The sequence below is a fragment of the Pantoea sp. X-Soil-ISGK-275 genome (assembly GCF_059730795.1).
In genome coordinates, this window is record NZ_AP035976.1 from 114,294 (window position 1) to 171,964 (window position 57,671).

At 57.2% G+C, this 57,671-nt stretch carries 44 protein-coding genes, 1 tRNA gene and 1 riboswitch (1 of these 46 only partly in view); of the genes, 26 read left to right on the forward strand and 19 right to left on the reverse strand.

From position 1 onward, the window contains the following. Positions 1-21 precede the first annotated feature (21 nt). Both AC6I8A_RS00540 and AC6I8A_RS00545 read right to left on the reverse strand, forming a co-directional pair. Positions 22-288 (reverse strand): PTS sugar transporter subunit IIB, encoded by a 267-nt coding sequence (locus AC6I8A_RS00540; protein WP_256697966.1) that lies wholly within the window; start codon positions 286-288, stop codon positions 22-24. A 15-nt stretch (positions 289-303) separates the two neighbouring features. Next, a complete protein-coding gene (locus tag AC6I8A_RS00545) occupies positions 304-747 on the reverse strand; it encodes a PTS sugar transporter subunit IIA (RefSeq protein WP_497817867.1) in 444 nt (147 codons plus the stop codon). 295 nt (positions 748-1,042) lie between these two features. On the opposite strand from AC6I8A_RS00545, the gene AC6I8A_RS00550 reads away from it, so the two are divergent. The 3 genes from AC6I8A_RS00550 to AC6I8A_RS00560 all read left to right on the forward strand — a co-directional run bounded on the left by AC6I8A_RS00550 (position 1,043) and on the right by AC6I8A_RS00560 (position 3,997). After that, on the forward strand, positions 1,043-2,068 hold the full coding sequence (locus AC6I8A_RS00550) for a LacI family DNA-binding transcriptional regulator (protein WP_256697967.1): 1,026 nt from the start codon (positions 1,043-1,045) through the stop codon (positions 2,066-2,068). 160 nt (positions 2,069-2,228) lie between these two features. Continuing rightward, positions 2,229-2,846 carry a superoxide dismutase [Mn] gene (gene sodA, locus AC6I8A_RS00555; RefSeq protein ID WP_256697968.1) on the forward strand — a complete coding sequence of 206 codons (618 nt, stop codon included), beginning with the start codon at positions 2,229-2,231 and terminating at the stop codon, positions 2,844-2,846. Positions 2,847-3,034: 188 nt separating this feature from the next. Further along, on the forward strand, positions 3,035-3,997 hold the full coding sequence (locus tag AC6I8A_RS00560; RefSeq protein WP_265301555.1) for a VirK/YbjX family protein: 963 nt from the start codon (positions 3,035-3,037) through the stop codon (positions 3,995-3,997). Positions 3,998-4,004: 7 nt separating this feature from the next. Here the strand turns inward: AC6I8A_RS00560 and AC6I8A_RS00565 are convergent, their stop codons facing one another. The 12 genes from AC6I8A_RS00565 to AC6I8A_RS00620 all read right to left on the reverse strand — a co-directional run bounded on the left by AC6I8A_RS00565 (position 4,005) and on the right by AC6I8A_RS00620 (position 17,358). After that, the gene (locus tag AC6I8A_RS00565) at positions 4,005-4,367 is read right to left on the reverse strand and encodes a YibL family ribosome-associated protein (RefSeq protein ID WP_008104662.1); all 363 of its coding nucleotides are present in this window, start codon (positions 4,365-4,367) and stop codon (positions 4,005-4,007) included. A gap of 104 nt (positions 4,368-4,471) precedes the next feature. Further along, on the reverse strand, positions 4,472-5,017 hold the full coding sequence (mtlR, locus tag AC6I8A_RS00570; protein WP_256697970.1) for a mannitol operon repressor MtlR: 546 nt from the start codon (positions 5,015-5,017) through the stop codon (positions 4,472-4,474). 60 nt (positions 5,018-5,077) lie between these two features. Continuing rightward, positions 5,078-6,226: a mannitol-1-phosphate 5-dehydrogenase gene (gene mtlD / locus AC6I8A_RS00575; protein ID WP_497817868.1), complete on the reverse strand. Its 1,149-nt coding sequence runs from the start codon at positions 6,224-6,226 to the stop codon at positions 5,078-5,080. Positions 6,227-6,320: 94 nt separating this feature from the next. Beyond that, positions 6,321-8,255, reverse strand: coding sequence for a PTS mannitol transporter subunit IICBA (locus AC6I8A_RS00580; protein ID WP_497817869.1), 1,935 nt, complete (start codon positions 8,253-8,255; stop codon positions 6,321-6,323). Positions 8,256-8,712: 457 nt separating this feature from the next. Further along, the gene (locus AC6I8A_RS00585; protein ID WP_479486432.1) at positions 8,713-9,426 is read right to left on the reverse strand and encodes a DUF3053 domain-containing protein; all 714 of its coding nucleotides are present in this window, start codon (positions 9,424-9,426) and stop codon (positions 8,713-8,715) included. Positions 9,427-9,600: 174 nt separating this feature from the next. Continuing rightward, positions 9,601-11,199, reverse strand: coding sequence for a gamma-glutamyltransferase family protein (locus AC6I8A_RS00590; protein WP_436332500.1), 1,599 nt, complete (start codon positions 11,197-11,199; stop codon positions 9,601-9,603). Positions 11,200-11,208: 9 nt separating this feature from the next. Further along, a complete protein-coding gene (locus AC6I8A_RS00595; protein ID WP_265301564.1) occupies positions 11,209-12,090 on the reverse strand; it encodes an ABC transporter permease in 882 nt (293 codons plus the stop codon). Positions 12,091-12,092: 2 nt separating this feature from the next. After that, a complete protein-coding gene (locus tag AC6I8A_RS00600) occupies positions 12,093-13,034 on the reverse strand; it encodes an ABC transporter permease (protein ID WP_479490314.1) in 942 nt (313 codons plus the stop codon). A 17-nt stretch (positions 13,035-13,051) separates the two neighbouring features. Beyond that, positions 13,052-14,569: an ABC transporter substrate-binding protein gene (locus AC6I8A_RS00605; protein ID WP_497817870.1), complete on the reverse strand. Its 1,518-nt coding sequence runs from the start codon at positions 14,567-14,569 to the stop codon at positions 13,052-13,054. Positions 14,570-14,585: 16 nt separating this feature from the next. Then, the gene (locus AC6I8A_RS00610) at positions 14,586-15,647 is read right to left on the reverse strand and encodes an ABC transporter ATP-binding protein (protein WP_256697980.1); all 1,062 of its coding nucleotides are present in this window, start codon (positions 15,645-15,647) and stop codon (positions 14,586-14,588) included. After that, positions 15,644-16,639, reverse strand: coding sequence for an ABC transporter ATP-binding protein (locus AC6I8A_RS00615; protein WP_497817871.1), 996 nt, complete (start codon positions 16,637-16,639; stop codon positions 15,644-15,646). Before AC6I8A_RS00615 ends, AC6I8A_RS00610 begins: the two co-directional genes overlap by 4 nt. Next, positions 16,636-17,358 carry a FadR/GntR family transcriptional regulator gene (locus AC6I8A_RS00620; RefSeq protein WP_256697982.1) on the reverse strand — a complete coding sequence of 241 codons (723 nt, stop codon included), beginning with the start codon at positions 17,356-17,358 and terminating at the stop codon, positions 16,636-16,638. The genes AC6I8A_RS00615 and AC6I8A_RS00620 overlap by 4 nt, the downstream gene beginning before the upstream one ends. A 407-nt stretch (positions 17,359-17,765) precedes the next feature. Continuing rightward, positions 17,766-17,860: riboswitch (guanidine-I (ykkC/yxkD leader) on the forward strand. 63 nt (positions 17,861-17,923) lie between these two features. Here AC6I8A_RS00620 and AC6I8A_RS00625 point away from each other — a divergent pair. From AC6I8A_RS00625 to AC6I8A_RS00655, 7 genes are all read left to right on the forward strand, one after another. Beyond that, positions 17,924-18,982: a putative urea ABC transporter substrate-binding protein gene (locus AC6I8A_RS00625; RefSeq protein WP_256697983.1), complete on the forward strand. Its 1,059-nt coding sequence runs from the start codon at positions 17,924-17,926 to the stop codon at positions 18,980-18,982. A 14-nt stretch (positions 18,983-18,996) separates the two neighbouring features. Beyond that, positions 18,997-19,809 (forward strand): ABC transporter permease, encoded by an 813-nt coding sequence (locus AC6I8A_RS00630; RefSeq protein ID WP_008104638.1) that lies wholly within the window; start codon positions 18,997-18,999, stop codon positions 19,807-19,809. Positions 19,810-19,819: 10 nt separating this feature from the next. Then, positions 19,820-20,566, forward strand: a complete 747-nt coding sequence (locus AC6I8A_RS00635) for an ABC transporter ATP-binding protein (RefSeq protein WP_265301578.1) — start codon at positions 19,820-19,822, stop codon at positions 20,564-20,566. 11 nt (positions 20,567-20,577) lie between these two features. Next, positions 20,578-21,285 carry an urea amidolyase associated protein UAAP1 gene (locus AC6I8A_RS00640; RefSeq protein WP_265301580.1) on the forward strand — a complete coding sequence of 236 codons (708 nt, stop codon included), beginning with the start codon at positions 20,578-20,580 and terminating at the stop codon, positions 21,283-21,285. After that, entirely contained in the window at positions 21,285-21,920 is a 636-nt protein-coding gene (locus AC6I8A_RS00645) for an urea amidolyase associated protein UAAP2 (RefSeq protein WP_497817872.1), read from the forward strand. Before AC6I8A_RS00640 ends, AC6I8A_RS00645 begins: the two co-directional genes overlap by 1 nt. A gap of 79 nt (positions 21,921-21,999) precedes the next feature. Next, complete coding sequence (gene uca / locus AC6I8A_RS00650) at positions 22,000-25,599, forward strand: urea carboxylase (RefSeq protein ID WP_497817873.1); 3,600 nt, start codon at positions 22,000-22,002, stop codon at positions 25,597-25,599. Between the two features lie 247 nt (positions 25,600-25,846). Further along, positions 25,847-26,143 (forward strand): HTH-type transcriptional regulator, encoded by a 297-nt coding sequence (locus AC6I8A_RS00655; protein ID WP_008104629.1) that lies wholly within the window; start codon positions 25,847-25,849, stop codon positions 26,141-26,143. Between the two features lie 42 nt (positions 26,144-26,185). Here the strand turns inward: AC6I8A_RS00655 and AC6I8A_RS00660 are convergent, their stop codons facing one another. Further along, positions 26,186-26,779: an HD domain-containing protein gene (locus AC6I8A_RS00660; protein ID WP_293795648.1), complete on the reverse strand. Its 594-nt coding sequence runs from the start codon at positions 26,777-26,779 to the stop codon at positions 26,186-26,188. A gap of 62 nt (positions 26,780-26,841) precedes the next feature. Here AC6I8A_RS00660 and AC6I8A_RS00665 point away from each other — a divergent pair, with 62 nt between their 5' ends. The 16 genes from AC6I8A_RS00665 to AC6I8A_RS00740 all read left to right on the forward strand — a co-directional run bounded on the left by AC6I8A_RS00665 (position 26,842) and on the right by AC6I8A_RS00740 (position 48,593). After that, entirely contained in the window at positions 26,842-27,306 is a 465-nt protein-coding gene (locus AC6I8A_RS00665; protein WP_436332507.1) for a MarR family winged helix-turn-helix transcriptional regulator, read from the forward strand. 102 nt (positions 27,307-27,408) lie between these two features. After that, positions 27,409-27,837: an organic hydroperoxide resistance protein gene (locus tag AC6I8A_RS00670; RefSeq protein ID WP_008104621.1), complete on the forward strand. Its 429-nt coding sequence runs from the start codon at positions 27,409-27,411 to the stop codon at positions 27,835-27,837. Between the two features lie 268 nt (positions 27,838-28,105). After that, a complete protein-coding gene (gene eptB, locus AC6I8A_RS00675) occupies positions 28,106-29,797 on the forward strand; it encodes a kdo(2)-lipid A phosphoethanolamine 7''-transferase (protein WP_265301591.1) in 1,692 nt (563 codons plus the stop codon). A gap of 103 nt (positions 29,798-29,900) precedes the next feature. Further along, positions 29,901-29,977, forward strand: a tRNA-Pro gene (locus tag AC6I8A_RS00680). Between the two features lie 970 nt (positions 29,978-30,947). Continuing rightward, a complete protein-coding gene (gene dppA / locus AC6I8A_RS00685) occupies positions 30,948-32,558 on the forward strand; it encodes a dipeptide ABC transporter periplasmic-binding protein DppA (protein ID WP_008104616.1) in 1,611 nt (536 codons plus the stop codon). Positions 32,559-32,756: 198 nt separating this feature from the next. Beyond that, on the forward strand, positions 32,757-33,776 hold the full coding sequence (gene dppB / locus AC6I8A_RS00690) for a dipeptide ABC transporter permease DppB (RefSeq protein ID WP_497817874.1): 1,020 nt from the start codon (positions 32,757-32,759) through the stop codon (positions 33,774-33,776). 9 nt (positions 33,777-33,785) lie between these two features. Further along, complete coding sequence (gene dppC / locus AC6I8A_RS00695; protein ID WP_061719333.1) at positions 33,786-34,688, forward strand: dipeptide ABC transporter permease DppC; 903 nt, start codon at positions 33,786-33,788, stop codon at positions 34,686-34,688. Positions 34,689-34,700: 12 nt separating this feature from the next. After that, positions 34,701-35,687, forward strand: coding sequence for a dipeptide ABC transporter ATP-binding protein (gene dppD / locus AC6I8A_RS00700; RefSeq protein WP_008104610.1), 987 nt, complete (start codon positions 34,701-34,703; stop codon positions 35,685-35,687). Further along, the gene (dppF, locus tag AC6I8A_RS00705; protein WP_256697996.1) at positions 35,677-36,684 is read left to right on the forward strand and encodes a dipeptide ABC transporter ATP-binding subunit DppF; all 1,008 of its coding nucleotides are present in this window, start codon (positions 35,677-35,679) and stop codon (positions 36,682-36,684) included. The genes dppD and dppF overlap by 11 nt, the downstream gene beginning before the upstream one ends. Positions 36,685-37,158: 474 nt before the next feature. Further along, a complete protein-coding gene (bcsO, locus tag AC6I8A_RS00710) occupies positions 37,159-37,833 on the forward strand; it encodes a cellulose biosynthesis protein BcsO (protein WP_265301612.1) in 675 nt (224 codons plus the stop codon). After that, complete coding sequence (gene bcsQ / locus AC6I8A_RS00715) at positions 37,824-38,624, forward strand: cellulose biosynthesis protein BcsQ (RefSeq protein WP_256698000.1); 801 nt, start codon at positions 37,824-37,826, stop codon at positions 38,622-38,624. The genes bcsO and bcsQ (AC6I8A_RS00715) overlap by 10 nt, the downstream gene beginning before the upstream one ends. 54 nt (positions 38,625-38,678) lie before the next feature. Next, on the forward strand, positions 38,679-40,784 hold the full coding sequence (gene bcsA, locus AC6I8A_RS00720; RefSeq protein WP_312179738.1) for a UDP-forming cellulose synthase catalytic subunit: 2,106 nt from the start codon (positions 38,679-38,681) through the stop codon (positions 40,782-40,784). Further along, entirely contained in the window at positions 40,781-43,318 is a 2,538-nt protein-coding gene (gene bcsB / locus AC6I8A_RS00725; protein WP_497817875.1) for a cellulose biosynthesis cyclic di-GMP-binding regulatory protein BcsB, read from the forward strand. The genes bcsA (AC6I8A_RS00720) and bcsB (AC6I8A_RS00725) overlap by 4 nt, the downstream gene beginning before the upstream one ends. An 11-nt stretch (positions 43,319-43,329) precedes the next feature. Then, positions 43,330-47,133, forward strand: a complete 3,804-nt coding sequence (locus AC6I8A_RS00730; protein WP_497817876.1) for a cellulose biosynthesis protein BcsC — start codon at positions 43,330-43,332, stop codon at positions 47,131-47,133. Beyond that, positions 47,133-47,579 carry a cellulose biosynthesis protein BcsD gene (gene bcsD / locus AC6I8A_RS00735; RefSeq protein WP_497817877.1) on the forward strand — a complete coding sequence of 149 codons (447 nt, stop codon included), beginning with the start codon at positions 47,133-47,135 and terminating at the stop codon, positions 47,577-47,579. Before AC6I8A_RS00730 ends, bcsD begins: the two co-directional genes overlap by 1 nt. 9 nt (positions 47,580-47,588) lie before the next feature. Beyond that, positions 47,589-48,593, forward strand: coding sequence for a family 8 glycosyl hydrolase (locus tag AC6I8A_RS00740; RefSeq protein ID WP_265301624.1), 1,005 nt, complete (start codon positions 47,589-47,591; stop codon positions 48,591-48,593). 93 nt (positions 48,594-48,686) lie between these two features. Here AC6I8A_RS00740 and bcsC read toward each other — a convergent pair whose 3' ends face one another. The 4 genes in view from bcsC to bcsQ (AC6I8A_RS00760) are tightly spaced (at most 15 nt apart) and all read right to left on the reverse strand, a layout consistent with a single transcriptional unit that may run on beyond the window. Further along, on the reverse strand, positions 48,687-52,076 hold the full coding sequence (gene bcsC, locus AC6I8A_RS00745) for a cellulose synthase complex outer membrane protein BcsC (RefSeq protein WP_497817878.1): 3,390 nt from the start codon (positions 52,074-52,076) through the stop codon (positions 48,687-48,689). Further along, entirely contained in the window at positions 52,069-54,354 is a 2,286-nt protein-coding gene (gene bcsB / locus AC6I8A_RS00750; protein ID WP_497817879.1) for a cellulose biosynthesis cyclic di-GMP-binding regulatory protein BcsB, read from the reverse strand. The genes bcsC and bcsB (AC6I8A_RS00750) overlap by 8 nt, the downstream gene beginning before the upstream one ends. 15 nt (positions 54,355-54,369) lie before the next feature. Beyond that, entirely contained in the window at positions 54,370-56,973 is a 2,604-nt protein-coding gene (bcsA, locus tag AC6I8A_RS00755) for a UDP-forming cellulose synthase catalytic subunit (protein WP_497817880.1), read from the reverse strand. Next, on the reverse strand, positions 56,970-57,671 hold the 3' portion of the coding sequence (gene bcsQ, locus AC6I8A_RS00760; RefSeq protein ID WP_497817881.1) for a cellulose biosynthesis protein BcsQ. 30 nt of this gene lie beyond the right edge of the window; only the last 702 of its 732 coding nucleotides appear in the window; the start codon falls outside the window, past its right edge — the gene reads right to left on this strand; the stop codon is at positions 56,970-56,972. The genes bcsA (AC6I8A_RS00755) and bcsQ (AC6I8A_RS00760) overlap by 4 nt, the downstream gene beginning before the upstream one ends.

The window sequence follows — 57,671 nt, forward strand, 5'->3', positions numbered from 1 at the left end:
TGTACTTGCCTTACAAGGTTATTAAATATTTTCAGCGATAATTTCTTTGATTTTTGCATTATCCAGCAGGTTAGTCAGGCCAACGACTTTCGCGCTGTGTCCGGCTAATTGATCGGCAATATCTTTCGCGGCAATAATTAAATCAGCCTGTTCAGATTTCGCTGAGGTTAAATCGGTGTGGCCCACTTCGGCTTCTTTACCCAAATCCGCCACAATCTTCTTCACGTTCATTTCAACAATGAAGCTACTGCCTAAACCATTTCCGCACACAATCAGCACTTTTTTCATAATAGGGTTCTCTGGTTATTTATTTTCAATGACAGCTTCAATCGCTGACAGGGTAGAAGCCGACAGCAACTGCTGCAGGTGGGATTCGTCGCTGAACACGTCGGCTAATGCGGTGATCATCTGAATATGATCGTCGCCAGACACCGCACATAGCATGATGACCACATAAACCGGATCGTTTTCATCGGCCTGAAAGCTCACGCCATTCTTCACATGCAGCAGCGACAGGCCGTTTTTGCGCGCGCCTTGTTCCGGGCGGGCATGTGGCATCGCCAGACCCGGCGCCAGCACGTAATACGGGCCGAGCTCGGCATGCGAGGTGAAAATGGCATCGAGATAAGCCGGGCTGATGGCACCGGCGGCCAGCAGCGGTTCGGCGGATAAACGCACCGCTTCCTGCCAGTCGCTAACCTGCTCTACGACACGAATATGTTGCGGTGTTAGCCATTGAGTGAGCATCAGTAATTCCTGTTTATTCGTCGATGGGGTGCAATGTAGGTTATTTTCTCAGCGGTTTTCTGTGATGATTGTCGCAAAAGTTAGCGCTAACACCGTTATTGTTAAAAAACGTGTTATCGCTAACATTTCCTTGCTGCGCGTTTGTCTTCGTTGCAAGCACCTGACATGCTCAATCATTCTGAAAAGATCGCGGGGTGAGGGATGCCCGAAACTGTGGTTTTTCACATGGCGCGTTAACAGATTTGGTTTTAAGCTGCGTCCTGGCAAAAAAGTAGCGAGTAATGCAGGAGATCGCATGACAGAAAAAAAGCGGCGCGGTACCGGCAAAAGTACTTTAGCCGATGTTGCCCGTTTGGTGGGTGTAAGCACCATGACAGCATCGCGTGCGTTGCGCATGCCGGAAAAAGTGTCGCCTGAAATTCGCGCCAAAATCGATGCGGCGGTGATTGAGCTCTCCTATGTCCCGAACGTGCAGGCGAGTAATCTGGCATCGGCGACATCACGCTTGATCACCATGGTGGTACCGTCGTTTGCCACGCCGGGCAGTGCGATTGTGTCGGAAGCGCTGCAGGAAGTGCTGCGGCCGCAGGGTTATAACATGATGCTGGCGGAAGCCAATCATTCGGCTGCGGAAGAGAGCGAGCTGATCGAAATGCTGCTCTCCTATAATCCGGCGGCGATGGTGCATTTCAATTTCGATAACGCCGCCGAAGCGCATCGCCTGCTGAGCAATTCCGGGTTGCCGGTGATGGATATTGGCGGTGTGCATCCGAATTCGGCGGGGATCAGCATTGGTGTCGATTACGCCAAAGCGATTCGCCAACTGGTGCAAAGCCTGGTCGAGCGCGGTTATCGTAATCTCGGTTTGTTGTGCACGCAGAGTAATAACACCATCTTCCGCCAGCTGTTGAATGGCTGGCACAGCGGCATGCTGGCGATGAATCAGGCGCCGCATCGCGTGGTGACATCGCCGAAAATGCCAACCTTTGCCGCCGGGCACAGCTTGCTGGCAGAGATTCGCCTCACCTGGCCAGAGCTGGATGTGCTGATTTGCACCAGCGATGAAGTGGCTTGCGGTGCCATCATGGCGTGTCATGCGGCGGGGATTGCCATTCCCAGCCAGTTAGCGATTGCCAGCATCGGCGGCGGCCCGTTAGCGGCAGTGTGTTCGCCGCCGCTGACCAGCATTGTGCTGCCGTATGAAGAGATGGGGCGCACGGCGGGTAAACGTCTGCTGGCGGCGCTCAAAGGCGATGAACCGCCAGCCATCAATGAGCTGCCGGTGCAGCTTAAACTGCGCGCCAGCAGCCACAAGGTGTAGCCGTGCGTGCGCACCTTTTCCCAGATTCATCAAATCCTTATCAATTCTAAGGCATTGATAACCCTTTTACGGATCATGTTTTTAACTATAATGATCCGACTGCTTACGCGGCACGCCCAGTGAGGTGGTGCTGCAAAACACTAAAATGGAGAGGAAGAACATGAGTTATTCACTGCCATCCCTGCCGTATGCGTACGACGCACTGGAACCGCACTTCGACAAGCAGACGATGGAAATCCATCACTCTAAACACCACCAGGCCTACGTTAACAACGCTAACGCTGCGCTGGAAGGTACCGAATTCGCTGACCTGCCGGTTGAAGAACTGATCGCTAAACTGGATCAGCTGCCAGCAGACAAAAAAGGTCCACTGCGTAACAACGCAGGCGGCCACGCTAACCACAGCTTCTTCTGGAAAGGTCTGAAACTGGGCACCTCGCTGCAGGGCGAGCTGAAAGCTGCCATCGAAAAAGATTTCGGTAGCGTTGAAGCTTTCCAGGCTGAGTTTGAGAAAGCCGCTACCACTCGCTTCGGTTCAGGCTGGGCGTGGCTGGTGAAAAAAGGCGACAAACTGGCTGTGGTTTCAACCGCAAACCAGGACAGCCCACTGATGGGTGAAGCGGTCGCTGGCGTTTCAGGCACTCCGATCATCGGCCTGGACGTGTGGGAACACGCTTACTACCTGAAGTATCAGAACAAACGTCCTGATTACATCAAAGCATTCTGGAACGTGGTGAACTGGGACGAAGCTGCAGCGCGTTTCGCTGCTGCGAAGTAAGTTCAGGCTATAGCCGCAACACGAAACCGGTGATGATTTCACCGGTTTTTTTTCGTCTTTTTTAAACCCTTTCTAAACGACCTGAATATTCACGCGTACGATTATTGCGCGGCGAAAGCTTATTAACCTGCCGTTGATAATTTGGGGCATATAGTAGCGACAATTTGTCTCGCTAGGCCTAAATAATCATGTCTACTATCACAACTTCTGTGACGAATAATGATTCGTCAGCGCCGCTGTTTTTGCCATTAATAAGCGGAAAGTTCAGGCCGAATAAATTATGGAATAGCGGAAGTTTTCGCGCGAAATTTGCCTTAAGGTCACTAGTCTTTCCTGTGACGACCTTTAATTATCTGCAGCAGTTAACGAAATTGTCTGCGCTACCGCAGCTGTTGACCATGCAAGGTTTGCTGCCGGCCAAGCCACATCGTCCTTATCTGCGTGCGGGATTCAGCGTGGCGCAACGTGCGCAGGCTATCATCGATCACTACACCTTGATGGAGCAGTTAGAGAATACGGCACTGCGCCAGTTGTTGCAGAGTCCGGGCGATAATTTGCTGGCCACGTTGAGCGGCAAAAACGACGAGGCGTTTGTGATTCACTGCTGTCCGGGACGTTTTGACCGTGAAGGTGAAATTACCCTGGAGCTGCATTATCAAACGCAGTTAATTGCTTCGCTCTCTTTCTCAATTATTCGCGAACAGAACAAGCGCACCTTATTAATTGGTGGATTGCAGGGACCGCGTAAACATATTTCCAACGACGTGATTCGCGATGCCACGAAAGCGGCACACGGCGTATTCCCGAAACGTTTGCTGATGGAAGCGGTATTTAATCTGGCGCAACAGTGTGGCGTTGAGGCGATCACTGCCGTTGGCGATACCACACACGTGTTCCGCAGCCTGCGCTACCGCCACAGTAAAGGCGACAAGTTTTTTGCCAGCTACAGCGAGTTTTGGTTGTCGTTGGGTGGCGTGGCGCGTGCTGATGAGCTGTTTGCGTTGCCGTTACGCGCGGAGCGTAAAGATCTGGAAGAGATTGCCAGCAAGAAGCGCGCCGAGTATCGCCGTCGCTATGCCTTGCTGGACAGTCTGAATGAACAAGTTCATCAGGCGGCTGGCATCCTACGCGACGTCTCACACGCCGCGTAAGTCAAGATTAGAACGGCTGCTTGGCGTAGCCGGTCATCACTTTCAGTCCCATCTCACGTCCGAGCGCGGTCATTGGGTGTACCACCACCAGGCCGCGCACGCTTTTCTTAAATGCGCCCATGTTGGCCTGTTCTTTCTTGGTGATTTCGCGGCTAAAGCCCAGCTTCTGCAGCTGTTGCGCTTCTTTGCTCAGCTTCTCAGTGCGGACGCTGCGCAGGCGCTCAATTTCCAGCTCCAGCTTCTCTTTTTCACGCAGCAGTTCACCGAGCTTTTCGGCATCGCCAGAGGCTAGCAGCGGGGCTTCTTTGCGGTTGAGCGCATCGAGCTGATCGCTCAGCAGTTTAATCTCGGCTTTTTCTTGTTCTTTCATTGGGGGAAAACTCGTTAAGGAAAACAGGCAAAGGATACACAAATCTACGCAGTTTTGCAGCGTGGCGCGTATTCATGCTCGCCTGGTCGCCATGAATGGCGACCCTACACTGCCGGCTTTTTAAACACCTGCTTGTGCGAAATGCGTGAAATCAGCTCGGTGAGCGACAGCACCATGGTTGAACGTACCATCTGCAGATAGCGCTGCTGCTGCATGGAGCGCAGTTGCTCGTCGTCGCGGTTGAAATCCGGCTGCGGCGGCCAGGCGGCCACGCAGTGCAATTCGCCAAACGGGCCGAGGATCTCATCGTCGGTAAATCGATAATCGCTGATGTCGTGATTCAGCTCCTCACGCAGCGCCAGCAGCAGTTCACAATCTTCGTACTCATGCCGGTTGATCACGCCCAGGCCGTAAATCAGCTTGAGGCGAACCGAGAGTTCGCCCAGCGGACCATTACCCAGCAGCAGCGGCTCTACGGCATATTTGACCGCGTAATCGTCCTTGCGAAACACTTGCAGCACCAGCAGGTTAACTGCTTCGGTCAGCAGCTCAACGGCGGCGATCAGGAAGCTTCTCACCGAACGACCGGCGTTCAGGCGCTCAAGCACCCGGTTTTCAAAAGCCTGCTTCTCTTCCATCATTGCCTGCATCGTTCAGCTACCGCCAGCGGGCACGCAAGCGCGCCCGAGTTAACCACTCAAGGGCGCGCATTATGCCATAGCGTTGTAAGCGCTCACCACTGAGGTGACCACTTCGCTATTGGCATCCAGGCCAGAAATTTCCGCCAGCGTGGCTTGCGGGCCTTTTTCTGCCAGCAGCGCGACCAGTTCCTGCGCCTGCGGATCGGCTTCGCTGCGATAGTGCATGGCGGCGGCAATGCCCTGGACCAGATTAGTGTGCGGCAGGTTGTATTCAATGGTGCCCAGCGTTGGCTTGATCAGGCGATCGCCCGCGCTCAGTTTACGCAGCGGCTGACGACCTACGCGCTCAACGTCATCTTTCAGGTACGGATTTTCGAAGCGGGTGAGGATTTTCTGGATGTAGGCAGCATGCTTATCGGCCTCAAAGCCATAACGCTTGATCAGCACGGCACCGCTTTCCTGCATCGCGCCTTGCACTACCGCACGCACTTTCTCATCAAGAATCGCGTCACGAATGGTAGCGTGACCGGCCAACTGACCGAGATACGCGGTGATGGCGTGACCGGTATTGAGGGTGAACAGCTTGCGCTCAACGAACGCCATCAGATTGTCGGTCAATTCCATGCCAGCAATGTTTGGCAATTCACCTTTGAACTGGGTTTTATCAACAATCCACTCGCTGAAGGTTTCCACGGTGACTTCCAGCGGATCGGTGGTGCCGGCTTCGGATGGCGGCACGATGCGATCGACCGCAGAATCAACGAAGCCAACATGCGCTTCAACCCACGCGTGATACTGCTCTGGCAGCGCTTTCAGCACGTGCTGTTTCAGCTGGCTGGTACCGCGCACCATGTTTTCACAGGCGATGATGTTGAGTGGACGGACGTTACCGCTGTCGCTGCGTTTAGCCAGACCTTTCGCGACGCCACCGGCGATGCGCTCCAGAATCTGCGGGCCAACCGCCGTGGTCACGATATCAACCTCCGCAATCAGCGCAACGATGTCATCGCTGGTGCTGTTGACGGCGCTGACGCCTGTTACGATTTCGACTTTTGCCTGCTCGCCAACCACATGAACCGGATACTCATGACGGGCGTTAAGGGCATCAAGTATCACCTGATTGACGTCAGCAAACACCAGCTCGATGCCGGCATCCGCCAGTAACTTACCGATAAAACCGCGACCGATGTTACCTGCTCCAAAATGTAACGCTTTCATAAATTTGACCCATATCAAATGACGAAAGGGCGGGCAAGTCCGCCCCGGAAATGTGGGACGGGCTTACCCGCCCCAGGGAAGGTAAAACGTGGTATTACGCTTTAACGATGTTGCCTGAGAGCAGGTCCAACACGTCCTGCACGCTGGTGGTATTGGCCAGCTTCTCAATCACGCTGTCATCATCCAGCGCGTTGGTCAGGCTGGTAATCACCTGAATGTGCTCGTTATTGCGCGCGGCGATACCAATCACCAAACGCGCCACGTCTTCTGGCTCATCACCAAACTGCACGCCTGCCGGATACTGACAGAACACCACGCCGGTTTTCAGCACGCGGTCTTTCGCTTCTACGGTGCCGTGTGGCACAGCAATGGATTCACCGAGGTAAGTTGGCGTCAGCTTTTCACGTTCCAGCATCGCTTCAACATATTCCGGCTGCACGTAGCCGCCTTTCACCAGCTGCTCACCCGCAAAGCGAATCGCCTGCTCTTTATGGGTGGCGCTCAGGCCGAGGAACACGTTGTCTGCACCCAGTTTAAACAGGTGCGCGTTGCCTTCGTCGTAGCTGTCAGCCAGCGTAGTCTGCACGGTTTCGCGACGCGCTTCACTGCGGTTAGCGGCAACCAGACGTTCAGTCAGATTGCTGTACAGCGCGCTATCGAGGAAGTTGTTCAGCGAAATATGCTGCGCTTGCGGTGCCTGACGCATCGCACGTTCGGTCAGATCGCGGTGGGTAATCACCAGATCGACGTCGCCTGGCAGCGAGTTAATCGCCGTGTTGGTGACGGAGATATTGCTCAGACCCGCGTCCTGCACTTTCTTACGCAGCACGCCTGCACCCATCGCACTTGAACCCATACCGGCGTCACAGGCTACGATGATTTTGCGTACGTGGTTCAGGTCAACGCTCATCGCGTCGCCAGCAACCGGTGAACCGGCAACGGCCTGACCTTTCGACTGCGCTTTCATATCCTGCATGCGCTGTGTCGCGGCTTCGATATCGTCATCTTCTTTCACTTTGCTGGTTTTCAGCAGTATTGAAGAGACCACGAAGGAGACGGCAAATGCAGCGATGATGGCCGCGATGTTCGCGAAATAAGCGCCTTTTGGCGTCATCGCCAGCACGGCCAGGATGGAACCTGGAGAAGCCGGAGAAACCAGGCCGCCGTTCAGCAGCGTCAGGGTGAACACGCCGGTCATACCGCCGAGGATTACCGCCAGCAACAGACGCGGCGCCATCAGCACGTATGGGAAGTAAATTTCGTGGATACCACCGAGGAAGTGGATGATCGCTGCGCCGCCTGCAGATTGTTTAGCGCTACCGCGACCAAACATCATGTAGGCAACCAGCACGCCCATACCCGGACCTGGGTTGGCTTCAATCAGGAAGAAGATTGATTTGCCGGCCTCGCTCGCCTGCTGGATACCCAGCGGAGAGAAGATACCGTGGTTGATGGCGTTATTGAGGAACAGGATTTTCGCCGGTTCAACAAAGATCGAGGTCAGCGGCAGCAGGTTGTTCTGCACCATCAGATTCACGCCCGCGGCGAGAATGTGTGACAGGCCTTCAACCAGTGGACCGATTGCCAGGAACGCTAACAGCGCCAGCAGCATACCGATGATACCGGCCGAGAAGTTGTTAACCAGCATCTCGAAGCCGCTTTTGATCTTGCCATCAACGGCGCGGTCAAAGGACTTGATCGCCCAGCCGCCCAGCGGACCGGCAATCATCGAGCCGAGGAACATCGGCATATCGGCACCGACGATCACGCCCATGGTGGTGATGGCACCGACCACGCCACCGCGATCGCCGCCAACCAGACGTCCACCGGTGAAACCAATCAGCAGCGGCAGCAGGTAGGTGATCATTGGGCCGACGAGTTTCGCCAGCGTTTCGTTTGGAATCCATCCGGTTGGGATGAACAGCGCAGTGATGATACCCCATGCGATAAACGCACCGATGTTAGGCATCACCATATTACTCAGAAAGCGACCAAAGCTCTGAACCTTGACCTTTACTGATGAGGACATAAACCCACCCCTTATTGAGACGCGCTGCAATAAGAGAGCGCGTTTGTTTTTGTTTGAACGTTACGGCGGGGGCCGTGGCATTACTGTATGCACGCGGACTCTAGCACTAGTTTATTACGCTGCGTAGAGCAGCCCCTAAGTGTGATGCAGATCACGCTAAGTTGGGGTGGTTGGGGTGCAATAAGGTGATACTGATCACAAAAAGACGCTGTAAGAAAGCAACGATGCCGAAAAATTAAGCAAAACAAGATGACGAATGTGACTTAAGTCACCTTTTAATCTGGGTGCTTTGTTGTGTAAATGTGATCAATGTCACAAACTATTTTTGGTCGAAAATGCGCCAGATCACAATATGCTGCAGCAGAAAAGTGGGCTGTAAGGAAGTGACGTAATTCTGAAAAGAAACGAATGGCTTGTAGGGTCGCCATTGATGGCGACCACTAAAATAGTTCGGCTGTTATAACCCGCCTTGCACCGCATTTTGCGCTTGCGTCAGCGCCTGCGCATTGCTGGAGAGATTGCTCATCAGCGTGTTGTACTGCGTTGCCTGATCCTGCGTTGGGAATTGCACGCCGCCGTCGTTGAAGGTTACGCGTGTGCCTTGCGATTGCAGATAGTCGCCGGTTTGCACCGCCGCCTGGCTCAGCGCCTGCAGCTGTGGCAGCAACGGAATCAGCGTGCTGGCTGGCTGCGTTACCACTTTGGTAAACGCGGCGTCGTAGACTTTCTTCAGATCATCCGGCTGCTTCAGCGTGGCTTTGCTGCTGTCCGCCTGCATTTTGGCGCTCTGAATCTGCTGGGTCAGCACGCTCAGATTACCGCTGACCTGGCGCAGGCTATCGCGGCGCGTCAGGTAATCCTGCGGTACACGAATCGCTGCTAATTCATCAACCACCGGACGCATACCTTGCTCAATCGCCTGATTGGTCTGCTGCGAGAAACCATAAAGGATGGCGTAATCGCTGGCGTAGTTACCGAAGGTCTGCTTCTGGTTTTCACTCAGGCTTGGCAGATGTTCGCCGCTGCGCATCACTGTGTTCTGAAGGAAGTCACTGAACGCTTTACGCTGATCGCCCTCTTTGTCGCCACAGGCCGTAAGTTGCAGCACGACCAAGGCACTGACCATCAGCATGCCGGTGCGCATCCAGATGCGGGAAATTCCTGACGCCATGATTAACTCCTGTTATGGCAAATTCGATTCGGTGGGAATGGTCCTAAAGGATAGTGCAATGGCCTGGCGGGTACAACGGGCGGCGTTTGCCTGGTGCGCATAAATGCGCACCCGACAAGGAAATGGCGGAATTCGTAGGGTCACCATTCATGGTGACCGTTTTAACACGTTAAATCAGAACACCAGCGCCTGCCCATCTTTGCGGCTTTCGGTGGCGGCGATGTAGAAGCCTTGCGGATCGCGCACAATCGCCTGCGCACCGCCGAAGTTATAGCCAAGCAGCGGATCTTCCAGCGTAATTTGATGCCCCATTTCGCGCAGCTTTGCCAGTACGTTACGGTCGATGCCCGGCTCAACCACCACCGCACGTCCTTGCTCAACGCGCCAGCGCGGGGCATCAATCGCTGCCTGCGGGTTTTGCTTGTGCTGCATGATGCGCAGCGCCATCTGCAAATGACCTTGTGCCTGCATCGGGCCGCCCATCACGCCAAACGACATCAGCGGCTGGCCGTCACCGTCGAGGGCAAACGCCGGAATGATGGTGTGGAACGGGCGCTTGCCGCCGGCCACCACATTGGGATGCTGCGGATCGAGTGAGAAACCGCAGCCACGGTTTTGAAGGCTGATGCCGGTGCCCGGCACCACTACGCCAGAACCGAAGCCCATGTAGTTTGACTGTATAAAGGAAACCATCATGCCGCTGGCATCGGCGGTGGAGAGATACACCGTGCCGCTCTGCTGCGGGGAGCCAAAGGTAAAATCCCCGGCCCGATCGGGATTAATCAGCTGCGCGCGCTGTTTCAAATAGTCATCGCTCAGCAGCAGTTCCGCCGGGAACTCGAGGTGATCGTAATCGCTGACGTAGCGATCCAGATCGGCCAGCGCCAGCTTCATCGCTTCAATCGACAGATGAAGCCACGGCACTGAATCCGGTTCATAGCGGCCAATATCCCACTGTTCGAGAATGCCCAGCGCAATCAAGGTGGCGATGCCCTGACCGTTCGGCGGCAACTCCTGCACCGATCCGCCCGCAAATGGGCGCGATAACAATTCCACCCAATCAGCGCGATGATTTTTCAGATCATCAAGGCTGAGCGCCGCGCCATGCTGCTCAGCAAACGCCACTATCTTTTCGGCCAGCTCGCCACGATAGAAGGCTTCACCGCGCGTCTCGGCGATTTTTTGCAGCGTTTCGGCTTGCGCCGGATTGCGGAACAGTTCACCAGCACGCGGCGGGCGACCCTCAGGTGCAAAGCACTCGACAAAACCAGGCTGATCTTTCAGCTTGTTGTAGGCACGCTGCCATAGATGACCAATCAGCGGTGAAACCGGGAAACCGTCACGCGCGTATTCAATGGCCGGTTGCGCCAGCGTGGTAAGCGGCAGCGTGCCAAAGCGTTCGGCCAGCTCAACCCACGCCGAAACCGCGCCCGGCACGGTGACTGCTTCCCAGCCGATTTCCGGCATGGCATCGCGTCCGGCAAAGCGTTCCGGGTTCCATGCCGCAGGCGAGCGGCCCGAGGCATTCAAACCGTGCAGTTTTTTGCCATCCCAGATTATCGCAAAGGCATCACTGCCGAGGCCGTTACCGCTGGGCTCCAGCACGGTTAACGCCATCGCACTGGCAATCGCCGCATCTACCGCATTGCCGCCCTGTTGCAACATGCGCATCCCCGCCTGCGCCGCCAGCGGCTGCGAAGTGGCAACCGCGTTGCGTCCCATCATCGGTACGCGGTGTGAGGCATAGCTGACGTTAAAATCCAGTTCACTCATGATCGTTCCTTAGTGTGAGTCATCGCGTGGGTCGAGCGCGTCGCGCAAACCGTCGCCCAGCAGGTTGAAGCCCTGCACGGTGAGAAAAATAGCCAGGCCGGGGAAAATCGACATCCACGGCGCCTGTTCGAGAAAGCCTTTGGCGGTATTCAGCATCGCACCCCATGAAGGCGAGGGCGGTTGCTGGCCGAGGCCAAGGAAAGAGAGGCTGGCTTCGGTGATGATCGCCGAAGCAATCGCCAGCGTGGCCTGTACCAGAATTGGCGACAGCACATTGGGCAGCACATAACGCAGGATGATCCAGCGATCGGGCAAACCAATCGCCCGCGCGCCATCAATGTACTCTTCGTGACGAATGGCGATTACCTGGCCGCGCGTCAAGCGGGCGAAAATCGGCATCGCAGATAAACCGATGGCAATCATTGCATTCGACAAGCTCGGGCCGAGAAACGCCCCCAGCGCGATCGCCAGAATCAGAAACGGGCACGCCAGCAGCGCTTCGATAAAACGCGAAATAATGCCGTCGCACCAGCCTTGCCAGTAACCGGCAATGAGCCCCAGCGGCACACCAATCAGAATGGCGATCAGCACCGAAATGCAGCCCGCCAGCAGCGAGGTGCGTGCGCCCCACACCAGGCGCGACAAAATATCGCGCCCCAGCTCATCGGTGCCGAACCAGTGCAGCAGCGTTGGCGCTTTACGCACCGCAAGGAAATTGGCTTTGATGGGATCAAACGGAGCCAGCCACGGTGCCAGCAGCGCCACGGCGACAAACAGCAGCACAATCACCGCACCAATCAGCGCACTTTTGTTACGCAGGAACTTTTTCAGCACCCGACGATTCGGCTTTGCCACTGCAGGCAGTGCGCCAGCGGTTAATACCTCGCTCATGGTCAGCCTCGCATTTTCGGGTTAATGATCATATAGAGCACATCGGCCAGCAGATTGAGCAGCAAGAAGCCAATCGCCACCACCAGCACCACGCCTTGCACCACGGCGTAATCACGGTTGAATACCGCATCGACAATCATCTTGCCAAAGCCGGGCAGCGTGAAGACCTGCTCGGTCAGCACCGCGCCACCCAGTAACTCGCCAAACAGCAGCGTGGTGAGAGTAACAATCGGCATCAATGCATTACGCAACGCATGCTTCAACACCACTTTCTTTGCCAGCAGCCCTTTGGCGCGTGCGGTGCGAATGTAATCCGCTTTTAGCACGGCGATCATTGAAGCGCGGGTGTGACGCATTAAGGTGGCGGCCAGTCCGGTGCCGAGCACCAGCGCTGGCAGCAGAAGCGTTTTCAGGTTCTGCGTCACATCTTCGCTAATCGGTACAAAGCCCGATGCCGGCAGCCATTGCAGATGCACGGAGAACAGCAAAATCAGCAGAATACCGAGCCAGAAGTGAGGTACTGAAATCCCGGAAAGCGCGACAAAGTTGGTGGTGTGATCGACCCAACTGTCTTTGCGCACTGCGGCGATGATGCCCATGCTGATGCCAATCACCAGCGCGATAATCATCGCCAGCAATGACAACTCCAGCGTCACCGGCAATTTGCTGGCGATCAGCGCCGTCACCGGCTCTTTTGTGCGCAGCGACATGCCCAAATCGCCGGTTAGCGCATTACCAATCCAGGCGAAATATTGCGTGGGGATCGGATCGTCCAGATGGTATTCCGCCCGCAGCTGGGCGATAACCGCCGGATCACGCTCTTCGCCCGCCATCGCCAGCACCGGATCGCCTGGCAGCAGCTTTTGCAGTGCGAACACCATAATGCTCACCAGCAGCAGCGTCGGAATCGCCAGCAGTAGCCGTTTTACAATCAGTTCCAGCATCCTCGCTCCTTAGCGGTTTACTGCGCCAGACTTACGCCAGCCAAACGCACCAATCCGTCCGGCCAGGCTTTGAAGCCCTGCAATTTCTTCGACATGCCAAAAATGCGTGGCTCAAAGTAGAGGTAAGCAATCGGCATATCGGTTTGCAGTTGGTTCACTACCTGGGTGTACAGCGCCTGACGCTGTGCCTGGTCGTTGGTGAGACGCGCGGCGTTCAGCCACTCATCGACATGCGCATTGCTGTAGCGTCCGTCGTTAAGCGTGCCTTTGCTGTTAATAAACGAATAGATGCTGCCGTCCGGATCGGGACGACCAGACCAACCCGACAGGCTGAGCTGATAATCCCCGCGTTGCTGACGATCCAGCAGCGTAGCGAACTCACTCATTTGCAGATTGAGGTTGAAACCGGCTTCGCCGACCATCGCCTGAATCACCTGGCCCACTTGCTGCGCGGTCGGGTTATTGCTGACCAGCAGCGTCAGATTCAGCGGTGTTGTAACACCCGCAGCCTTCAGCAGTGCTTTGGCTTTCTCAACATCACGCGGTGCGATCGGTGTGTTGACGTGATACGCGCTGACCGGTGAAAACGCCTGATTGGCTGGCGTATACAAGCCTTCAAACGCCACCTGATTTAGCGCATCGCGGTCAATCGCCAGTGAGAACGCTTCACGCACGCGCGCATCTTTCAGCGGACTGTTGGCATCGACTTTGCCGTTGTTGATATTGAAGGTGATGCCCTGATAACCAAGGCCCGTGACTTTTGCCAGCGCCAGTTTGCTATCGGCTTCAACGGTTTTCACATCGCTGGCGGCTACGCCTTCGGTGAGATCCAAATCACCCGCACGTAGGTTCGCGAGGCGTACGGAAGCATCCGGGATCGGCAGAAAAATCACCTTATCGAAGTGATAAGCGCCTTTATTCCAGTAATTGTCATAGCGCTTCAGCACGATGCGATCCTGCTGAACGCGGCTGTCGAACTGATACGGGCCGGAGCAAACCGGATGGGCGGCGAAATCGGGCTTTTTCGCCGCTTCCGGTGCCAGCATGGCGCCAGCGCGGTCGGTCAGCTGGCTCAGCAGCGCCGCATCCGGGTTTTTCAGGTGGAATTTCACCTGCATCGGGCCGCTTACTTCCACACTTTCAATCGAGGAGATTTCACTTTTGCGCAGCGAACCCGGCAGCGTCTGCGCACGTTCGATATTGAATTTCACCGCCTGCGCATCAAACTTTTCGCCATCGTGGAAGGTCACGCCGCTGCGCAGATTCATGGTCAGCGTTTTACCGTCATCGCTCCACGCCCAATCGGTGGCCAGACCCGGCACCACTTTGAGGTTTTGATCGACATCGACCAGACGATCGCACATCGCCGCAAACACAAAACGGCCGTAATAGGTGCGCGCCAGATGCGGATCGAGCATGTCAGGATCGGCGCCCAGGCCGATGCGAATCACGCTGTCAGCATGGCTGTGGGCGCTAGCGCCGAGCAGTAACAGACCGCTGAGGGCGGTTAATAACGTATGACGAGCTTGCTTCACGGTGTCTCTCCAGAGGTTAGGCTTGCTGATTCACCGCCTGCTCAAACAGGGCGCGGCGACGTAAAAAAGCGGCGGAAGGTGGCGCAAGAGTGATGACGCTGCGATCGCGATTAATCTCCTGCCAGCGGTGACAGGCAATTTGACGGCCGCCGCTCAACACCTGATTAATCGGTTCAAACTGGCGACATTCCGCCGTGGCATAGGGACAACGGGTATGAAAACGGCAGCCGCTCGGTGGATTGGCGGGATTGGGCAGGTCGCCTTGCAACATCGGAATGGTGCGGTTGCCACCCGGCTGCATTTGCGGCGCAGAGGCAATCAGCGCCTGCGTATAAGGATGGAGCGGCGCATCAAAAATCTCATCGACGCTGGCCAGTTCAACAATCTGACCGAGATACATCACCGCCACGCGATCGCTCATATGACGGATTACCGCTAAACCGTGCGCCACGATCACCATCGTCAGACCAAACTGCTGTTTCAGGCTCTCCAGCAGATTCACCACCTGCGCCTGCACCGACACATCCAGCGCTGAAACCGGCTCATCGCCGAGCAATAATTTCGGTTGGGATGCCAGGGCGCGGGCAATACCGATGCGCTGGCGCTGACCGCCTGAAAACTCGTGCGGGTAACGCTCGGCCCAGGCCGCAGGCAGGCCAACGGTGCGTAGCAGTTCGGCGACGCGCGAATGGCGCTGATCGCGGCTCATCTTTTCGTGCAGCCACAAGGGTTCGCCAACAATCTGCTGCACCGTCATGCGCGGATTGAGCGAGGCAAACGGGTCCTGGAAGATAATCTGCAATTCACGGCGCAGCTGATTGAGCCGCGCGCCGCTGGCATCAGTAATGCTTTCGCCCTGATAGAACACGTCGCCAGCGCTGGCGGCCAATAACCGCAGCAGCAAACGGCCCAGCGTCGATTTACCGGAACCGGATTCGCCGACAATCGCCAACGTTTCGCCCGGCATCACCTGCAGCGAAACGCGATCAACCGCCGTCACGCCGCGATTGCGTGAAAATAGCCGGTTGCCCGCGGAGAAGGTTTTGCTTAAATCGCGGCACTCTAAAATCGGCTTCATGCACTTTCTCCCAGCGTGACGTATTGCTCTAACGGGGCGCGGAAACAGGCCACCTGATGATCGTTCGCCAGCGCGCGTAACGCCGGGCGATGCTGGTGGCAGCGTGTTTCGGCGAAGGGGCAACGCGTGGCAAAACGGCAGCCAGCCGGCATGTTTTCCGGCAACGGCACCTGGCCGGGAATGGTGGCCAGCGCACCTTCGCGTGCGCTCAGGGTGGGAATTGAGCCCATCAGGCCAATGGTGTACGGATGCTGCGGATCGTTAAAAATGCGCTCGACGCTGCCGCTCTCCACCACCTGACCGGCATACATCACCGCCACGCGCTGCGCCACTTCCGCCACCACGCCGAGGTCGTGGGTGATCATCAGCACTGCAGTGCCGGTTTCCTGTTTTAGGGTGTTCAGCAGCGCCAGAATTTGCGCCTGAATGGTGACGTCGAGCGCGGTAGTGGGTTCGTCGGCAATCAGCAGTTTTGGCTGGTTGATCAGCGCCATCGCAATCATCACGCGCTGGCGCATGCCGCCGGAGAGCTGATGCGGATAGGCTTTGAGCCGCAGTTCTGGTGCCGGGATTTGCACTTTTTGCAGAATCGCCAGCGCCGCGTCCATTGCCTGGCGCTTATTCACTTTGCGATGGCGCATCACCGCTTCACTCAGCTGATCGCCAAGCGTGAAGGCCGGATTAAGTGAGGTCATCGGCTCCTGAAAAATCATCGCCAGTTGGTTGCCGCGCAGACTGGCGTATTCGCTGCTGCTGAGCTGGCGCAGATCGCGGCCATCAAACAGCATGTCGCCCTGCAAGATGCGCGCGCTGTCAGGCTGCAAACCCATCAACGTCAGTGAGGTGATGCTTTTGCCGCAGCCCGATTCACCGACCAGCGCCAGCGTTTCTCCCGCCTCTAGCTGCAGAGAAATATCATCCAGCACCGTGACGGGCGAGCCGTGAAACTGCACGCGCAGATTGCGCAGCGATAAAACGGGATGTGCGGTCATGGCATATCCTCCTGGCGGGAATAGAGCGTTTCCATCAGCGCCTGTTGCAGCGCAAGCAGATGTTCACGCATCGCCGCTGCCGCTTCATGAGGCTGGCGCTGGGCGATGTGCATCACCAGCCGCTGATGATGGTTGTCATAGTTATCCAGGCGCGCCGGGGTGCGCGCCTGCACTCGCAAATGCTGCCAGCCGGGATCGCGGCGCACGGCATCAACGGCGTCGAACAGCCCGAGCATCAGACGATTGCCTGCCGCTTCGGCGATGGCGCGATGAAAGGCGCTGTCCCACAGTTCATGTTGATCGCCATCTTCTGGCGGCGTGATGGCGTGCATGCGCTCCAGCAGGCGTTTCATCAAGGCAATTTGCTCTTTGGTGGCGCGCAGGGCGGCAAGACTTGCCAGCCCCGGCTCCAGCTGCAAACGCGCTTCCATCACTTCAAGCAGATTCGATTGCTGCGGCAGATCCTGTAACACCAGCGGCTGCACCGGCGCGGAGGGCCCAACAAAGGTGCCTTTGCCCTGTTTACGCCAGATGCGGCCCTCTTCTTCCAGCACATCCAATGCCCGGCGAATTTCACGACGACCCACGCCAAAGCGCTCCGCTAACTCACGTTCGGTGGGCAGCGCGCGATCCGGCGTGTGCTCCTGTTGCTGAATCAGCTGGCGCAGTTGCTCAAGTGCGGTGCTGGAGTTGCGGCTGGTTTCTGGCGTGTCATTCATGATTGGTTCGCCTGTTTATGCATCAGAAAAAGATCGGTAAACGCCGCGTATCCAGCCCTTTTCCTGATGAAAGGCGAATTGGACCGCTTTCTTAGCGTAGGCAAGAAGTGAACCAATACTTAATTGGTTCAGCTTGGTGTGTCATCAATGTGTAATAACCACATGATCGCAAAGTAAAAGTTTTTTCAGTGCCCGTTCGGAATTGCGAGAGGCGTCAACGTTTCCATCGATGGGCTGCTTCACGTTGGTGCGCGCACGCTGCTTTTCTGTGCAATGCCAGCAAAGCGGCGACGCGCGGATCGTTAATATTTTATGTTTTTCAGCGGGATATAACCTTGGCATCCATTTTGTATGTGTTAACGCAGATGCAGGAGCGATAGCGGGCAACCGAGGTCGCCAGACAATTTGCAATGGGTCACTAGGGTTCCGGTCGAAAGATGCTGGTCCGAGAGTGGCCGACCGTCCTCTGACGGTTACACGGCGGGAAAAAAGCCCGGGAGGAAAGCGAGAACGTTGCTCGCCGCCTCCTGCTTTTTTTTCGCCCGTTAACGTCAGAGGAACCATCATGATCAAAGCCTGCCTTCGCCTGCTGTTGCTTTGCACCATCACGCTGTTCAGCGTCAATACGCTGGCCGCCGACAAACCCTCCTTCAAGATTTGCTGGTCGATCTACGCGGGCTGGATGCCGTGGGATTACGCGCAGCAGAGCGGTATCGTCAAAAAATGGGCCGACAAATACGGCATCGATATCCAGTTTGTGCAGGTTAACGACTATATCGAATCGGTGAACCAATACACCGCCGGTGGCTTTACGGGTTGCACCATGACCAACATGGATGCACTAACCATTCCCGCGACCGGCGGCGTGGATAGCACGGCGCTGATCGTCGGCGATTACTCCAACGGTAACGACGGCATTCTGCTGAAAGGCGCGGGAAACCTCTCGGCGCTGAAAGGCAAGCCGATCAATCTGGTCGAACTCTCGGTTTCACATTACCTGCTGGCGCGAGCGCTGGAAAAATCCGGCATGAGCGAGAAAGACGTCAAAGTGGTGAACACCGCCGATGCCGATTTGGTGGCGGCGTTTGGCACCGCCGATGTCAACGCTATCGTGACCTGGAATCCGCTGCTCGCCGAAGCGGAGAAGCAGCCGAACAGTCATCTGATTTTCTCTTCCGCGCAAATTCCGGGTGAAATCCTCGATCTGCTGGTGGTCAACAGCGCCACGCTTAAAAAGTATCCGCAGCTCGGCAAAGCGCTGACCGGCGCATGGTATGAAACGCTGAAAACCATGTCCGGCCCAACCGACAGCGCCAAAGCGGCACGCACACAAATGGCGCAGGCTTCCGGCACCGATCTGGCGGGCTTTGATCAGCAGCTGGCCGCCACGCATCTGTTCAGCGATGCCAAAACCACCCTCGATTTCGTCCAAAGCCCACAGCTCAAAGCCACCATGCAGATGGTCGCCGAGTTCTCGTTCAAGCACGGCTTGCTGGGCGAGGGCGCGCCGAGCGCCGATGTGGTTGGCGTGGCAACGCCTGCGGGCAATTGGGGCGATGCGGGCAACATCAAACTGCGCTTCACCGATGAGTACACCAAACTGGCCGCCGCCGGGCAGCTGTAAGCGAGGCGATGCCGATGCGTAAGTTGATCAACTACCAACCGCTGCCGCTGGGGCGCTTGCTGCTGGGCATCTTGCCGCTGCTGGCGCTGCTGCTGGTGTATCTGTTCGCGTCGGATGCGCGTCTCAGCCTGAATGCGGCAGACAAGCTGTTGCCGGGCTTTAACGCCATGGGCGACGCCATCAGCCGCATGGCGTTTCAGCCCAGCCCGCGCACCGGTGAATATCTGCTGTGGAGCGATACCGCCGCCAGTCTGCTGCGTTTGCTGTGTGGCGTGGCGATCAGCGCGCTATTGGCGCTGGCGCTGGGTCTGTTCACCGGCGCGCTGCCGGTGGTGCGGGCGGTGCTGGCGCCGCTGGTGACGCTGTTTGCACTGGTACCGCCGCTGGCGATTCTGCCGATTCTTTTTATCTGTTTTGGCCTCGGCGAAGTGTCGAAAGTGGTGCTGATTGTCATTGGCATCACGCCGTTGATTACCCGCGATTTGCAGCTGCAGGTGCAGAAAATCCCGCGCGAGCAGCTGGTGAAGGCGCAGACGCTTGGCGCGCACAGCGCGCAGATTTTGTGGCGCGTGATCCTGCCGCAGCTGATGCCGCGCCTGTTGGATGCGGTGCGGCTGTCGCTGGCGTCGGCGTGGCTGTTTTTGATTGCCGCCGAGGCTATCGCCGCCACAGAAGGTTTGGGTTATCGCATCTTCCTGATGCGGCGTTATCTGGCAATGGATGTGATTCTGCCGTACGTGGCGTGGATCGCGCTGCTGGCCTTCCTGCTCGACCTGTTGCTGCGGCTGATTAGCCGTCGCTGCTGGCCGTGGTATCACGCGAAATAAGGGGCGAGCCATGCCGTTACTGCAACTGAAAAACCTTGAGAAACATTACGGCCAGCAAGTGGTGCTGGAGCGCCTCAATATCGAGGTCGAAGAGGGCGAGTTTGTGGCGATTGTCGGCGCGTCCGGCTGCGGCAAAACCACCTTCCTGAATATGCTGCTCGGCACTGAAGCGCCCAGCAAAGGCCAGCTGTTACTGGATGGCGAACCGATTCCCGACGAACCGGATGCGCATCGCGGCGTGGTGTTTCAGCGCTATTCAGTGTTCCCGCATCTGACGGTGCTGGGCAACGTGATGCTGGGCGACGAGTTCAGCAGTGCGCGTTGGCTGGGCCGCGTGTGGGGAAAGAAGCGTCAGGCGATTCGCCAGCGTGCGCAGGCCATGCTGGCGCAGGTCGGCCTTGAACATGCGCAGAATAAATATCCGCATCAGCTGTCGGGCGGCATGCAGCAGCGTCTGGCGCTGGCGCAGGCGCTGATGAAGCAGCCGCGCATTTTGCTGCTCGATGAACCTTTTGGCGCACTCGATCCCGGCATCCGCGGCGAGATGCACCAACTGATTACCCGCTTGTGGCAGCAGCACAACCTGACCATTTTCATGATCACCCACGATCTGAAAGAGGGATTTAGCCTCGCCTCGCGTCTGCTGGTGTTTGACAAGCTGCGCCACGATCCGCACGCGCCTGAAGCCTGGGGCGCGACCATCACGTACGACCTGCCGCTGGATCGCACACAGCCATCCGAACCGCTGGTCGCCTAAAGGAGAAAACCATGAAGCCTTATCAAACCTTGTTGCCGAGCGGCGCGCACTGGTCACTGGTGATGCGCAGCGGCAGCGCGCTGACCCTCACCGATGTGGAAGGTGGCGCCAACATCGGCCTGCTGTTTTACAACCCGGAAAACCTGCTGGAGCGCTATAACGCGCCTGACACTTTGAAGTGCCAGCACACTTTCCGCCTCACCGCCGGTCACTGTCTCTATTCAGATATGGGACGCATTTTCTGCGGCATTGAACACGACAGCTTCGGCTGGCACGAAAGCGTGTGCGGCACGCTGAATGCCGAACAAACCGCCGCGCGCTTTGGTGCCAGCACCTATCAACAGGCGCGCAACCTGCGCCATCAAAACGGCTACGACAGCTTTCTCGTCGAGCTGGCGAAGTATGGGCTCGGCCAGCGCGATATGGCGTCCTGCCTCAATCTGTTTGCGCAGGTGCGCGCCGACGATAACGGCACTTTGCGGCTGGAACGTCAGGGCGCGGCGGGTGCCAGCGTGCGTTTACGTTTTGCGATGGACACGCTGGTGCTGCTGCACACTTGCCCGCATCCGCTGAGCGCATCGCTGGATTATCCGCGCCAGCCGGTGCAGATCGAACTGGATGCTCAGCACGCGCCATTACCCGAAATCTGTCTGCAACGTGCTGAAAATCAACGCGGCTTGCGTAATAACGCGCTGTATCAACTGCAAGGAGAAATGTGATGATCACTGAAAGTCCGCGCAATCCAGACGAAGCGCGCTTACAACATCAAATTGATGCCGGTGATTACTGGTTGCAGCGTATCGAAGCCGGTCAGACGCTACGCATCACCGATCTGGAAGGCAATCAGGCCGCCGATACGCTGTTTTTCAATGCTGATGACACCGCTGAACGCTACAGCATGAGCGACACGCTGCGCGGGCAGAACAATGTGTTTCTGACGGCCGGCAGCGTGCTGCGCTCCAACCGTGATCGCCCGATGTTGACCATTACCGCCGATACCTGCGGCCGTCACGATACCTTGGGCGGCGCCTGCTCGTGCGAGAGCAACACCGTGCGCTATGACCTGGAAAAGCGCCATATGCATTCGTGCCGCGATAGCTGGATGCTGGCGGTGGCGGAGAAGCCGCAGTTTGGCCTGATGCGCCGCGACATCACCCACAACATCAATTTTTTCATGAACGTGCCGGTGACGCATGACGGCGGATTGACCTTTGCCGACGGCATTTCTGCGCCGGGCAAATATGTCGAGATGGTGGCGCACATCAACGTGCTGGTGCTGATCTCCAACTGCCCGCAGCTCAACAATCCCTGCAACGGTTACAACCCAACGCCGATTTTAGTCAGCGTGTGGTGATTCTCTGACGCAACGGGACGACCCGATTTCTGCCGTCAATGCCACGCAGGACGACCTGCCGCAACGAGAGTATTCAGTCATGATTGATCGCGTATTAATTGCCAACCGTGGCGCGATTGCCGTGCGCATTATTCGTACCCTGCAAGCCATGAATATCCGGGCGATTGCAGTGTATGCCGAAGCCGACCGCCATGCGCGCCATGTGCGTCTGGCGGATGAAGCCTGGTCGCTCGGCGAAGGTCAGGTGCGAGACACTTATCTCAATCAGGATAAATTGCTGGCGATAGCCGCGCAGAGTGGCGCGCAGGCGCTGCATCCGGGCTACGGTTTTCTCAGTGAGAATCCAGAATTCGTCACGCGCTGCGCAGCGGCGGGCGTGCATTTTCTTGGGCCGAGCGCCGAGCAGATGGCGGCTTTTGGCCTGAAACACAGCGCGCGTGCACTGGCCGAACAGAACAACGTGCCGCTGCTGCCGGGCAGCGGCTTACTGGCTTCGCTGGCCGAGGCGCAGCAGATGGCGGCGCAGATTGGCTATCCGGTGATGCTGAAAAGCACCGCGGGCGGCGGCGGGATTGGCATGCAGCGCTGTGACGATGCCGAACAGCTCGATGCGGCATTTACCCGCGTGAAGCGCCTGGCAGGCAACAACTTCGCCGACGATGGCGTATTTTTAGAGAAGTTCATTGCGCGTGCGCGCCATATCGAAGTGCAGATTTTTGGCGACGGCGCAGGTGAAGTGATCGCGCTTGGTGAGCGTGATTGCTCTGCTCAGCGCCGCAATCAAAAGGTGCTGGAAGAGACGCCTGCACCGGGCTTGAGCGCTGCCGTACGCGCGCAGTTGCAGGCCACCGCCGTCAGGCTCGCGCGAGCGGTGAACTATCGCAGCGCGGGCACGGTGGAATATGTGTATGACGATGCCAGCCAGCAGTTCTGGTTCCTCGAAGTGAACACGCGTTTGCAGGTGGAACATGGCGTCACCGAAATGGTGTATGGCGTTGATTTGGTGCGCTGGATGGTGGAACTGGCGCAGCAAAAATTACCGCCGCTGGCCGATTTGCAGCCGGTCGCGCAAGGTCATGCCATTCAGGTACGGCTTTACGCCGAAGATCCCGCTAAGCAGTTCCAGCCCAGCGCTGGTTTGCTCAGCCATGTGCAGTTCCCCACTGAGATTGAGGGGGCCACGCTGCGCATCGACAACAGCGTGGAGAGCGGCATGGAGGTTTCGCCGTTTTACGATCCGATGCTGGCGAAAGTAATTGTGCATGCTGCCGATCGCGCCAGCGCGCTCGGCAGCATGGTGCAGGCGCTGCACGCCACCGAGCTGTACGGCATCGAAACCAATTTGCTGTGGCTGCGCCAGCTGTGCACGCTGCCGGACGTGCAGCAGGGACGCATCATCACCGCCACGCTCGGCACCCTGCAGTGGCAGCCGCCAACGCTGGATATTCTCAGCGGCGGCACCTTAACCACAGTGCAAGATGCGCCGGGCCGCATCGGCTATTGGCACGTTGGCGTGCCGCCTTCCGGTCCATTCGACAGCCGCGCGTTCCAGCTGGGTAATCGCCTGTTAGACAATGATGCTCAGGCCGCCGGGCTGGAGATCACCTTGCGTGGCCCGACGCTGCGCTTCAACCAGGCCTGCAGTTTTGTCCTGACCGGCGCGCCGATTGCCGCGCAGCTTGATCAACAAAGGTTACCGATGAACCAGCGGCTAACGGCGCAGGCCGGGCAAACGCTGACGCTCGGCGAGGTGCGCGACGGCAGCCGCAGCTATCTGCTGCTGGCTGGTGGCCTCGACACGCCGCGCTATCTGGGCAGCCGCAGCACCTTCACCCTCGGCAAATTTGGTGGTCATGCCGGACGCGCGCTGCGCGCCGGTGATGTGCTGCATCTCGCCGCGCCGCAGGTGTTGAGTGCCGCAACATTGCCTGACGAACTGCTGCCGCAACTTAACGGTTGCTGGCAGCTGCGGGTGATTTACGGCCCGCATGGCGCGCCCACCTTCTTCACCGATGACGACATCGCGGCATTTTTTGCCGCTGAGTGGCAAGTGCACTACAACTCCAGCCGCACCGGCATTCGCCTGATTGGCCCAAAACCGACCTGGGCGCGCAGCGACGGTGGCGAAGCGGGCATGCATCCTTCGAACATCCATGACAATGCCTACGCCTTCGGCACGGTGGATTTCACCGGCGATATGCCGGTGATCCTCGGCCCGGATGGCCCATCGCTGGGAGGATTTGTCTGCCCGGCAACGGTGATCGAGGCCGATCTGTGGAAGCTGGGGCAACTGAAAGCCGGCGATCGCGTGCAGTTCCAGCCGATCGATCTTTTCACCGCCGATCACCTGGCGCAGGCGCAGCGGGACGAGATCATCAAACTGCAATCTCAACCGATTACAGTGAACGCGGCGCTGCCGTTGATTGATCCTGTGCTGCACCATCATGCGGCAGCGGATCAACGTCCTTCGCTCTCTATTCGAGCAGCGGGCGACAGTTTTCTGCTGGTGGAATATGGCGATTTGCAACTGGATATCGCGCTGCGTTTTCGCGTGCATGCGCTAATGCAATGGCTGGAAGCGCATCCGCTGCCGGGGCAACTGGAATTGACGCCTGGCATCCGCTCGCTACAAATCCATTATGACGCGCAGCTGTGCGCAAGAAGTGAGCTATTGGCGCAAATATTGCACGCTGATTTAGCATTGGGGAGCCTGGCCGATGCGGCCGTGCCTTCGCGCACCGTATGGCTGCCGCTCAGCTGGGATGATGCGGCCTGTCGTGAAGCGATTGTGCGCTACGACCAATCCGTCAGACCGAATGCGCCGTGGTGCCCAAGCAATATTGAATTCATTCGCCGCATCAATGGGCTGGATAGCATTGAGGCGGTAAAAGAGATCGTCTTTAGCGCTTCTTATTTGGTGATGGGATTGGGCGATGTCTATCTCGGTGCGCCGGTGGCGACGCCACTCGATCCACGTCATCGCCTGGTGACCACCAAATACAATCCGGCGCGCACCTGGACGGCGGAGAATTCGGTGGGGATCGGCGGCGCTTATATGTGCGTGTACGGCATGGAAGGGCCGGGCGGTTATCAGTTTGTTGGACGCACCATGCAGATGTGGAACCGCGATCGCCCAACCGCTGCATTTACCCAGCCCTGGTTACTGCGCTTCTTCGATCAAATTCGTTTTTATCCGGTAGAGGCCGACGAGTTGCTGCAGATTCGTGAGCGTTTTCCGTGGGGCGATTATCCGCTGCGCGTGGAACAGGGCGAATTCCGTCTCGCCGACTATCAGGCAATGCTGACGCAGCAAGCGCAGGAGATTGATGCCTTCCAGCAACAGCGCCAGCAAGCATTTGATGAGGAGTTGGCGTGCTGGCGAGCCGAAGGGCAGTTTACCTTCGATAGCCAGCTGCAAGCGCAGAGCGGCGAAGAGAGTGTGGTGCCAGCCGGATGTCATCCCGTTGAGAGTCAGGTGGCGGGCAGCGTGTGGCAATGGCTGGTGGAGGAAGGCAGTGAAATTCGTGCGGGTGCCACGGTCGGCATCCTCGAATCAATGAAGATGGAAATCCCGATCGTCGCGCCCGTCAGTGGAAAAATCCATAGTCTGACGCGGCTGTCCGGGCAGCAAGTGCAGGCGGGTCAATTACTTATGGTGATCGACCCAAAAGTGGCATAAGAAAGAATAAAAAATAATCAGGAATCTGGCAGCAAAGTCGGGGATCTGTCCCATACTTAGAAACCCGAACTATTGTTGCATTGCCCTGACATCTTTTGCAGTGCTCAACAGGCTGTGTCCCGCATCGGTTTGATAATAACTATGCGAAACCGCTACGGGATACAGCCTGATCGTCCGGTTTCAGCGCCTGGTGGCGCTTACCTCTCTACTTTCACGTGCTTCATAGTGAGTTTTTAAGGAGTTCTCTATGGAATTAAAAGATCCCATGGTCGAGTTGCTCAGCAGCCTTGAGCAGATTGTTTTGACACGTGACGCTAAGCCATCCGTATCAGAAATTTCTATCAACCAGACTACAGTTCCCGAGCCGCAGCGTTTACGCGAAATGACCGGCATGCAGGTTGACGAATTTGCCCGCGTGATGGGTGTTAGCGTTTCGTCAGTTAAAAGCTGGGAGGCGCAACGTACGCGTCCTTCCGCTACGGCGCGCAAACTGATGAAGCTGTTACAAGCTAACCCGTATTTAGGGCGCCAGCTGCTGGAGTAATCCTTGTTGAGGATGCTCCAACCCGCCTAAATGGCGGGTTTTTTAATTTATAGCGCCGTACTTTGCCGCCTGTTTGATGAACCAACTCTCTGGCACGCTGTATGGCGGCTGCGCTAATTGCGCTAATCCCTGTTTGATGGTTTGTTCAGCTTGCTGCCACAAATGACTATCGCCCTCGCGCAGGAGCTGAATCTGAATCTGCTTTTCCACCAGATACACGCGCGCAAAGTCGGCATCGTACTGCACGATGGCGCGGGTGTTGTCGATGATGTCGGCCAGCTTGATGGTTTGCGCCTCGGGCGAGGCATCGGCGGTATGACGGAAATGCGCCAGCTTACGTGCGGCGCGATTTTTCGCTGCAGGCTGCGCGCTGTCGGTGAGTTGATCTACCAGGTCCGCCACGCGCGCGCCGAAATGGCGCTCGATATCATCCAGAGTGCTGGGCGTGTCTTCGACCGTGTCATGCAGCCAGGCGGCGGCAATCATCTGTTCATCATCGGTAACGCTACGCACTAATTCGGCGACGGCAGCCGGATGCACAATGTAAGGCTCGTCAGTGTATTTGCGGCGTTGACCCGCAGCAGCATGCGCTTCAGTGGCATAACGGCGCGCTTGCTCTTCCAGTGAATCTCGCATATTTCACTCTCCCAGAGAAAAGTCGCTTGCAATTATCTAGCGCGCTATTTATATTCAAACCCATGAACAGTAATCAAGATGACAAAAAAGTGAAGCAGGCGCCACTTCAGTTAGATCAGCAGCTCTGCTTTGCGCTGTATTCGGCGAATCTCGCGATGCACAAAGTCTATCGCCAGCTGCTATCCAGGCTGGAGATTACCTATCCGCAATATCTGGTGATGCTGGTGCTGTGGAATCAGGACGATGTGACGGTTTCCGAGATTGGTGAGCAGCTGTTTCTTGATTCAGCAACGCTGACGCCGCTGCTGAAACGTCTGGAGAGCGCGGGTTTACTGCGACGCCAGCGTTCACGCCAGGATGAGCGTCAGGTTGTGGTGACGTTGACCGATGAAGGTCGAGCGTTGCGTGAGAAAGCGGAAAGCATTCCGGAAGCCATTCAGTGTGCGACGGCCTGCGATGATCAGGCAATGGCGTCACTGAAAGGTCAGTTAGACGATTTGCGCGACAGCCTTTACCGCGCCAATTGATGTTGAGTAGGGGAAGTCGCTGTCCCGACATCCCCATAGATGACGTTCAGGTTTGCGCATAATAAGTAGTGCGCGATTATATAGCGAATTAACGAGGTTATTATGTCTTTAGAACAAGTTGTTTATACTGCAAAAGCAAAAGCCACCGGCGGTCGTGATGGTCGTGCGACTTCTTCTGACAACGTGCTGGATGTAAAACTGGGCGTGCCAAAAGAGATGGGCGGCGCAGGCGGCGAAGTGACTAACCCAGAGCAGCTGTTTGCCGCGGGTTATTCAGCCTGTTTCCTCGGCGCGATGAAGTTTGTAGCTGGCCGCGACAAGATTGCGATGCCGAAAGATGCATGGATTGAAGGCGAAGTGGGTATTGGCCCAATCCCGAACGGTTTCGGAATTGAAGCCAAGCTGAATATCCATCTGCCAGAAATGGATGCGGCTGAAGCGCAGAAGCTGGTGGATGCGGCGCACATCGTTTGCCCATACTCAAACGCAACGCGTGGCAACATTGACGTGACGCTGAACATCATCAACTAATTGATGTGGCTAGCGATAAAAGGCTCCTGCGGGAGCCTTTTTTACATCTGAATTACATTCGAACTGCTTCAATTAGAAAAATTGTCTGGTCTTACCATTGGTTAAATGTTCTACTGCTCGGCTTCGCGCCATCGCCCTTTCGCCAGTCGGAATCGTCCCGATCCTGCATCTTGCGTCACGCTTTTTCCGCGGTTTAGCGAACTCTGCTGTCTTTAAACAGTCACATAACGGTTGATACAACGACACCAGGTCGGGAATAGATATTTTCATGAATTATATTAAAAGTTTAACGCAGCAAAAGCTGTCTCTGCTGCTTGCCCTCTATCTGGGCATCTTATTGAATTTGCCAATATTTTATCGCCGCTTTGACGGCTTTTTAACAAAATCCAATATCTCAAATTGGCTCTCAGCTGCCGCAGAAGTGATGGCTGCCGTACTTCTCACCTTTTTCCTGATGCGCCTGCTGTCGCTGGGCGGGAAATGGGCTTATCGCATACTGGCCACACTCACCGTGATCATTTCTGTTGCTGCCGCCTATTACATGGCGTTTTTCAACGTGGTGATTGGTTACGGCATTATCGCCTCGGTGATGACCACCGATATCGATCTCTCTAAAGAAGTGATTGGCCTGCATTTCGTGTTGTGGATGGTGCTGGTGAGCGCGCTGCCGCTGCTGCTTATCTGGCGCAATAACCTCAGCCACACGCTGATTGAACAACTTAAAACGCCTGGCCAACGTCTGAAGCCGATAGCCGTTATGCTGCTTAGCGTCGCGCTGGTGTGGCTGCCAATTCGCTATTTCGACAAGCTGCAAAAGGTGAATGAAGAAATCACCAACATCGATTTACCGAGTTATGGCGGCGTGGTGGCGCACTCCTATCTGCCATCCAACTGGATCGCCGCACTGGGCCTGTTTGCCTGGACTAAAGTCGATGAAGAGTGGGATGGCCAGGAGTTGCTCGATCCGGCGAAGAAATTTACCTACGTCGCGCCAGCGGGCATCGACGATACCTATATGGTGTTCGTGATTGGTGAAACCACGCGCTGGGATCACATGGGGATGCTTGGCTACGATCGTGATACCACGCCGAAGCTGTCGAAAGAGAAGAATCTGGTCGCGTTCCGTGGTGAATCTTGTGATACCGCCACCAAGCTGTCGCTGCGCTGCATGTTCGTGCGCGAAGGCGGCACCATGGATAATCCGGGTCGCACGCTGAAAGAACAAAACGTTTTCGCTGTATTGAAAGAGCTGGGCTTTACGTCTGAGTTGTTCGCGATGCAGAGCGAAGTGTGGTTCTACGATAACGCTGACACCAATAACTTCTCGTTCCGCGAGCAGATTGGCTCAGAGAAGCGTAATCAGGGCAAAGCGGTCGATGACATGCTGTTAGTGCCGGAGTTACAGGCATCGTTACAACGCTTCCCGAAAGGCAAGCATGTGGTGATTCTGCACACTAAAGGCTCGCACTACCTTTATTCTCAGCGTTACCCGCGTGATTTCGCGCGCTATAAGCCGGAATGCATGGGCGTTGATGAGAAGTGCAGTAAAGCGCAGTTGATTAATGCCTATGACAACTCGATTTTGTACGTTGATACCATGCTGGACAGCGTGCTCGATCAACTGCGTGATAAGAAGGCGATTGTGTTCTACGCCTCCGATCACGGTGAGTCGATTAGCGAGAATATGCACTTGCACGGCACGCCGCGCGAGATGGCGCCACCGGAGCAATTCCGCGTACCGATGATGGTGTGGGCTTCTGATAAGTATCTTGAGGACCCAACTAACCGCAGCAACTTCGAACGTTTGCAGGCACAGCAGCGCGTGGGTAAAACTCATCGCCATGTTGAGCTGTTCGATACCATTATGGGTTGCCTCGGCTACACCTCGCCAGACGGCGGAATTAAAGACGCGAATAACTGGTGTTCGGCACCTCCGGCCACGCCTGCTAAACCGCTGTGATTTGCTGGGGTTGCTGACTTCTGCTTGCTTTCCAGGCGATCAGATGGGTTTTCAGTAAAAGGCATTGACGCTTTTTTAGCAGCGCAGTAATATGCGCCCCCATCGGCGAGTAGCGCAGCTTGGTAGCGCAACTGGTTTGGGACCAGTGGGTCGGAGGTTCGAATCCTCTCTCGCCGACCATCTTTGAAGAAACCTGCTTTTATAAGCAGGTTTTTTTTCGTCTGTAATTTGGGATTCTATATAGTTCGCTCCTCAGCCGATCAGGCTGAAATACAGGGCCGCTCCGTAAAGTCGCCGTGGACACATCCCTGTGGGCTCTGCCGACGCATCCATGCGTCGGAAGCTTTACTCCGCGGCCCTGTATTCCATCCTTAATCAAAATCCTCTGCATTGTTTTAACAGCAAAAACTAAAGTCAGCAGAGCGATGGGAAGGCGGCTCGGTTAGCAAAGCGTCCGCCGCAGGGATGCGGCGGTCGAGGCTACAGGGACGTATTCACGCCGACTTTGCGTTCGAGCCGCCTTTCCTGAGCAACGCACCAATAATCATCAAAACCCCTAAATTTACTCGTTCCATCTCCCAAACCAACAATACTCACCATTATCCCAACTTAACCCCGTGCACCCCACGCCAAATCGAACCCGCGCGCTTAATTCGCGAAACATTCTTCTTATGACCGGTTTATGCATCATGCTGATTTCTTATGCCATTTCACTAGCACATTCCGCTGCCTGAACGTCATAACGCACGAAGAATCGTTCAGATATTCAACATTTACCAATAAGTTTTGTGTGTTTTTTAACGGTGATAATCACTGCCATTTGGCTACATAGCCAGATAATCACGCGGCATTGAGCGCTTTATCACCTTTTTTAATTTTGGCTTACGCTGAGAAGGGTGTTTTTTATCGTTGCTTGCACTTACTCACACTCTGTGTAAATAACCCCACACTGTATTGACGTTCATTGCAACTGTTGACAAATTGATGCGTCAATAAAATGTAGAGAAGGACGTGTCTGACAGATTCCACGGTGCCAGCACAAAAAAATAACCGCTCACATTTTGCTTACTCTTAATTGACCTGCCCGAACCGCATAAAAAAATCAGAGGTCGGGCGACGCACACAACATCACATCACAATGGAGCAAAACATGATCAACTCCCTGGCTAAATCCAGGATGCTGAAGGTCGGTCTCAGCCTGATTGCTATGACCGTTGCCGCTGGTGTCCAGGCGAAAACCCTCGTTTATTGTTCAGAAGGTTCGCCGGAAGGCTTCAACCCGCAGCTCTTCACATCGGGCACCACCTACGACGCCAGCTCCGTACCGATCTACAACCGTTTGGTTGAGTTCAAAACCGGTACCACCGAGCTGCAGCCAGGCCTGGCAGAAAAATGGGATGTCAGCGCGGACGGTAAAACCTATACCTTCCACCTGCGTCAGGGCGTGAAGTGGCAAACCACCAAAGACTTCAAGCCAACCCGCACCTTTAATGCCGATGACGTCGTGTTCTCCTTCGAGCGTCAGCTCGACAAAAACAACAAATACCACGGTGTTTCTGGCGGCAGCTACGAATACTTCGAAGGCATGGACATGCCTAAGCTGATCGCCAAAATCGAGAAAGTTGACGATTACACCGTACGCTTCACCCTGACGCGCCCAGAAGCGCCGTTCATCGCTGACCTCGGCATGGACTTCGCCTCAATCATTTCTAAAGAATATGCCGACAACATGCTGAAAGCGGGCACGCCTGAGAAGCTGGACCTCAATCCAGTGGGCACCGGTCCGTTCGTACTGCAGCAGTATCAGAAAGACTCGCGCATTCTGTACAAAGCGAACCCAGACTTCTGGGGCACCAAGCCGAAGATTGATCGCTTAGTGTTCTCCATCACGCCAGATGCGTCTGTGCGTTATGCGAAACTGCAGAAGGGTGAGTGCCAGGTAATGCCGTATCCGAACCCGGCCGATCTCGCCAGCATGAAGAAAGACGACAAAATTAACCTGATGGAACAGCCTGGTCTGAACGTCGGTTACCTGTCGTTCAACACCGAGAAAAAACCGCTGGATAACGTGAAAGTGCGTCAGGCACTGACCATGGCGGTGAACAAACAAGCCATCATTGATGCCGTTTATCAGGGCGCTGGTCAGGCCGCGAAAAACCTGATCCCACCAACTATGTGGGGCTACAACGACGACATCAAAGATTACGCCTACGATCCTGAGAAAGCGAAAGCGCTGCTGAAAGAAGCGGGCATGGCGGATGGTTTCTCTATCGACCTGTGGGCAATGCCGGTTCAGCGTCCATACAACCCGAACGCACGCCGCATGGCGGAAATGGTTCAGGCTGACTGGGCGAAAATTGGCGTGAAAGCCAAAATCGTCACCTTCGAATGGGGCGAGTACCTGAAGCGTGCGAAAGCCGGTGAACACCAGACCGTAATGATGGGCTGGACCGGTGATAATGGGGATCCAGATAACTTCTTCGCCACGCTGTTCAGCTGTGCAGCGGCGAAAGACGGTTCTAACTACTCACGTTGGTGCTACAAGCCGTTTGAAGATCTGATTCAGCCAGCCCGTGCTGAAGCCGATCACAACAAACGTATTGAACTGTACAAACAGGCTCAGGTAGTGATGCATGACCAGGCGCCAGCGCTGATCATCGCTCACTCAACCGTATACGAGCCAGTGAGCAAGAAAGTAACAGGTTATGTGGTTGATCCATTAGGTAAACATCACTTCGAAAACGTCGATATCCAGGAATAACCTTTCGGATTATCGCGGTCAGGGCCAGCATTGCTGGCCCTCGGGCGGCACCTTCGCCGCCCGTATTCCGCTCTTTTTTTCCGGCAAATTCTAATATTGAAGCGCTTCTTGCGTCGCGTCTGCCCCTGGCGGGCTGCGAGTGTTGAGCAATGTTGTCCCCGGCGGTAACGCTGTGGGAAATGTCAGAGAACCAGGCTTATGCTGCAATTCGTACTCCGACGTTTGGGCCTTGTCATCCCAACGTTCATCGGTATCACATTATTGACCTTCGCGTTTGTCCACTTGATCCCCGGCGATCCGGTACTGATCATGGCCGGCGAGCGCGGTATCTCTCCTGAACGTCACGCGCAACTGATGGCGCAATTTGGCCTCGATCAGCCGATGTGGAAGCAATATCTCACCTACATCAACGGCGTCTTGCACGGTGACCTCGGCATCTCGCTGAAAAGCCGTATCCCGGTCTGGGACGAATTCGTACCACGCTTCAAAGCCACGCTGGAACTGGGCATCTGCGCCATGTTGTTCGCCGTGGCGGTTGGTATTCCCGTTGGCGTGCTGGCCGCAGTAAAACGCGGCTCGATCTTCGATCACACCGCCGTAGGCATCTCGCTCACCGGTTACTCGATGCCGATTTTCTGGTGGGGCATCATGCTGATCATGCTGGTCTCGGTGCAGTTGAACCTCACGCCGGTCTCCGGGCGCGTCAGCGACACCATCTTCCTCGACGACAGCCATCCACTCACCGGCTTTATGCTGATTGATACGCTGTTCTGGGGCGAAGAGGGCGATTTCAAAGATGCGGTGATGCACATGATTTTGCCGGCCATCGTGCTCGGCACCATTCCGCTGGCGGTGATTGTGCGTATGACGCGATCCTCAATGCTGGAAGTGCTGGGTGAAGATTACATCCGTACCGCGCGTGCCAAAGGCCTGACGCGTATGCGTGTGATTGTGGTGCATGCGCTGCGTAACGCCATGCTGCCGGTTGTCACCGTAATCGGTTTGCAGGTCGGTACGCTGCTGGCCGGTGCGATTCTGACCGAAACCATCTTCTCGTGGCCAGGACTTGGTCGCTGGCTGATCGAAGCGCTGCAACGCCGTGACTATCCGGTGGTGCAGGGCGGCGTGCTGCTGGTGGCGATTCTGATCATCGTGGTCAACCTGCTGGTTGATCTGTTGTACGGCGTGGTCAATCCACGTATCCGTCATAAGAAATAAGGGGGAATCATGTCTGCTGTTGATCCCGCAAGCGTAACTGCTGCACCCAAGCCGATGACCCCGTTGCAGGAATTCTGGCACTACTTCAAACGTAACAAAGGCGCGGTAATCGGCCTGGTTTACATCGTTCTGATGCTGTTGATCGCCATCTTCGCTGATGTGCTGGCACCGCACGCACCGGCCGAGCAATTCCGCGATGCCTTGCTGCATCCGCCAGTCTGGCAGGAAGGCGGCAGCTGGAGCTACATCCTCGGTACCGATGACGTGGGCCGCGATGTGCTGTCGCGCCTGATGTACGGCGCGCGCCTGTCGCTGCTGGTCGGCTGCATGGTGGTGGTGCTGTCGCTGATTCTCGGCGTGATATTTGGTCTGATGGCCGGCTACCTCGGCGGTGTGGTTGACGCCATCATTATGCGTGTGGTCGATATCATGCTGGCGCTGCCAAGCCTGCTGCTGGCATTGGTGCTGGTGGCAATCTTTGGTCCGTCGATTGTTAACGCCTCGCTGGCGATTACCTTCGTCGCCTTGCCGCACTATATCCGTCTGACGCGTGCTGCGGTGCTGGTTGAAGTGAACCGCGATTACGTCACCGCTTCGAGCGTGGCGGGTGCCGGTACGCTGCGCCAGATGTTCATCAATATTCTGCCTAACTGCCTGGCACCGCTGATCGTGCAGGCATCATTAGGTTTCTCCAACGCCATCCTCGATATGGCGGCGTTGGGCTTTCTCGGTATGGGGGCGCAGCCGCCAACGCCGGAGTGGGGCACCATGCTCTCCGACGTGTTGCAGTATGCGCAAAGTGCCTGGTGGGTGGTGACATTCCCTGGAGTGACCATTCTGCTAACGGTTCTGGCATTCAACCTCATGGGCGATGGTTTGCGTGATGCACTCGACCCGAAACTCAAGCAGTAAAGAGGCACCGAGATGGCGTTATTAAATGTAGACAAGTTATCGGTGCATTTCGGCGACGAAAAAACACCGTTCCGTGCGGTTGACCGCATCAGCTATCAGGTCGAGCAAGGCCAGGTGGTGGGTATTGTTGGTGAATCTGGCTCGGGCAAATCCGTGAGTTCACTGGCGATTATGGGCCTGATTGATTATCCCGGCCGCGTAATGGCGGAAAAACTGGAGTTCAACCAGCGCGACCTGCAGAAAATCTCCGAAAAAGAGCGCCGCCAGCTGGTGGGCGCAGAAGTAGCGATGATTTTCCAGGACCCCATGACCAGCCTCAACCCGTGCTACACCGTGGGTTTCCAGATCATGGAAGCGCTGAAGGTGCACCAGGGCGGCAGCAAACGTACGCGTCGTCAGCGCGCGATTGATCTGCTCGATCAGGTGGGCATTCCTGACCCGGCATCGCGTCTTGATGTCTATCCGCATCAGCTGTCGGGCGGTATGAGCCAGCGCGTGATGATCGCCATGGCGATTGCCTGCAAACCGAAACTGCTGATCGCCGATGAGCCAACCACCGCACTCGACGTCACCATTCAGGCGCAGATCATCGAACTGCTGCTGGAGTTGCAGAAGCAGGAGAACATGGCGCTGATCCTGATTACTCACGATCTGGCGCTGGTGGCCGAAGCGGCACAGCACATCATCGTGATGTATGCCGGACAAGTGGTGGAAAGCGGTAAAGCGGTGGATATCTTCAAAGCGCCACGTCATCCGTATACGCAGGCGCTGCTGCGCGCGCTGCCGGAGTTTGCCGCCGATAAAGCGCGTCTGGCCTCGCTGCCGGGCGTGGTACCGGGAAAATACGATCGTCCAACCGGCTGCCTGTTAAATCCGCGGTGCCCGTATGTGACCGATCGCTGCCGCCGCGAAGAGCCGGAGCTGCGCGACATTCCGGGCCGTCAGGCCAAATGTCACTTCCCACTGGATGATGCCGGGAGACCGACTTATGAGTCTTGATAACAACCAGCAGGATTACCTGCTGCAGGCGATTGACCTGAAAAAACACTACCCGGTGAAGAAAGGTCTGTTTGGCCAGGAACGTCTGGTAAAAGCGCTGGATGGCGTCTCGTTCAACCTCGAACGCGGCAAAACGCTGGCGGTGGTGGGTGAATCCGGCTGTGGTAAATCCACGCTGGGCCGCTTGCTGACCATGATTGAAACGCCAACCGAAGGCCAGCTGTTCTGGCACGGTCAGGATCTGTTAAAACACGATCCGCAGGCGCAGAAACTGCGTCGTCAGAAAATCCAGATCGTGTTCCAGAACCCTTATGGTTCGCTCAATCCGCGTAAGAAAATCAGCCAGATTCTGGAAGAGCCGCTGGTGATCAACACCTCGCTGACCAAAGCGGAGCGCAAAGAAAAAACGCTGGAGATGATGGCGAAGGTAGGCCTAAAAACCGAGCATTACGATCGTTATCCGCACATGTTCTCGGGCGGCCAGCGTCAGCGTATCGCGATTGCGCGTGGTTTGATGCTCGACCCGGATGTGCTGATTGCCGATGAGCCGGTCTCCGCGCTCGACGTTTCGGTGCGTGCGCAGGTGCTTAACCTGATGATGGATTTGCAGCAGGATTTAGGCTTGTCCTACGTCTTTATCTCGCATGACCTGTCGGTGGTGGAACACATCGCCGATGAGGTGATGGTGATGTATCTCGGCCGCTGCGTTGAGAAGGGCAGCAAAGAGGCGATCTTCAGCAATCCGCGCCATCCTTACACGCAGGCGCTCCTGTCAGCGACACCACGTCTTAACCCGGACGATCGCCGCGAGCGCATCAAGCTCACGGGCGAACTGCCGAGCCCGCTCAATCCGCCGCCGGGCTGTGCGTTTAACGCGCGCTGCCGTCGTCGTTTTGGCACCTGCGTTCAGTTGCAGCCAAAGCTGAAGCAGTATGGCGATCAACAAATCGCCTGCTTCGCGGTGGATCAGGATGAGAACCAGCCAGTGGGCGCGTGATAAATTACCGCTATAAATGAATGAAGGCTCCTGCGGGAGCCTTTCTTTTATCCTTAATACATCAGATTAATTAACGACAAAACCTGTTATGGCCAAAGCCATGCAAAAAGCATTACGCGAGTGCATCAGTGTTCAATTGGTCCTGACCAGGTCTTAAAGCGTAAAGGCAAATTCTTATTTGCGTCAGGATTGCGTGAGCGACTTCACAATGAAATAAAATCCATAAATTGCAGCGCAATAGAGAAAATTCAGTAGCTTAGGTTAAAATCCCCTGCGTAATTATTTCTGTTAATTGATACTAATTAATACCCGTCAATAAATAACTGCACGCTTCTTGCATGCCCGTTTTTTCAATCTTAAAGATAGAATTCTTTTGTTGAATGCGGCGTTTTAATAATCAGATTTGTCTCACCGTCTTTTAATGTGTGTGATATATTCGCGGAAAATTCCCTCCCGCTTTTACAGGCTCTGATCATGAAGAATTACGACGATCTGCAGCGTTTTAAAGAGAAAACGCAGACGCTTGATATCGCTTTTAAGGATATGTCCGGTCAATCGCATGAAGCCGATCAAAGTCAGTGGGCGTTACTGCGTCAATTGACCACCGATCAAGAGCCTGAATTAGGAAGCGGCCAGCGCATCGATATGCCGCAACCGCATCCGATTCGCGGGGATGAATTTAGCGCACCGCCGGAGCCTGCTCAGGCTGCACCTGACAGTCCGGCTCGTGGATCGATTCTCGACAGCCTGAACGCGCCTGCCGCTGCCCAGCCGGAGACCGGCTCATCGCTGTTCCCGCCCGCGACATCAGCGAAACCGGTGTCGTCTGCTACGCCATTAGCGCCAAAAGCCACGTTGGTGGAGCGTCAGGCCACAACTTCACTGTTTCCGCCGGCCAAACCTGTCGCCGCATCCGCTGCACCAATTGCTCAGACTGCTGCTGTTGCCGCGCCTGCACCGGCAGCGCCAGCGCCGATCGCGCCAGCCCCTGCGCACACCTTTGCCGCTGCGGTTGAACCGGCACGTCCGGCTGCGCCCGCACCGTCTCGCTTTGGTGCGCTGTTCCGCTCGCGTCCGGCCGAGCCCGCTAATTTGTCAAAAGAAACACCGTTAAAACCGCTACTGGAGAAGATTGCGCTATGCCGTTAGTTTGTGTGTGCTCGCCAAAAGGGGGAGTAGGGAAAACCACCATGGCGGCCAACCTTGCGTGGAGTTTGGCTCGCGCTGGCAGCAAGGTCTTGGCAATCGATTTCGATGTTCAGAACGCCTTGCGCCTGCATTTCGGCGTACCGCTGAATGATGGTCGCGGCTTTGTCGCGCGCTCTGAAGATCAGGCTGACTGGAGCCAATCGATTCTGACCACCGGCGGCAACATTTTCGTCATGCCTTATGGCGAAGTCAGTGAAGAGCAGCGTGAACGTTTTGAAGAGAACCTGGTAAAAGATCCGCATTTCCTGAAACGCGGTCTGGACACGGTATTGAATTATCCGGGACTGGTGATTATCGCCGATTTTCCGCCAGGTCCGGGTCCCGCGCTTAAAGCAATGCAGGCACTTGCCGATATGCATTTAGTGGTGATGTTAGCGGATACCGCGTCGGTCTCTTTACTGCCGCAAATTGAAAATGACCGCATGATTGGTCAGCCGCTAAATAATAAACGTGGTCATTATTTTGTGCTTAATCAGAGCGACAATCGCCGCAATATTAGCCGTGAAGTTACCGCTTTTATGCAGCAGCGCCTGGGTGAGAACTTATTAGGCGTGGTACATCGTGATGAAAGTGTCGCGGAAGCCAATGCCTCGCAACAATCTGTTTATGATTTCAGCCCAGCTTCCGCCGCTGCGTTTGATATCGAATTAGTGGCAAAACGCGCAGCCAATATCCTGAATATCACCGTCGGCAACGGCGAAGTTCAGGCACCTATTCGCAGCCACTATTAATAATGAGGCCGTCTCCGGCCCCATAATAACAACACAGCTTCTTCAGGGTGAATCATGAGTAAACTCGGGTTTTACCTGCTGCTGCTGGTGCTTGCACCAGTGGCGGCGGTAATCGTCATCACGCCTATGGACAGCCAGAAGCAATATATATTTGGCTTAATCAGCATCGGCATGATGTTTTTACTGGGCTTCAGCAAAAGCCGCAAAATAACTATCGTCATGGTTATCCTATCCGCGCTGATGTCGACCCGATATATCTGGTGGCGCACCACGGAGACGCTGCAATTTAATTCTGAGATTGAAGCGATTCTCGGTATCGGCTTATATCTGGCCGAACTGTACGTCTGGCTGATCTTAATTCTCGGCTTCCTGCAAACCACCTGGCCATTAAAACGCACCATCGAACCTTTGCCGGATGATACCAGCCTGTGGCCGACGGTGGATGTGTATGTTCCAACCTACAATGAAAGCCTCGATGTGGTACGTGATACTGTGCTGGCGGCGCAGTGTATTGATTACCCGCGCGACAAGCTGAAGGTCTATTTGCTGGATGACGGTAAACGCAGTGAGTTTGCGGTATTTGCCGCTGACGTCGGCGTGGGTTACATCACCCGTGACGATAACAATCACGCCAAAGCCGGTAACCTCAACCACGCCATGAAGATCACCAAAGGTGAGCTGATTTGCATCTTCGACTGCGATCACGTGGCTACGCGCACCTTCCTGCAGGCGACGGTCGGTCCGTTCCTGAAAGATCCCAAGCTGGCGCTGCTGCAAACCCCGCACTACTTCTATTCACCGGATCCGTTCGAGCGTAACCTGCGCGCGGCGCGCAGCATCCCGAACGAAGGTTCACTGTTTTACGGCCCGGTACAGCAGGGTAACGATAACTGGAACGCCACCTTCTTCTGCGGCTCCTGTGCGGTGATTCGCCGAAGCGCGCTGGAAGAGATCGGTGGCTTTGCGGTAGAAACCGTGACGGAAGATGCGCATACCGCACTGAAAATGCAGCGTCTCGGTTGGGGCTCGGCCTTCCTGGCGATTCCGCTGGCGGCCGGTCTGGCCACCGAGCGTCTTGGTCTGCACGTGGTGCAGCGTAATCGCTGGGCGCGCGGCATGACGCAGATTTTCCGCGTCGATAATCCGCTGCTTGGCCGTGGATTAAAGTGGCAGCAACGTCTGTGCTACCTCAACGCCATGCTGCACTTCCAGTTCGGCTTGCCGCGCGTGGCGTTCCTGACGGCACCGCTGGCCTACCTGCTGTTCAACCTGAATATCATTCACTCGTCGGCATCGCTGATTTTCGCCTACGTCTTGCCGCATCTGGTGATGTCGCTCTACGTCAACTCACGGATGAACGGCAAGTTCCGTTACACCTTCTGGGGCGAAATCTACGAAACCGTGATGTGCTTCCACCTCGTAATCCCCACGCTGTTGACCATGCTGGCACCGAAGCGCGGCAAGTTTAACGTAACGGATAAAGGTGGCCTGCTCGATCAGGGCTTCTTCGACTTCCACATCGTGCGTCCACACGTGATTGTCGCGGTGCTGCTGTCGATTGGCATCATCGCTGGCGTGGTACGTGCGACGGCGCATGACTACTTTGGCGTCGATCCTTACGTTATCGCCCTCAACGTCGGCTGGGCGGTGTTCAGCCTGATTATCCTGATGGCGGCGATTGCCGTGGCGCGCGAAACCAAGCAAGTGCGTAAAACCATCCGTATTGAAGTGCAGATTCCGGCGGTGATTCACTACGCCAGCGGCATCTCGTCGCGCACGAAAACCAGCGATCTTTCGATGGGCGGCGCGCAGCTGGATGCGCCGGACAATCGTCACGAACACGATGAAATCGAAGAGATCGACCTGTTGCTGAAATCGGGCACCATCACCATTCCGGTGAGTAAAATCTCCGGCGATGAAGAGAGCATCCGTCTGCGCTTTGGCGATATGCCGCTGTCGCGCCGTCGTGAATTGGTGCGCGTGGTGTTGGCGCGCGCGGATGCCTGGATTCAGCCGGAATATAAGCAAGACAATCCACTGGTTTCGCTTGGCACCATTATTCGTACCGTCTTTGAGCTGTTCTGGCTGACCTGGAAAGATCGCCGTGAGAAGCGTAAGCGTGATAACCAGCCCGCCGCAAAAGAGGACAGCGCTGCATGAAGAATTTGACGCAAACGTTGCTGGCAAGCTCGCTGGCAACGGCGCTGCTGTTTGCGCCAGCGTGGGCCGACACCCCAGCGGTCACGCAGGATAGCGGTGCGCTTTCTGACGTGCCGCCGCCGCAAGGCATTGAAAGTGCGGCCGATCAACAGCTGCAACAGGCGGCAGGCGCGGCACCTTATGCGCCAGTAGAAACCGCACCACAAACTGCACCGGAAGCTGCACCGCCAACCGCACCGACAACGGTAAATGAAACTCCCGCCGAACCGGCGGCCAGCGAACCTGCACCTGTAGCCGCACCAGAAATGGTGCTGCCAACGGTAGCACCAACCGCACCGGCGGTGATGCCAGAGACGGCTTCCGCGACGCTCAACCAGCCAATCAGCAGCACTGTTTCGGTGGCGCAGATGGGCCAGCCGCGCGGCATTACATTGACCGGCGGTCAGCTGCAATCCGGTATCGTGTTCACGCTGCCCAGCGATGAAGTGATCACCAACGCGCGCCTCAATCTGTCGCTGCGCGTCTCGGCGGCGCTGGCAGCGCGTAACACCTCGCTGCAGCTAATGCTGAATGGTCAGCCGCTTGGCACCTTGCCGTTGGGCTCCAGCGACAGCGATGTCAGCGATTACCAGCTGGATATTCCGGCGGCGATGGTGGTCTCAAGCAACAACCTCAGCTTCAAGATTAACGATGCCGACAAGCTGCTGTGCGAGAAAGAGAGCGCGCAGCAGTATCAGGTATCGATTCTGCCGAAAACCACGCTGAGCCTTGAAGGCCAGCAGCTGAACATTGGCACCAGCCTGCGTAACTTCCCGCGTCCATTTATCGATGCGCAGCGCATGACGCCCGCCAGCGTCACCTTTGGCTTTGCCGCCAATGCCGCGCCGGACAGCATCAGCGCCGCTGCGCTGGTGGCATCGTGGATGGGCATTCAGTCGGATTATCGCGGCATCCGTTTCCCGGTAGTGCGCGGCGATCTGCCTGAGCACAACGGTATTCTGATCGGCCATCCGGGCGACAAAATTGGCACCGTAACCTTGCCAGCCACCAACGGTCCGCTGCTGCAGGTGATCGATAATCCCAACAATCCGGTCTACAAATTGCTGCTGGTGGTCGGGGCGAATGACGACCAGCTGCGTCAGGCCGCTAACCGTTTAACCACTCAGCCGCTGGCGACCGATGCCAGCAGCCTGAACGTGCAGCCGCAGCCAATTGGCGTGCGTAAGCCGTACGATGCGCCGCGCTGGATTAACACCACGCGTCCGGTGCGTCTGAGCGAACTGCTGCGTAAAGATCAGAGCCTGACCACCACCGGCATCTGGCACGATGCGCTGAGCGTTAACTTCCGCGCCGCGCCGGATCTGTTCCTGTGGGATGGCGATACCATTCCGGTGGAGCTGCACTATCGCTTCCCATCCGAAAGCTGGATTGACGAGAACAACTCGTTCCTCAACGTGATGATTAACGGCACCTTCCTGCGCAACCTGACGGTAAATAAAGTCGGCTTGCTGGAAAGCGCCTGGCATCGTCTGGGCGGCGACGCGCGTCAGGAGCATTACACCCTGAAGCTCGAGCCGTACCTGATTTACGGTGACAACCAGCTGGCGCTCTACTTCAACATCAAGCCGAAAGCGGATGCACCGTGCGGCGTGCTGCTGAACAACAACATTAAGAGCCGCATCGAAGAGGATTCGTGGATCGATTTAAGCCACACGCGCCACTTCACCATGCTGCCAAACCTCTCTTACTTTGTGGGCGCCTCGTTCCCATTCTCACGTCTGGCGGACTTCTCGCAGACCACGCTGCTGCTGCCGGAACAACCAAGCGATGCGGAGATCTCGACGCTGCTGGATATGGCTTCCCGCGCCGGGAACGCCACCGGCGTGCCGCTGCTGCAAAACCAGGTGCTGTTTGGCCTGCCAAACGGCGGCACCAACATGACGCGTCTGCAGCAGAGCGATCTGCTGGCGGTGAGCACCACGCAGAACAACGACTTTAATCAGGCAATGCTGGCCAACACGCCGTTTGATACCAGCGGCAACACGCTGGGCGTGAAAGAGCCGACCACCTGGGACAAGCTGCGCGGCTGGCTGACCGGCGACTGGTATCGCCAGCAGCTGGATGCCGATCGTTACTTCTCCTCTAACGAAGCGTGGCGCGGCTTTGTCAGCTATCGCTCGCCGTGGAACCCGGATCGCTTAGTGGTGATGACAGTGGCGACCAGCGATCAGCAACTGCTGCGCCTGCATGAAGACCTGAATTCCGCGCGCATCAACGCCGGTATTCGCGGCGATACCGCCATCATCACCGATGAGAACGGCATTCGCAGCTTCCGCGTCGGCCCGCAATTCCCGAGCGGCGAAATGCCGTGGTACATGATGGTGGTGTGGTATGCCAACCAGCACTCGGTGCTGATGGCGCTGGCGGCGCTGCTGCTGTCAGCGTTGGTCGGCGGCGGTGCATGGGTGATGCTGAAACGTCATGCGTGGCGTCGTCTCAACCCCAAAGTTGATAGCAAGTCCGGCAAGAAGTAAGGATAAAAACAATGAAAAAACATCTGTTAAGTGCCGGTATTCGTCATGCCCTGATTCTGGGTGGGGCACTGACGCTCTCTCAGCCGCTGCTGGCGGCGGAGAGCACTAATCCTGCGTTACAGGCGCTGTTCGATCAGGCGGCGTACTGGCACCAGAAAGCGCATGACGATTTGGCGAAAGCCTCGCTGCAGAAAGTGCTGATGGTTGAGCCGAACAACACGCAGGCGCTCTATCTGCTGGCGCTCTATTCGCAGCAGAGCGGCGGCACGGCGGAAGCGGCACAGTGGCGTGCGCGCCTGAGCGCGGCCTCGCCGAACGATCCACATCTCACCGAGCTGGACAATGCACGCCAGCTGCAAACCATTCCGCAGGCGCAGCTGCAGTTAGCGCGCCAGCAGGCACGCAGCGGCAACATCGCGGCGTCGCTGCAAACCTGGCGTAACACCTTCAGCGGCAACGAGCCGCCGCCGAGCGTAGCCGCCGAATATTATCTGACCATGGCGGGCGATCGTTCGCTGCTGCCGCAGGCGGTGGAAGCGCTGCGTCAGTTCTCCGCCGATCATCCGCAGGATACCGGTGCCAAACTGGCGCTGGGTAAAGCGCTGACTTATCAGGAATCGACGCGTCGTCAGGGTATCGATGTGCTCGGCAGTCTGGCGGACGGCAACAAAGAAGCGGATCGTTCGCTGCGTCAGGCGCTGTTGTGGCTGGGTCCGCAGGCTTCTGATGCGTCGCTGTACCAAACCTGGCAGCAGCGCCATCCACAAGATAACGCGGTGCTGGATTACTACCGTAAAAACGTCGGCGGCGCGGAGAAAGGCGCGGGGTTTACTGCGCTGAACAGCGGCGACGTCAGCAACGCGCAGAACAACTTTGAGAAAGTGCTGCAAGCCAACCCGCAAGATGCGGATGCGCTGGCTGGCATGGGCTATGTTGCTCAGCGCGCCGGACGTTATGCCGAAGCGGCGGATTACCTGACGCGCGCGGCGCAGTTGGGTGGCGATCAGAGCGACACGCGCCAGAAGCAGGCCGCCGATGCCCGCTTCTACGCGCAGTTGGCCACCGCGCAGCAGGCGCTGAAAAACGGTGACAGCGCACAGGCGTTGGCGCTGAGCGAACCGCTGGCGCAGGCCGACGGTGAGAAAGGCGTCTCCGCCAAACTGTTTCGCGCCGATGTGCAGCGGCGCAGCAATCAGCTCGTTCAGGCGGAGCAAACCTATCGTTCCATCCTGCAAAGCGATGCCAATAACCGCAATGCCAAAGAAGGCTTGTTCTACGTGCTGCGTCAGCAGAACCGTGGCGCAGAAGCCAACACCTTGCTGGCATCGCTGCCCGACAGCGTGCGTCAAAGCGTGGCACCGCGCGGCAGCAGCACCGATCCGATTCGTGCGCAGGCCAAGCGTGAAGTGGCGGCGGGCAACAACAGCGCCGCTATCGCCACCTTGACCTCGGGTATTCAGCGCTATCCCAACGATGGCTGGCTGCGTCTCGATCTGGCGCGTCTCTACCGCGCGCAGGGCGATAACATGATGGCAGCAAATATCATGCAGCCGACCCTGCGCAGCGGTGCCAGCACGACAGAACTCTACGCGGGTGCGTTAAACGCCAGCGAAAGCAGCGCCTGGCAGCAGGCGAGTTTGCTGCTGTCGCGCATTCCTAATAGCAGCAAGAATAGCGATATGCGCGAGCTGGCGCAGCGCGTCAACTTTAACCTGCAGATGGCCACCGCCGATCAATATCTGGCGCAGGGCTCGAACGCGGCAGCGGCCAACACCTTGCGTGCGCTGGCATCGACGCCGCCGTCTAATCCGGTTGATGCCGGTAATCTGGCGCAGAAGCTGGCGAAAGCCGGCGATATCACCACTGCCGTTTCTGTGGTGCGCAGCAACATGCAGCGCGGCATTCAGGGCAACGCCGGTGATTACGCCGCGCAGGTGGCGGTGCTGAATCAGGCCGGTCTGAACACCGAAGCGCAGAGCTTCCTCAGCAGCCCGGAATTGCAGGCACGCAGCACGCCAACTCAACTGGCGGGCATCCGCAACGGCTACGTGATCAACGAAGTGGATCGTCTGCGTGAGCAGAAACAGTACGCCGCCGCTTACGACAAGCTGGTGGGCGCGCTGCAGCACGATCCGCAGAACCGCGATCTGATGTTCGCCATGGCGCGACTCTATCAGTCCGGCAAGATGAACAAAGAAGCGGGCGTGGTGTACGACTACCTGATGACGCAGGATACGCCAACGCAAGACGCGCGCACCGGCGCCATCAACGTGGCGCTGGCGCAGAATGACGTCAACAAAGCCAACACCTTAACGCGCGGCCTGCGCAATGAGCAGTCGCCAGATCGCTTGCTGCTGTTAGCCCGCGTGGCCGAAGCCAACGGTGAACACAGCCAGGCGATGAGCTATCTGCGCACCGCGCGCGGCCAGCTGATTGGTCTGCAGGGCGCAGAAACCGGCAGCGTGCCAAGCGTCGGTGGTTTGGCATTGGCCGACAATCCGTTTATCAATCGCGGCACCTCGCCGGTGGGCCGTTCGCCGTCCAGCTATGGCGCGGTGATGCCGTGGCAGTCGGCTCCAGCGGCCACCAGCAGCGCCGAAGGCGTGACGCTGGCAAGCAACACGCCGGCGATTCAGCAGAGCCAGACGCTGCGTCAAATCGACAACATGATGGACGATCTGCAAGAGAAAACCGGCACCTGGGTGCAAGGTCAAATGCAGGTACGCGGTCGTGATGGCGAATCAGGCTTGAGTAAACTCACCGAAGCCAAAGCGCCACTGACTTTCTCCACCGTGCCGTTTGGCGATGCGCGCTTTGACTTCACCATGACGCCGATTTCCCTCACTGCAGGCAGCGCCGGTGGCGACGCATGGCGCCGTTTCGGCACCAACTCGCTGGTGCAGGGACAGGTGGTGGCATCGGGTGATGCGAAGATTGACGACGTGCCAAACTCCTCCACCGATTCGCAATCCGCGACCGGCGTGGAGCTGAACATGGCGCTGAAGGGCGACAGCTACAAGATTGACCTCGGCAGTACGCCGCTGGGCCAGGACTTGAGTACGCTGGTGGGCGGCGTGCAGTGGTCGCCGAAGCTGACCGACTTCCTGACGCTGATCCTCACCGGTGAACGCCGCGCGATGACCGACAGCCTGCTGTCGTATGTGGGTGTCGAAGACAAAACCAGCGGTAAACGCTGGGGCCGCGTGACCAAAAACGGCGGTAACGCCTTGCTGAGTTACGATAACGGCGATGCCGGTTTCTACGTCGGCGGCGGTGCGTACAGCTACATCGGCGAAAACGTGGCGAGCAACAACAGCGTGCAGGCGACTGCAGGCGCGTATGTGCGTCCGTATCACCTCGACGATCGCGAGCTGAAAGTCGGCATGAGCTTGTCGTGGATGGATTACTCTAAAAACCTCAGCTACTTCAGCTACGGTCAGGGCGGTTACTTCAGCCCGCAGAACTATGCGTCGGTGTCGTTCCCCATCGAGTTCAGCCGCAAGTTTGACGACCTGAAAGTGAACGTCGGCGGTTCGGTGGGTTATCAATCCTACAGCCAGGATAAGAGCGCCTACTTCCCGAATAATCCGTCGTTGCAGGCGCAGCTGCAAAGTCTGGCCGATCAAGGCTACGTGAAGGATGCGTTCTACAGCGGCGAGAGCAAAAACGGCATTGGCTACAACCTGCATGCCGGTGCGGATTATAAGATCAATAAAGATGTCACCGTGGGCGGTCAGCTCGGCTACGACACCTTTGGCGATTACAACGAAAGCACAGCCAATCTGTACTTCCGTTACATGTTCGGAGATTACTAATGAGTGAGCAAGTAACCGCACGCGTCAGCCATCCGCATCAGCCGGGCTGGTTTGATCTGGTGAGCGCGATGATTGAGAGCATGCTGGACAACGCGGGCGAGGAAGCGGAAGGCTTTCTCAACGGCGTCGGCGTTTCGCTGGCTACGCGCTATCCTTTACCCGACGCGCGCACCGTGCAGGATCTGGAGCGTGAAATGAATTTGCAGCTGGCGCGCTTTAACTGGGGCTTTGTGCAGTTACAGCCGCAGGAAAATGCCATTCTGATTCAGCACCACGCGCTGCCGCAGGGCGACAGCAACGTCGGTGTTGAACGCTGGCAGCTGGCGCTGAGCGCAGTGCTGACGGGCGTGTATGCGCAGTGGCTGCAGGCACAAGGTGGCAGCGCGGCGGTGCCGGTGACGCTTGAGAACAACGACGGCGGCACGCTGCACTATCGATATCAATAGGAAGCTGTAATGAGAGTAATGCGGTTCTGGCGTCAATGGATGCTGTGTTTCATGGTGATGTTTTTTAGCGCGCAGGCAGCCGCAGATGGCTGGAGTACCTACAAAAGCCGCTTTATGGGCAGCGATGGCCGTATCAGCGATACGGCAAACAACAACGTTAGCCATACCGAAGGTCAGGGCTATGGCATGCTGCTGGCGGTGGCGCATGACGATCGCACCACCTTCGATCTGCTGTGGCAGTGGACGCGCACCCATCTGCGCAATCCGCAAAACGATCTGTTCTACTGGCGCTACACGCCGGGCGCGGCCAATCCGATTGCCGACAAAAACAACGCGTCCGATGGTGATGTACTGATTGCCTGGGCGCTGCAGCGTGCGGCGCAGAAGTGGGGCGGCGATTACCAGCAAGCGTCTGACCGCATTCAGCGTGCGATCGTGAAGCTGAATGTGATCAGCTACGGCGGACATAAAGTGATGCTGCCGGGCGCGCAGGGTTTCAACAAAACCAGCTATGTGGTGCTCAATCCGTCCTATTTCCTGTTCGAGGCCTGGCGCGAGTTTGCCGAGCACAGCCATCTGCGCATCTGGAATGAGCTGATTGATGACGGCATGGATTTGCTGGGCGATATGCACTTCGGTAAAACCGGCCTGCCGCTGGATTGGGTGGCGCTGAATGCCGATGGTTCAGTGGCACCGGCGATCGGCTATTCCAACCGCTTCAGCTATGACGCGATCCGTATTCCGCTGAATATCTGGTGGTACGATCCACAAAGCTTGCGTCTGGTGCCGTTCCAGCGCGTCTGGCAAGGTTCGGCGCGCATGACTACGCCCGCCTGGTATGATGTGTTGGGCAACACACCAGCGCCGTACAACATGGAAGGGGGATTGATTGCGGTTCGCGATTTGACGCTGAATCAAACCGGTTACCTTAATGATCGTTTAGCGCCGGATCAAAACTACTTCTCCGCCAGCCTACAGCTGCTGACCTGGATGGCGTATCAGGAAAAGCGGTAAGCCTCGTCTTTGACCAGGTCGCCATGAATGGCGACCCTACAAAACCTGCAACTCATCCGTAGGGGCGCCATTTATGGCGACCTCCATTGATGCTTATTTAAAATCCGCATACGGCGTCAGCGGTTGTGGTGGCATATCCATATCGCCGTTCCAGCCGGACATGGAGTAGCGCATGAAAATCAAACCGTGGCTTGGGGTGTAATCCTTCGCCTGTTGAATATCCATCGCCAATCCCACCGACCAGTGCGGCGTAATGCGTCGCTCCACCAACGCCTGCAGCGTGTAGCCAAAACCGGTACCCGAGCTGCTGTCTGAGGTAGGATTTGACGCCAGCGTGAAGCCCGGATTGACCGGATAGCGCTGCTGTCCATCGGTATGCGATTGTGACCAGGAAACCGAGCCGCCGAGATCAAATGACCAGTTTTCCGTGCGCTGGCGATAGGTCACCGGTACCGACAGCGAGAAATATTGCTGCGGGCTGTAATAGCCGCCCTGGCCGAAGGTGTAGTCGCTGAGATCCTTTTGGTAATGCCACAGCATGCTGTTCAGGCCAACGGTGGCGCGGCGATTATCTTCATTAATCAGCTTGTAGTAATAGCCTGCCATCAGGCGTTCGCGGCTATTATCCGCGACGTTATCACCGCTGAGTTGATGCGCACTGATATCGGCCCACACGCCATGCGCGCCGCCCTGATCGTAACTCAGCCCGAGCGAGCCGCCGGTTGCGACTACGCCGCCCCAGGTTTTGCCGCCGTTCGCAGCGGGATCGCGTGCGCCTGCGTACGCCAGCAGCGAACTGGAGATCGGTCGGCGTGATGCGGTGAACGTCAGGCCAATGTCTTTGACGTCGGTTTTCCAGCTGACGCCGCCGACCCAGTTGCGGGTCTCGAAGCCGAGCGGCGTAGTGCCGATATCCGCCGACCATATATCGTTATGCCAGCCCACGCCCAGCGCGGTTCCTTCATCGCGCTGGTTAAAGTCGCGGCTGCATCCGCCAGAATTGTCATCATTACAGCTGCCGAATTGCTCGCTGTGGCTGCCGTTGGTGGTGGAGAAGGTGCCGGCTGAAACCAGCACATGATCCACGCGCACAAAGCTGCGGCCATCAGCCAGCGGCGTTTCTGCCTGCATCATGGTGGTATGCGCGGTGAAATCGGAGGTGCCGCCGTTGCCTTTGTTGCGCGAGTAATCCTGCTCCAGTGTGAACGTGGTGTCCTGCTGGCGATACAGATCGCTGGCGTCGCTGCGGATGCTGCGTTTCAGCCAGTCATCCTGCGCCTGATTGCGGGTTAACGCCGTATAGCGATCGTTATCCTGTGGCACATCCGGGCTGATGCCGCTTGCGGCCATCGCCAGCTGATAATCCTGCTGCGCTTGTGTGGGCTGTTGCAACTGCGTGTCCAGCCGCGCTGCATCGCGATACACCAGCGCTTTTTCCTGCGACGGTGCCAGTTTCGTCGCGCGGGTTTTCAGCTCAGCAAACATCTGTTGGGCACGATCGGCATCGCCACTGTTTTGCCAGGCGATCGCCACGCGTCGCCCGCTGTTGACGCTTTGCTGCGCTACGCTCGGCGGCAAGGTTTGTAACGCGCGCTGCGCTTCCGCAGGTCGTTTCAACGCGATCAAGGCTTCGATGCGACCCAGCGCCGCATCGCCGTTTTTACTGTCTTGCTGCAGCACCTTTTGATAGCTCGCCAGCGCGCTACGGGCATCGCCGCGCTCCAGCGCCCAATCGGCCAGCGTGATATCGCGGCGGATGGAAGCGGGTTGCTGTTTTAGCAGCGCAATCGCCGCCGTTTCATCGCCGCGCGTGCGTAAATCACTGGCGCGGGTAAACACTTTGTCCTGCTCGAGACGATCGGCCAGCTCATGCATGTTGCTGTCCCAGCGCGAAGTGGGCAAGCGATGCAAAGTCGCCAGCGCCGCGTCATCGCGGTCGCCGGAAGCCAGCCACAGCGCCGACGCATACAGCGCGGCGGGTTCCTGAGGATGCTGGCGCACCATCGCATCCATCACCTGCGCGCCCTGGGTTTCTTCGCCGCCGTTGCGCAGCGCGCCAGCCAGTCGATAGGCCAGCCAGATATCATCAGGACTCGCCTGCGCCGCCTGGCGATATTTCTCCGCCGCCTGATGCCATTGACCTTGCTGCGCCAGCGTATCGGCTTCGGCCATCAGCGCATCGGTACGCAGCTGTAGCAGACGACTTTTTGCTGTGCTATTGCTGCGATCCCGCCGCAGCGCCTGCTGCCAAAAACTTTCTGCCTGCGCGGCGTTCTTGCGCGCCAGCGCCGCATCACCCAGGCCAATCAGCGCCCAGCTATCGCGATTATCCAGCGCCTGCGCGCTGCGGTAATAACGCTCCGCCGCTGCGATATCGCCTTTTTTCAGCGCCGCATCACCATTGTTGATCGCCAGCCAGTAGCGGTTGGTTTGCAACAGAGACTGCCACTTGCCGATCTGCGTGCTTGCCTGGCCGGCCTGAATCGCTTTCTCCAGCCAGCTAATGGCGGCGGCGCGATTGTTGGCTCGCGCCTGCGCCTGGCCCATCGCGCCCATCAGTTCGGCATCATTAGGGTTGGCTTTTAACGCGGCATTGAGCGCGGCAATCGCATTTGCGCCGCCACCGGCATCGACCAGCGCCAAACCACGCATGCGCTGGCGATACGCGGGATCGGCGAGCAGTTTTTGCTGACGTGCCAGCTCTTGCTGACCGCGCTGCTGAGCATCGCCTTCGGTGAAGGTTTGCAGATATTGCTGCAGGCTGGCGACGCTACGTTCGCTCACCGGCTGATTCTGGATCTGCTGCAACCACAGCTCGGAAGCGGCATCGCGCCCGCCGTTGCGGTTGGCGAGACGACGCAGCTGCGTGAAGGCTTCGCCCGGCTGATTGTTATCAAACGCCATGCGCGCCAGCTGCAGCTCAACGCCGATGTTGCCGGGATAGCGCTGCTCCAGCGCCTGCAGCTGTTGATACGCTTGCGGCTGCTGGCCGGGTAAACGCGCCACCAACCGCCAATACTCCAGCTCGGTATTCACATCGGGGAACACGCCGTGGAACAGCGCGTCCCACGCGGCTTTGGCTTCGGCGACGTGTCCGGCGGTGGCCAGCAAGCGCGCCTGCTGTAACTGCTGACGACCTTCCGCAGTCACCAGACGCAATCCGGCTGCCGATTCGCGCGTGGCGGCGGCATTCGGTGCCACGCGCTTCAGTTCATCCAGCAGTTTTTGCGCTTTGGCCTGATCGCCCTGACGCAATGCCATGCGGATTTGCGCCGCCAGCACCTGCGGATTATCAGGATCGATTTTTTCCAGCCGATAGAGCGATTGCTGCACCAGATCGAGTTTGTTGGTCGATTCGCCGGTGCGAATCTGCATCAGCAGCCACTCGACCGGCGAAACCTGTGGACCGATCGGGGCGGCAGCCGAACCGGCTAACACCCCGAGCGTGCTGCCAATCAGCAATCCAAGCTGCAGTTTATTCATCGTCATCCAGCTCGGCCAGACGGCGACGGCTCACCATGCGCATTAAACGCCACGCCATCAGCGCAAACAGAATCACCACCACAACCGCGCAAATCGCCAGCCACACCGGATGCGTTGCCAGCAGATTCCACAGACGTTCCCACCACGGCAGGTGACCCACGTAATAGGTTTCGCCGACACGAATGCTATTCACGCCTGACTCACGGATCACCGCAGCGGAACCGAACACCGCCGCGCGTTTGCCGCTGTCGAGCAATGCATTATTCAGCAATTCCCAGCCGCGTGGGCTGTCGGCCAGCAGCGCCACGACGCTGCGTTGATCGTTAAACGGTGACTGGAAGCCAACAATGGCGCCCATCGGCCCGCGTGAGCTGATGGTGGTTTGGCTTTCCGCAGCGCGTTCACTGTCAGAAATCGGCACGTTGGCCGCCGCATTGCTGCGTGCAGGCATGCTGATCCAGCTGCGTGCGGCATCGGCCAGCAGCGGGATCTTGGTGTCGTCCTGCAGATCCGGCGGAATGCCGCCGATCATCAACATATCCGCATCCGCTGATTTCGCTTTGCTCCAGTCATCGCTCATCTGCACGCGCAGCGCAGGATAACCGGTTTGCGCGCCGATGCTGCCGAGCGCATTGAGCAGCGTGCTGACTTCGTCATTGCTCGGTTTAGGCTGCACCAGCACCAGCGTTTGCGCCAGATCGGCGAAGCGGCTATACGGGAAACCGGCGTTGGCGAACGCACCCAGCGACGGCATTTCGATGTAATGACGATAGCCGGAGAAATCGATGCTCGAGGTATCGTCGATCACCACGTGATGTCCGACGGCGGTGACGGTTTCGCAGCGGCCATCGGCGGTGCCACCGATAAAGGTGTTGGCGTAATCAAAGTTAAAGCGCAGCTGATTCACCACACCGAGGCGCAGCGCCGGAATGGTCAACTGGCGATTGCTGTCCTGCAAACCCTGCATCAGCGGAATGCGCATCAGCTGCTGACCGGCGGTATCTTTCGGCGTCAGCGGATAATCCTGCATGAACTGATTGTTAAGATGCACCGCGAGACGCGAGCCATCCTGCTGAATCGGCGAGGTGTAGCGGTAGCGCAGATCCATATCGATACCGCGCGCACGCACCAGGAACAGATCCGGTGGCAGATTCAGCGTCAGGCTGATCGGATTCGGCTGTAAGCCGTCGCCCTGTAGCTGATTTTGATACTGCGTCAGCTCGGCAAAGGTAGTGCGGCGATCGGTGCGCACCCAGTTCGGTGCATCGTACGCCTGGCGCGCGGCCAGCAGTTTTACGCTGTCGATGGTTGAGGTGTCGCCGCGCAGCAGCAGCTGACCTTGTGCAATCCCTTCAACCGCAGCTAACAGGTCCTGATCGTCGCGACCCAGAATCAGCAGCATTTTCTCGTACGGATTGTCCGGCTGATTGACCATCTCCACCGTCGGTTTCTCCACCGGCGGCAGGTCTTTCAGGAAGTCGGGACGATGATCGTTGGTGGCAAACACCACCGCATGCTGCTCTTTAGGCAGCTGGTTATACAGCACTGGGAAAGATTGTCCGCGCCACTGTGCTTTGCTGCCAAACCATGAAGCCAGAATCCCGGCCGCACGCTGTTGCAGCAAATTCGGCTGGGCGTTAAAGACCATCGGCAGCTGCAGCGGGCGGCTGTCGCGCGTATCAAAGAACGGCTCCGGGAAATGCGACAGATCGTTCTTTAACGGCAGCTTTTGCAGCGTCAAATCAAGTTTGCTGGCTTTGCCGATATCCAGCCAGATGGTGCTGTTGGCCGGGTTTTCACACACGTTGGCGTAGTGACCAACCAGCTCAAGGCGCACGCGGTTGAAGTCGCTGATAAAGCGTGGATCGATAGGGATCTGCTTTTGATTCTCTTTGCCAAGCTGATCGGCGGTGACGGTCACCAATCCCACCAATTCATCGTTGAGATAGACCTTAAGCTGCGACAGCGTGGGAATCAGCGCTGGCGACGGACGATAGCTCAGATTCAGCAGCGCACGCGTCACCACTTCATCGCTGCGCACGCCGAACTCAATCTGGCTGCTCGGTTCGGTTCCGCGCAGCGTCATGCTGCCGGGCGGTGGGGCGACCTGATTAAACACCAGCTGGCTGTCACGCAGCGGCGCGTTGGCGTCGACCAATGCGTTCACCTCCGGTAACGGCTGCGGCGCATTGAGGGCGCCTGAGGTCTGTGGCGCGGCCTGCACCACAGCTACGCAGCCCAGCATCAGGGCGGTGAACCAACTCAGTTTTTTCGTCATGGTCATATCATCAACTTAAGTAAAATCGGTTTTGATCGTCGCGGGCTGGCGGTCAATACGCTGCGGCAGCAATGTCGCCAGCCAGCTCACCAATGCGGTGAGGCCACGGAATACACGGCGCAGCGGCGCAGGGCCATACTCGGCCAGACGCAGATAGCCTTTAAAACCCAGCACCATAATGTCGGCCAGACTTTGCACCGGTTTGTCTTCCGGGAAGCCGTCCTGCCACAGCGCCCAGGTATCGGCGCGAGCGAAAGTGCACTGAATAAATTCAATGTGTTGGCGCGTGCTGAGTTGATGCAAACGAATGCCGGCGCGACGGCCAAACACGCGCTGCACCTGACACGGGAAGCTGAACTCTTGCTGACCACGGCGCAGCAGCAGCGACACGGTTTCGTCCTCTTTCAGCGCATCGGCTTCACGCAGCTCAACGCCCACGCCGCCATCGGAATAGTCGCGCAGCGTGCACGGCACCATGTGTCCATCCTCACGCGCGATGGCGGCGGGCATGGCGATTTCCACACGATGCGCTTCGCGGATTTGGCGCGCTTCAACCGACACCGCCACCGCGCCGCCGAGGATAATCATGTTGTAAATCACCCACACCAGGCTGACCCAAATGGTGAGCATTTCGTTGGCCGGACCGTACGCCATGCGCCAGAAGGCCATACCGATACCGGCGATATTCAGCAGCACCAGCATCATGTACGGTTTGGTAATCACCCAATCGAGATGACGCTCGGCCACCAAACCGCCCTTGGCGGTCACGTTGAACTTGCCTTTGTGCGGGTTGAACAGCGCCACCGTGGTTGGCCGCGCGATGTACCACGCCAGCACGGTTTCATACACTTCGCTCCAGAACGAGTGACGCCAGCGGCCCTGAATGCGCGAGTTGGTCAAACTGGTGTGCAGCATGTGCGGCAGCACGTAGATGGCGATCGCCAGCGCGGGCGCGTAGATGATGTAGGCGTGGAACAGCAGAAACGCCAGCGGTGCCAGCAGGAAGATCAGGCGCGGAATCCCAGCGAGAAAGTGCAGCATGGCGTTGGCGTAACACAGGCGCTGCACCAGCTTTAACCCTTTGCCAAACAGCGGGTTATCGAGGCGGAAAATCTGCACCATGCCGCGTGCCCAGCGGATACGCTGGCCGATATGCGCGGACAAACTCTCGGTGGCCAGACCGGCAGCCTGCGGAATACGGATATACGCCGAGGTGTAACCCTGACGATGCAGGCGCAGCGAGGTGTGTGCATCTTCGGTGACGGTTTCTACCGCAATCCCGCCAATCTGATCCAGCGCGGTCCGGCGCAGTACGGCACAAGAGCCGCAGAAGAACGCTGCATCCCAGGTATCGTTGCCATCCTGCACCAAACCGTAAAACAGCGAACCTTCGTTCGGCGTCTGGCGGAAGCGGCCGAGGTTACGTTCGAACGGATCGGGCGAGAAGAAATGGTGTGGTGTTTGCAGCATCGCCAGCCGATGATCTTTCAGGAACCAGCCCATCGTCAGCTGCAGGAATGAGCGTGTAGGCACATGGTCGCAGTCAAAAATCGCCACATATTCGCTGCGGCATACGGCTTTCAACGCATGGTTGATGTTGCCCGCTTTGGCATGTTCGTGAGTCGGGCGCACCACGTAATTGACGCCAACGCTGGCGGCAAACTCGCGGAACTCTTCGCGCGTGCCGTCATCCAGCAGGTAGATATTCAGTTTGTCCTGCGGCCAGTCGATGCCCATCGCTGCGTAGAGGGTTGGCTTCACCACGCTGAGCGGTTCGTTGTAGGTCGGCACCAGAATATCGACGCTCGGCCACGAGGTAATGTCCGGCGGCATCGAAACCGGCTGACGATTGAGCGGCCACAACGTCTGGAAATAACCCAGCACCAATACCGCCCACGCATAGGTTTCGGCACCAATCAGCAGCAGACCAAACGTCAGGCTGAGCGGATCGTCCCAGTTGAGGGTTTCGGTATAGCGCCACCACAGATAACGGCAGGAAATCGTCAGCGATAACACGATCAACATGATGGTGGACAAGCGTCCCGGCACGCGCCGCACCAGCATCGCTAATCCCCATAACAGCAGCACGAAGACAAACTGCGTGGTGATGCCGAACGGTTGCGAAATGCACAGCAGCGCCAGCAGGCTGGCAACAATCGCCGCCGCGATAAACAGCAGCTGGCGCAACCACGCGGGCATCGCCTGAATACGTTGTTCGCTGCGCTGAGCGAAACGGTTATGTTCCAGCCGTGCCGGCAGCGCGCCGAGCCATTGATACAGGCGTTCACGCCAGCGAAACAGCGGCTTGACGCTAAAACTTTTACGCGTGCGCTTGTCGAGCGGCAAGACCAGCATCAGCCACAGGCTTTGCAGCGCATAGCGCAGCGGGTCAAGCGGTCGCGGGCGCAGCGGCGAAATTTGCGGATAGTAACGCTGACGATGTTGCAGGATGCGCTGCCAGCCGGGAGTTTCCAACCGCAACAGCGACCACGCCAGCACGCACCACATCAGATGCAGTGCGATGGTGAAGCGGCCCGCGCCATACTGATGCGCCAGTTGAGCGCGGCGTTGCAGCGCCTGATACGCTTGCGGCATCAGCAGCCAGCGTAATGGAGTCACGCCGCGCCTCCCGCCACATGCAGCAGCAGCCAGTTGGCCAGCGTGTTGATCTCTTCACTGGCCAGCGCATGCGGCCGATATTCGCCTACCGGCTGCTTCATCATCAGCGCTTCCGCCAGCGCTTCATCGCGGTGGATGACCTGAGGAACCAGGTTTTTCAGCGAGCTGATCCACAGCTGATGCAGATCCTGCTGCAGCTGGCTGTTGGCGTTGAACTGGTTGATCAGGAACAGCGTGTGCGCAGGAAAACGCGCGTGATGCAGACGCAACTGGCAGTTGGCATCCAGCGTCAGCACCTGCAGCAGACGATCGGCTGCTGCAACAAAGGATCGCTGCCACGGCAACAGATCCGCAGGCATATCGAAAATAACCCAATCGTAGTGCGATTTCAGGGCCGGTAACGCATGTAGCAGCGGTGCGGCAAATTCTGAGTTGATAGTAGTGATGTGGGCGCGCTGTTGCGGCGTGAGTGCGCCAAACGGCAGAAAATCCAGCCCCGCTTGATAGCGCTGGGCGCACTGCTGCCACGCTTGCTGTTCGAGCAGCGCAGGTGCCCAACCCTGAGTGTGGCTGAGCGACAGATTAAAGTGGGCAGCCAGTTGATTTACCGGGGAAAAGTCGATAACCAGTACCGATTGCTGCAGCGCGTTAAACGCCCAGCCGAGCGCGGTGCTCAGCGAAGTGGCGCCACAGCCGCC

Coding starts and splice junctions, on each gene's coding strand:
- bcsA (WP_312179738.1), top strand. CDS start 38,679: ATGAGTAAACTCGGGTTTTACCTGCTGCTGCTGGTGCTTGCACCAGTG.
- bcsB (WP_497817875.1), top strand. CDS start 40,781: ATGAAGAATTTGACGCAAACGTTGCTGGCAAGCTCGCTGGCAACGGCG.
- mtlD (WP_497817868.1), bottom strand. CDS start 6,226: ATGAAAGCGTTACATTTTGGAGCAGGTAACATCGGTCGCGGTTTTATC.
- AC6I8A_RS00595 (WP_265301564.1), bottom strand. CDS start 12,090: ATGAGCGAGGTATTAACCGCTGGCGCACTGCCTGCAGTGGCAAAGCCG.
- dppC (WP_061719333.1), top strand. CDS start 33,786: ATGTCTGCTGTTGATCCCGCAAGCGTAACTGCTGCACCCAAGCCGATG.
- AC6I8A_RS00640 (WP_265301580.1), top strand. CDS start 20,578: ATGAAGCCTTATCAAACCTTGTTGCCGAGCGGCGCGCACTGGTCACTG.
- AC6I8A_RS00545 (WP_497817867.1), bottom strand. CDS start 747: ATGCTCACTCAATGGCTAACACCGCAACATATTCGTGTCGTAGAGCAG.
- dppF (WP_256697996.1), top strand. CDS start 35,677: ATGAGTCTTGATAACAACCAGCAGGATTACCTGCTGCAGGCGATTGAC.
- AC6I8A_RS00565 (WP_008104662.1), bottom strand. CDS start 4,367: ATGAAAGAACAAGAAAAAGCCGAGATTAAACTGCTGAGCGATCAGCTC.
- AC6I8A_RS00625 (WP_256697983.1), top strand. CDS start 17,924: ATGATCAAAGCCTGCCTTCGCCTGCTGTTGCTTTGCACCATCACGCTG.
- AC6I8A_RS00585 (WP_479486432.1), bottom strand. CDS start 9,426: ATGGCGTCAGGAATTTCCCGCATCTGGATGCGCACCGGCATGCTGATG.
- bcsC (WP_497817878.1), bottom strand. CDS start 52,076: ATGAATAAACTGCAGCTTGGATTGCTGATTGGCAGCACGCTCGGGGTG.
- AC6I8A_RS00660 (WP_293795648.1), bottom strand. CDS start 26,779: ATGCGAGATTCACTGGAAGAGCAAGCGCGCCGTTATGCCACTGAAGCG.
- AC6I8A_RS00615 (WP_497817871.1), bottom strand. CDS start 16,639: ATGACCGCACATCCCGTTTTATCGCTGCGCAATCTGCGCGTGCAGTTT.
- AC6I8A_RS00610 (WP_256697980.1), bottom strand. CDS start 15,647: ATGAAGCCGATTTTAGAGTGCCGCGATTTAAGCAAAACCTTCTCCGCG.
- dppA (WP_008104616.1), top strand. CDS start 30,948: ATGATCAACTCCCTGGCTAAATCCAGGATGCTGAAGGTCGGTCTCAGC.
- bcsO (WP_265301612.1), top strand. CDS start 37,159: ATGAAGAATTACGACGATCTGCAGCGTTTTAAAGAGAAAACGCAGACG.
- AC6I8A_RS00620 (WP_256697982.1), bottom strand. CDS start 17,358: ATGAATGACACGCCAGAAACCAGCCGCAACTCCAGCACCGCACTTGAG.
- AC6I8A_RS00630 (WP_008104638.1), top strand. CDS start 18,997: ATGCGTAAGTTGATCAACTACCAACCGCTGCCGCTGGGGCGCTTGCTG.
- AC6I8A_RS00540 (WP_256697966.1), bottom strand. CDS start 288: ATGAAAAAAGTGCTGATTGTGTGCGGAAATGGTTTAGGCAGTAGCTTC.
- AC6I8A_RS00645 (WP_497817872.1), top strand. CDS start 21,285: ATGATCACTGAAAGTCCGCGCAATCCAGACGAAGCGCGCTTACAACAT.
- dppB (WP_497817874.1), top strand. CDS start 32,757: ATGCTGCAATTCGTACTCCGACGTTTGGGCCTTGTCATCCCAACGTTC.
- uca (WP_497817873.1), top strand. CDS start 22,000: ATGATTGATCGCGTATTAATTGCCAACCGTGGCGCGATTGCCGTGCGC.
- AC6I8A_RS00635 (WP_265301578.1), top strand. CDS start 19,820: ATGCCGTTACTGCAACTGAAAAACCTTGAGAAACATTACGGCCAGCAA.
- AC6I8A_RS00670 (WP_008104621.1), top strand. CDS start 27,409: ATGTCTTTAGAACAAGTTGTTTATACTGCAAAAGCAAAAGCCACCGGC.
- eptB (WP_265301591.1), top strand. CDS start 28,106: ATGAATTATATTAAAAGTTTAACGCAGCAAAAGCTGTCTCTGCTGCTT.
- AC6I8A_RS00740 (WP_265301624.1), top strand. CDS start 47,589: ATGAGAGTAATGCGGTTCTGGCGTCAATGGATGCTGTGTTTCATGGTG.
- AC6I8A_RS00580 (WP_497817869.1), bottom strand. CDS start 8,255: ATGTCCTCATCAGTAAAGGTCAAGGTTCAGAGCTTTGGTCGCTTTCTG.
- dppD (WP_008104610.1), top strand. CDS start 34,701: ATGGCGTTATTAAATGTAGACAAGTTATCGGTGCATTTCGGCGACGAA.
- AC6I8A_RS00560 (WP_265301555.1), top strand. CDS start 3,035: ATGTCTACTATCACAACTTCTGTGACGAATAATGATTCGTCAGCGCCG.
- AC6I8A_RS00665 (WP_436332507.1), top strand. CDS start 26,842: ATGAACAGTAATCAAGATGACAAAAAAGTGAAGCAGGCGCCACTTCAG.
- bcsQ (WP_256698000.1), top strand. CDS start 37,824: ATGCCGTTAGTTTGTGTGTGCTCGCCAAAAGGGGGAGTAGGGAAAACC.
- AC6I8A_RS00550 (WP_256697967.1), top strand. CDS start 1,043: ATGACAGAAAAAAAGCGGCGCGGTACCGGCAAAAGTACTTTAGCCGAT.
- AC6I8A_RS00730 (WP_497817876.1), top strand. CDS start 43,330: ATGAAAAAACATCTGTTAAGTGCCGGTATTCGTCATGCCCTGATTCTG.
- bcsD (WP_497817877.1), top strand. CDS start 47,133: ATGAGTGAGCAAGTAACCGCACGCGTCAGCCATCCGCATCAGCCGGGC.
- AC6I8A_RS00600 (WP_479490314.1), bottom strand. CDS start 13,034: ATGCTGGAACTGATTGTAAAACGGCTACTGCTGGCGATTCCGACGCTG.
- sodA (WP_256697968.1), top strand. CDS start 2,229: ATGAGTTATTCACTGCCATCCCTGCCGTATGCGTACGACGCACTGGAA.
- bcsB (WP_497817879.1), bottom strand. CDS start 54,354: ATGACGAAAAAACTGAGTTGGTTCACCGCCCTGATGCTGGGCTGCGTA.
- AC6I8A_RS00590 (WP_436332500.1), bottom strand. CDS start 11,199: ATGAGTGAACTGGATTTTAACGTCAGCTATGCCTCACACCGCGTACCG.
- AC6I8A_RS00655 (WP_008104629.1), top strand. CDS start 25,847: ATGGAATTAAAAGATCCCATGGTCGAGTTGCTCAGCAGCCTTGAGCAG.
- mtlR (WP_256697970.1), bottom strand. CDS start 5,017: ATGCAGGCAATGATGGAAGAGAAGCAGGCTTTTGAAAACCGGGTGCTT.